This is a genomic window from Streptomyces sp. NPDC030840, assembly GCF_055572015.1.
Genome location: NZ_JBVIEE010000015.1, coordinates 173014 through 229121, shown reverse-complemented (window position 1 = coordinate 229121; position 56108 = coordinate 173014). Strand labels below are relative to the sequence as shown.

Annotated in this window: 48 protein-coding genes and 6 pseudogenes (1 of these 54 running past the window's edge); 35 read left to right on the top strand and 19 right to left on the bottom strand. The window is 70.0% G+C overall.

Translation table 11 applies throughout. The annotated features are described in order from the left end of the window. Positions 1-492, bottom strand: partial view of a helix-turn-helix domain-containing protein gene (locus tag ACZ49J_RS29395; RefSeq protein ID WP_467453005.1) — the 5' portion only. Its footprint begins 99 nt before the window's first position; 492 of the gene's 591 nt are visible here — the first part of the coding sequence; the start codon lies at positions 490-492; its stop codon lies off the left edge, out of view. Further along, positions 474-1979, bottom strand: a complete 1506-nt coding sequence (locus ACZ49J_RS29390) for a helix-turn-helix domain-containing protein (protein WP_467453004.1) — start codon at positions 1977-1979, stop codon at positions 474-476. The genes ACZ49J_RS29395 and ACZ49J_RS29390 overlap by 19 nt, the downstream gene beginning before the upstream one ends. 913 nt (positions 1980-2892) lie before the next feature. On the opposite strand from ACZ49J_RS29390, the gene ACZ49J_RS29385 reads away from it, so the two are divergent. After that, positions 2893-3024, top strand: coding sequence for a hypothetical protein (locus tag ACZ49J_RS29385; protein WP_467453003.1), 132 nt, complete (start codon positions 2893-2895; stop codon positions 3022-3024). A 70-nt stretch (positions 3025-3094) separates the two neighbouring features. Here the strand turns inward: ACZ49J_RS29385 and ACZ49J_RS29380 are convergent, their stop codons facing one another. Further along, a complete protein-coding gene (locus tag ACZ49J_RS29380) occupies positions 3095-3670 on the bottom strand; it encodes a PadR family transcriptional regulator (protein ID WP_467453002.1) in 576 nt (191 codons plus the stop codon). Between the two features lie 130 nt (positions 3671-3800). On the opposite strand from ACZ49J_RS29380, the gene ACZ49J_RS29375 reads away from it, so the two are divergent. Together ACZ49J_RS29375 and ACZ49J_RS29370 are read left to right on the top strand one after the other, a co-directional pair. Continuing rightward, the gene (locus ACZ49J_RS29375) at positions 3801-4193 is read left to right on the top strand and encodes a nuclear transport factor 2 family protein (RefSeq protein WP_467453001.1); all 393 of its coding nucleotides are present in this window, start codon (positions 3801-3803) and stop codon (positions 4191-4193) included. Then, positions 4190-4348, top strand: coding sequence for a hypothetical protein (locus ACZ49J_RS29370; RefSeq protein ID WP_467453000.1), 159 nt, complete (start codon positions 4190-4192; stop codon positions 4346-4348). The genes ACZ49J_RS29375 and ACZ49J_RS29370 overlap by 4 nt, the downstream gene beginning before the upstream one ends. A 46-nt stretch (positions 4349-4394) precedes the next feature. On the opposite strand, the pseudogene ACZ49J_RS29365 reads toward ACZ49J_RS29370, so the two are convergent. Further along, a pseudogene (locus ACZ49J_RS29365) lies at positions 4395-4735 on the bottom strand (ISL3 family transposase); the annotation flags it as partial. Between the two features lies 1 nt (position 4736). Here ACZ49J_RS29365 and ACZ49J_RS29360 point away from each other — a divergent pair. From ACZ49J_RS29360 to ACZ49J_RS29340, 5 genes and pseudogenes are all read left to right on the top strand, one after another. Next, a pseudogene (locus ACZ49J_RS29360) lies at positions 4737-4956 on the top strand (CoA-transferase); the annotation flags it as partial. Between the two features lie 445 nt (positions 4957-5401). Next, positions 5402-5935: a 2,4'-dihydroxyacetophenone dioxygenase family protein gene (locus ACZ49J_RS29355; RefSeq protein WP_467452999.1), complete on the top strand. Its 534-nt coding sequence runs from the start codon at positions 5402-5404 to the stop codon at positions 5933-5935. A gap of 30 nt (positions 5936-5965) precedes the next feature. Beyond that, positions 5966-7315, top strand: a complete 1350-nt coding sequence (locus tag ACZ49J_RS29350) for an MFS transporter (RefSeq protein ID WP_467452998.1) — start codon at positions 5966-5968, stop codon at positions 7313-7315. Continuing rightward, positions 7312-8475, top strand: coding sequence for a 2,3-butanediol dehydrogenase (locus ACZ49J_RS29345; RefSeq protein WP_467452997.1), 1164 nt, complete (start codon positions 7312-7314; stop codon positions 8473-8475). The genes ACZ49J_RS29350 and ACZ49J_RS29345 overlap by 4 nt, the downstream gene beginning before the upstream one ends. Before the next feature lie 407 nt (positions 8476-8882). After that, positions 8883-9815: a helix-turn-helix domain-containing protein gene (locus tag ACZ49J_RS29340; RefSeq protein WP_467452995.1), complete on the top strand. Its 933-nt coding sequence runs from the start codon at positions 8883-8885 to the stop codon at positions 9813-9815. 506 nt (positions 9816-10321) lie between these two features. On the opposite strand, the gene ACZ49J_RS29335 is transcribed toward ACZ49J_RS29340, so the two are convergent. After that, the gene (locus tag ACZ49J_RS29335) at positions 10322-13684 is read right to left on the bottom strand and encodes an alpha-L-rhamnosidase-related protein (RefSeq protein WP_467452994.1); all 3363 of its coding nucleotides are present in this window, start codon (positions 13682-13684) and stop codon (positions 10322-10324) included. Between the two features lie 260 nt (positions 13685-13944). On the opposite strand from ACZ49J_RS29335, the gene ACZ49J_RS29330 reads away from it, so the two are divergent. The 3 genes from ACZ49J_RS29330 to ACZ49J_RS29320 all read left to right on the top strand — a co-directional run bounded on the left by ACZ49J_RS29330 (position 13945) and on the right by ACZ49J_RS29320 (position 16884). After that, a complete protein-coding gene (locus ACZ49J_RS29330) occupies positions 13945-14721 on the top strand; it encodes an MFS transporter (RefSeq protein WP_467452993.1) in 777 nt (258 codons plus the stop codon). Between the two features lie 44 nt (positions 14722-14765). Next, positions 14766-16109, top strand: coding sequence for a D-arabinono-1,4-lactone oxidase (locus ACZ49J_RS29325; RefSeq protein WP_467452992.1), 1344 nt, complete (start codon positions 14766-14768; stop codon positions 16107-16109). A gap of 148 nt (positions 16110-16257) precedes the next feature. Then, positions 16258-16884 (top strand): TetR/AcrR family transcriptional regulator, encoded by a 627-nt coding sequence (locus ACZ49J_RS29320; protein ID WP_467452991.1) that lies wholly within the window; start codon positions 16258-16260, stop codon positions 16882-16884. Positions 16885-17545: 661 nt separating this feature from the next. On the opposite strand, the gene ACZ49J_RS29315 is transcribed toward ACZ49J_RS29320, so the two are convergent. The 4 genes from ACZ49J_RS29315 to ACZ49J_RS29300 are packed head-to-tail and all read right to left on the bottom strand — an operon-like array spanning position 17546 to position 22214. Further along, complete coding sequence (locus tag ACZ49J_RS29315) at positions 17546-18871, bottom strand: amidohydrolase family protein (protein ID WP_467452990.1); 1326 nt, start codon at positions 18869-18871, stop codon at positions 17546-17548. Continuing rightward, a complete protein-coding gene (locus ACZ49J_RS29310; RefSeq protein ID WP_467452989.1) occupies positions 18868-20460 on the bottom strand; it encodes an FAD-dependent oxidoreductase in 1593 nt (530 codons plus the stop codon). Before ACZ49J_RS29310 ends, ACZ49J_RS29315 begins: the two co-directional genes overlap by 4 nt. Beyond that, positions 20457-21362: an alpha/beta fold hydrolase gene (locus ACZ49J_RS29305; protein WP_467452988.1), complete on the bottom strand. Its 906-nt coding sequence runs from the start codon at positions 21360-21362 to the stop codon at positions 20457-20459. The genes ACZ49J_RS29310 and ACZ49J_RS29305 overlap by 4 nt, the downstream gene beginning before the upstream one ends. A gap of 18 nt (positions 21363-21380) precedes the next feature. After that, positions 21381-22214 (bottom strand): alpha/beta fold hydrolase, encoded by an 834-nt coding sequence (locus tag ACZ49J_RS29300; RefSeq protein WP_467452987.1) that lies wholly within the window; start codon positions 22212-22214, stop codon positions 21381-21383. 150 nt (positions 22215-22364) lie between these two features. Here ACZ49J_RS29300 and ACZ49J_RS29295 point away from each other — a divergent pair, with 150 nt between their 5' ends. Continuing rightward, positions 22365-22586 carry a hypothetical protein gene (locus ACZ49J_RS29295; protein WP_467452986.1) on the top strand — a complete coding sequence of 74 codons (222 nt, stop codon included), beginning with the start codon at positions 22365-22367 and terminating at the stop codon, positions 22584-22586. A 637-nt stretch (positions 22587-23223) separates the two neighbouring features. Here the strand turns inward: ACZ49J_RS29295 and ACZ49J_RS29290 are convergent. Continuing rightward, the gene (locus tag ACZ49J_RS29290; protein WP_467452985.1) at positions 23224-24402 is read right to left on the bottom strand and encodes a cytochrome P450; all 1179 of its coding nucleotides are present in this window, start codon (positions 24400-24402) and stop codon (positions 23224-23226) included. Between the two features lie 759 nt (positions 24403-25161). On the opposite strand from ACZ49J_RS29290, the gene ACZ49J_RS29285 reads away from it, so the two are divergent. From ACZ49J_RS29285 to ACZ49J_RS29270, 4 genes are all read left to right on the top strand, one after another. Next, positions 25162-26643, top strand: a complete 1482-nt coding sequence (locus ACZ49J_RS29285; protein ID WP_467452984.1) for an aldehyde dehydrogenase family protein — start codon at positions 25162-25164, stop codon at positions 26641-26643. A 76-nt stretch (positions 26644-26719) separates the two neighbouring features. Next, positions 26720-27910, top strand: coding sequence for a cytochrome P450 (locus tag ACZ49J_RS29280; RefSeq protein ID WP_467452983.1), 1191 nt, complete (start codon positions 26720-26722; stop codon positions 27908-27910). A gap of 2 nt (positions 27911-27912) precedes the next feature. After that, positions 27913-28098, top strand: coding sequence for a ferredoxin (locus tag ACZ49J_RS29275; RefSeq protein ID WP_467452982.1), 186 nt, complete (start codon positions 27913-27915; stop codon positions 28096-28098). Next, positions 28095-29195: an NAD(P)/FAD-dependent oxidoreductase gene (locus ACZ49J_RS29270; RefSeq protein WP_467452980.1), complete on the top strand. Its 1101-nt coding sequence runs from the start codon at positions 28095-28097 to the stop codon at positions 29193-29195. Before ACZ49J_RS29275 ends, ACZ49J_RS29270 begins: the two co-directional genes overlap by 4 nt. Before the next feature lie 63 nt (positions 29196-29258). Here ACZ49J_RS29270 and ACZ49J_RS29265 read toward each other — a convergent pair whose 3' ends face one another. From ACZ49J_RS29265 to ACZ49J_RS29245, 5 genes and pseudogenes are all read right to left on the bottom strand, one after another. Next, positions 29259-30017, bottom strand: coding sequence for an EthD domain-containing protein (locus ACZ49J_RS29265; RefSeq protein WP_467452979.1), 759 nt, complete (start codon positions 30015-30017; stop codon positions 29259-29261). 74 nt (positions 30018-30091) lie between these two features. Further along, positions 30092-30457, bottom strand: a pseudogene (locus ACZ49J_RS29260) (MFS transporter); the annotation flags it as partial. 22 nt (positions 30458-30479) lie between these two features. Then, entirely contained in the window at positions 30480-32057 is a 1578-nt protein-coding gene (locus tag ACZ49J_RS29255; RefSeq protein ID WP_467452978.1) for an MFS transporter, read from the bottom strand. A gap of 66 nt (positions 32058-32123) precedes the next feature. Next, complete coding sequence (locus ACZ49J_RS29250; protein ID WP_467452976.1) at positions 32124-32597, bottom strand: MarR family winged helix-turn-helix transcriptional regulator; 474 nt, start codon at positions 32595-32597, stop codon at positions 32124-32126. Between the two features lie 310 nt (positions 32598-32907). Next, positions 32908-33861, bottom strand: coding sequence for a LysR family transcriptional regulator (locus ACZ49J_RS29245; protein ID WP_467452975.1), 954 nt, complete (start codon positions 33859-33861; stop codon positions 32908-32910). A 196-nt stretch (positions 33862-34057) separates the two neighbouring features. Between ACZ49J_RS29245 and ACZ49J_RS29240 the strand changes: the two genes are divergently transcribed. Genes ACZ49J_RS29240 through ACZ49J_RS29200 form a run of 9 tightly spaced genes read left to right on the top strand, consistent with a single transcriptional unit; the run spans position 34058 to position 42200 of the window. Next, complete coding sequence (locus ACZ49J_RS29240; RefSeq protein ID WP_467452973.1) at positions 34058-35593, top strand: carotenoid oxygenase family protein; 1536 nt, start codon at positions 34058-34060, stop codon at positions 35591-35593. A gap of 8 nt (positions 35594-35601) precedes the next feature. Continuing rightward, positions 35602-36258, top strand: a complete 657-nt coding sequence (locus tag ACZ49J_RS29235) for an MBL fold metallo-hydrolase (protein WP_467452972.1) — start codon at positions 35602-35604, stop codon at positions 36256-36258. Then, on the top strand, positions 36258-37046 hold the full coding sequence (locus tag ACZ49J_RS29230; RefSeq protein ID WP_467452970.1) for an SDR family NAD(P)-dependent oxidoreductase: 789 nt from the start codon (positions 36258-36260) through the stop codon (positions 37044-37046). Before ACZ49J_RS29235 ends, ACZ49J_RS29230 begins: the two co-directional genes overlap by 1 nt. A gap of 60 nt (positions 37047-37106) precedes the next feature. Next, positions 37107-37733 (top strand): carboxymuconolactone decarboxylase family protein, encoded by a 627-nt coding sequence (locus tag ACZ49J_RS29225; RefSeq protein WP_467452969.1) that lies wholly within the window; start codon positions 37107-37109, stop codon positions 37731-37733. Continuing rightward, on the top strand, positions 37730-38602 hold the full coding sequence (locus ACZ49J_RS29220) for a fumarylacetoacetate hydrolase family protein (RefSeq protein ID WP_467452967.1): 873 nt from the start codon (positions 37730-37732) through the stop codon (positions 38600-38602). Before ACZ49J_RS29225 ends, ACZ49J_RS29220 begins: the two co-directional genes overlap by 4 nt. After that, positions 38599-39447: a fumarylacetoacetate hydrolase family protein gene (locus ACZ49J_RS29215; RefSeq protein WP_467452966.1), complete on the top strand. Its 849-nt coding sequence runs from the start codon at positions 38599-38601 to the stop codon at positions 39445-39447. The genes ACZ49J_RS29220 and ACZ49J_RS29215 overlap by 4 nt, the downstream gene beginning before the upstream one ends. 11 nt (positions 39448-39458) lie before the next feature. Next, on the top strand, positions 39459-40244 hold the full coding sequence (locus ACZ49J_RS29210; RefSeq protein ID WP_467452965.1) for an SDR family NAD(P)-dependent oxidoreductase: 786 nt from the start codon (positions 39459-39461) through the stop codon (positions 40242-40244). A gap of 43 nt (positions 40245-40287) precedes the next feature. Next, positions 40288-41748, top strand: coding sequence for an aldehyde dehydrogenase family protein (locus ACZ49J_RS29205; RefSeq protein WP_467452964.1), 1461 nt, complete (start codon positions 40288-40290; stop codon positions 41746-41748). A gap of 56 nt (positions 41749-41804) precedes the next feature. Continuing rightward, positions 41805-42200 carry an SRPBCC family protein gene (locus ACZ49J_RS29200; RefSeq protein ID WP_467452963.1) on the top strand — a complete coding sequence of 132 codons (396 nt, stop codon included), beginning with the start codon at positions 41805-41807 and terminating at the stop codon, positions 42198-42200. Positions 42201-42805: 605 nt separating this feature from the next. Here ACZ49J_RS29200 and ACZ49J_RS29195 read toward each other — a convergent pair. After that, positions 42806-43462, bottom strand: a complete 657-nt coding sequence (locus tag ACZ49J_RS29195; RefSeq protein ID WP_467452962.1) for a TetR/AcrR family transcriptional regulator — start codon at positions 43460-43462, stop codon at positions 42806-42808. Positions 43463-43597: 135 nt separating this feature from the next. Here ACZ49J_RS29195 and ACZ49J_RS29190 point away from each other — a divergent pair, with 135 nt between their 5' ends. The 8 genes and pseudogenes from ACZ49J_RS29190 (at position 43598) to ACZ49J_RS29155 (ending at position 51733) form a co-directional block, all read left to right on the top strand. Further along, entirely contained in the window at positions 43598-44743 is a 1146-nt protein-coding gene (locus ACZ49J_RS29190; RefSeq protein ID WP_467452960.1) for a VOC family protein, read from the top strand. Between the two features lie 29 nt (positions 44744-44772). Continuing rightward, positions 44773-45711 carry a fumarylacetoacetate hydrolase family protein gene (locus ACZ49J_RS29185; RefSeq protein WP_467452959.1) on the top strand — a complete coding sequence of 313 codons (939 nt, stop codon included), beginning with the start codon at positions 44773-44775 and terminating at the stop codon, positions 45709-45711. Between the two features lie 18 nt (positions 45712-45729). Then, positions 45730-47319, top strand: coding sequence for a bifunctional 3-(3-hydroxy-phenyl)propionate/3-hydroxycinnamic acid hydroxylase MhpA (mhpA, locus tag ACZ49J_RS29180; RefSeq protein WP_467452958.1), 1590 nt, complete (start codon positions 45730-45732; stop codon positions 47317-47319). After that, on the top strand, positions 47316-49283 hold the full coding sequence (locus ACZ49J_RS29175; RefSeq protein WP_467452957.1) for an acetoacetate--CoA ligase: 1968 nt from the start codon (positions 47316-47318) through the stop codon (positions 49281-49283). The genes mhpA and ACZ49J_RS29175 overlap by 4 nt, the downstream gene beginning before the upstream one ends. Next, the gene (locus tag ACZ49J_RS29170) at positions 49280-49633 is read left to right on the top strand and encodes a DoxX family protein (RefSeq protein ID WP_467452955.1); all 354 of its coding nucleotides are present in this window, start codon (positions 49280-49282) and stop codon (positions 49631-49633) included. Before ACZ49J_RS29175 ends, ACZ49J_RS29170 begins: the two co-directional genes overlap by 4 nt. 46 nt (positions 49634-49679) lie before the next feature. Further along, positions 49680-50100 (top strand): annotated as a pseudogene (locus tag ACZ49J_RS29165) (ATP-binding protein); the annotation flags it as partial. 197 nt (positions 50101-50297) lie between these two features. Further along, the gene (locus ACZ49J_RS29160) at positions 50298-51482 is read left to right on the top strand and encodes a cytochrome P450 (RefSeq protein ID WP_467452953.1); all 1185 of its coding nucleotides are present in this window, start codon (positions 50298-50300) and stop codon (positions 51480-51482) included. A gap of 53 nt (positions 51483-51535) precedes the next feature. After that, entirely contained in the window at positions 51536-51733 is a 198-nt protein-coding gene (locus ACZ49J_RS29155) for a ferredoxin (protein WP_467452952.1), read from the top strand. Between the two features lie 312 nt (positions 51734-52045). Here the strand turns inward: ACZ49J_RS29155 and ACZ49J_RS29150 are convergent, their stop codons facing one another. Then, complete coding sequence (locus tag ACZ49J_RS29150; protein WP_467452951.1) at positions 52046-52660, bottom strand: hypothetical protein; 615 nt, start codon at positions 52658-52660, stop codon at positions 52046-52048. Positions 52661-52989: 329 nt separating this feature from the next. Here ACZ49J_RS29150 and hisC point away from each other — a divergent pair, with 329 nt between their 5' ends. Beyond that, positions 52990-54036 (top strand): histidinol-phosphate transaminase, encoded by a 1047-nt coding sequence (gene hisC / locus ACZ49J_RS29145; protein WP_467452950.1) that lies wholly within the window; start codon positions 52990-52992, stop codon positions 54034-54036. Positions 54037-54194: 158 nt separating this feature from the next. Here hisC and ACZ49J_RS29140 read toward each other — a convergent pair. Continuing rightward, positions 54195-54381: pseudogene (locus ACZ49J_RS29140) on the bottom strand (epoxide hydrolase); the annotation flags it as partial. 34 nt (positions 54382-54415) lie between these two features. Then, the gene (locus ACZ49J_RS29135; protein WP_467452949.1) at positions 54416-55309 is read right to left on the bottom strand and encodes an alpha/beta hydrolase; all 894 of its coding nucleotides are present in this window, start codon (positions 55307-55309) and stop codon (positions 54416-54418) included. A gap of 441 nt (positions 55310-55750) precedes the next feature. Between ACZ49J_RS29135 and ACZ49J_RS29130 the strand changes: the two are divergent. Continuing rightward, positions 55751-56092 (top strand): annotated as a pseudogene (locus tag ACZ49J_RS29130) (hypothetical protein); the annotation flags it as partial. Between the last annotated feature and the right edge of the window lie 16 nt (positions 56093-56108).

The window sequence follows — 56108 nt, the reverse complement described above, 5'->3', positions numbered from 1 at the left end:
GTAGTTGGACTCCTTGGCGAGGTCCGGGACCGTGGCGCCAGCCTCATAGCGCGCTCGCAGGGACAGCGCGAGCTTCTGCCGCTCGGCGGCCCGCACTGCGGCGCGCATCCGCAGCGTCTGCTGCGTGGTGCGCACGCTGCCGCCGGCCTCGATCAGCAGACGCCGGGCACCACGCCTCGTTTCTCCCGCGGACGCAGCGAGTTCGGTGAGGGTGGCGCCGTGCTCCTCGTACAAGGTGCGGAGATGTGCTGCGAGTCGTTGGCGCGCTTGGGGGTCCTCGCGCATTCGGCGGGTCTGCCACGACGTGCGCATCACGGTCCCGGCCTCGTGCAGCCGGTTGAGGACCGTGCCGTACGACAGACCGCTGGCGGCAACGAGTTCGTCGACGGTCGCACCGGCCTCGTACCGCTTGCGCAAATCATCAGGGGCCACCGGCTGGTTCTCGGCAGGGTTGGTTGGAGGGTGTTGTTGGTTCATGCGGCGGAGTTCCATTCGCTGAGGGCTTCGGCATGGGCAGCGGCCAGCTCGTCGTAACTGCGCTGGTCGGCAGGGGTGATGAGGATCAGGCGGCCGTCGGTCGCGACCCGCCAGTCGGCGGCCGGACGACCTGTTACGGGGTCGAGGACGCTCCCGTCCGGGGCGTGCCACGTCATCGGGATCTCGTCGGGTCGCGGCGCGGGGACCAGCACTCGGCGGCCGTCGCGGACGATCACCACAGCCTTGGTGCGGTGCTTCGCGAGCCGGTCCAGCACCTCCCGGTAGGCCGCGCGTTGGGCCTCGTGCAGGGCCTTACGCCGGGCGGCGAGGCCCGTGGTGCCGTACTGCTCGGCCACCGTGTCCCAACCGTTGGCTGGCACGGCGTCGAGCCCGGTAACGGGGACAGGGAGACCGTCACCGAAGCCCTCCAGGGCCCGTGGCGCGAGGGTCCAGGTCTCCCCGGTGTGCTGGACGAGGCCGTGGTCGGCCAGGCGTTTCAGAGTCCGGTAGGTGGTGGCGCGGGAGACGGAGGAGGTGCCGACGAGTTCGGTGACCGTCTGGTGGGGGCGTTGGTGCAGGGCGCTGATGAGCATGAGGGCGGCGCTGCCGAGGCCGTGGTGGGCGAAGGCGTCGTGGCCCATCAGTCGGGCGAGGACGGTGGAGTCGATGTCGGCCGTCGTGGCCGTCTCAGGAGTGGGCCACTCCTCAAGTGCCGGGTCGGGGGGGAACTGAGTGGTCCGGAAACGAGACAACGGAGCAGGGGCACCTTGGCCGGGAGCGCTGCCGCAATCGAGGTACCACGTGGAGCCTTCCCGTCCGTGGCCCACCCGCAGCCGGCGCAGCCAGCCCTGCGGCTTGAGGACGGTGTCGTAGACGGCCCGCAGTGTCGTGCGGGAGATGCCGGCTTCCTCCGCGGTCTGCCGCTCACTGGCGTGATGCAGGGGACCGCCCGCGATCTCGGCGAAGGTCAGATGCGCACGCAGCACCCGCAGCGCGGTCCGTCCCCGCTCCCCGCGCCAAGGCGTGGTCTCGATGCGGTCCCGCAGCGCCGCGAGGACTTCGTAGGCGTCGTGCCGGGAGTCCAGCAGCCTGGTGGTGCTCACCGCTTCCGAAGCGTTGCCCCACAGTCGGCGGATGTAGTCCAGGGCACGCGTCTGCCCGGAGCGCAGCGCGATGCTGCGGGCGGGTCGGCCGCCTTCGTGCTCGGGGTGCAGCAGCAGTTGGGTCAGCTGGTCGACGGTGCCGCCGGCGCGGGCCACGTGGCAGGCGATAGCCGCAGTGATCCGGTGCCCGTGCTTGGCCGCCCCCTGTCGGTCCGGGCGCAGTGCCACGGTCCGGCCGCCGGGGGCAAGCCGGCTGTAACTGCCGGTGGCGTAGCGGCCGGTGAGGTCGCCGAACAGAATGAGATCGGTAGCAGCCGACGGAAGTCGGGCGTGGCTGAGAATGCCGCGGAATTCGGTGGAGTGTCGTTGAGAGAGGGCGTGATGGGTGCTGTTTGGCACGGTGGGGTCGTCTCGCAAAAACGTGGACGCCACCCAGGCCCGCTAAAACCACGGGTGGTGTCCGGAACCGACCTCCATCGGCGCCAGAAAGGTCCCCAGGATGGCCGTCCTGGAGGCCCTCGTATGCCTGGCCCCGAGTGGAGGCAGGCGTCCCCATCGCAGCTCGACCGAGGTCGAAACAGAGCACCGCCAGAGAGGCCCACTGGTGATCCACACCGGCCAACTCAGGTCCCTCAGAAGCCTGTTGCAGAGGCTGCTGCCTCTGACTGCCTCTGAGCGACCCGGGTCGAACCGGGGTCGAATCAGAGCGGTTTCCTCTGACTGCCTCCGATCGCCTCCGCAACCCGTCCTAGCAGGTCACAGCCTCATCGCCCCCACACAAGCGCAGGTCAGAAAGGTGCGCTAGCTGTACCACTGGTTCCTGGCGAAGGCGGTCATGTGAGGCATGGGGTTCCCGTCCCTGTCGGCGGGGCGTCGTCGCCCCGCGTGCCGTGGTTGGAATCAGGGTCGTGAGGCTCGCATCGACTCGGCAAGACGGCTTCTGTCAGGCGGAAGAAGTTCTGTAAAGAGGCTGGTCAGAGCCTTGTTCTGGCAACCCCTGGTCGCCAGAGTGGAGTGCCGCGTGGTGCGGCCCTTCGGTTCGCGGGCTTGGTCAGGCTGTTTGTTCGTGCCGGGGCTGGTAGGGAGTGCCGTCGCGGAGCATCGCGAAGAGCGCATCGACGCGGCGGCGGGCTCGGCCTGCCCGCTGTGTTCGGCACGCCGGGGATGCTGTTCATCACGATCTTCTACATCGCCATGGCGGTATTGACGTCCGGCGCCACGGCTCCCCTCCGAGCCCTTCCCGGTTTCTACCGCGTCCTCGGCGAGTTCGAGCGCCGACGCGGGTCTGGCCCGGGGCTGGGTGATGCTGGGCGTGGGACTCGCGGTCGCCGGCCTCTTCGGCTCCGGCATGACCCGGTTCTACGACCGTAAGGGGCTGCATCGCATTCCCGCCGACGAGGAACCGCAGCCGGTCCTCGCTCGGGCATGGTCCGGTGACCGGTGAGGGGTGGAACTGGGCACGACCGCCCCATCCCTCACTTTTTTGACCAATCGCACAGGTGGGATCGTCGTGGTCAGCCGTCGGCCCGCAGTGCGACCGTGCGCTGTTCGAGCCTGCGCAGCGCCATGTCCCCCCACCGGAGGTTCTCCCGCTCGAACGACATCCCGCGCAGCAGGGTGAGATACGGGCCGATGCGCTCGGCCTCGGTGAAGTAGGCCTCCTCCGAACGCCCGTCGAGCAGACGCTGCCGGAGCCTCTCGTAGCGGGCCAGCTTGGCGGTGGCCCACTCCATGCGCTCCGCGATGGCATTCCGGACCGCTTCCATGTCGCCTGCGTCCAGGCACTGCACCTTGACAAGCAACTCGTCCCGGACCACCGCCGGTTTGCCCAAGGGCTCGGCGGTGTAGGCGTGGACGGCCTTCCGCCCGGCCTCCGTCAAGGAGAACAGCCGCTTGTTGGGGCGGCGCTCCTGCTCGACGACACGGGCCGTGACGAGTCCTTCGGCCTCCATGCGGTCCAGCTCCCGGTAGAGCTGCTGGGGCGTCGACATCCAGAAGTTGGCCACCGTCGCGTCGAACGCCTTTGCGAGGTCGTATCCGGACGCCTCGCCCTCCAGCAGCGCGGCCATCACCGCGTTCCGCAAAGCCATGGCAACACGCTAGCAGTGTTGTGATTAATCAACGAAGTGACTGAAGTCGCTCTCTCCTCGTGACACGGCGCGGCCTGCCCTCTAGTATCCACCACACCTATTCAAATTGTTGAGTATTTGAGGTGGACTCATGCATCCCTTCCGTAAGGCCGTCGAGAGCAAGGACCTGGACGCAGTGGCCGCCCTGCTGGCCGACGACGTCGTCTTCACCAGCCCCGTCGCCTTCAAGCCGTACCCGGGCAAGGCCATCACCGCCGCGATCCTGCGCGGCGTGCTCCGGGTTTTCGAGGACTTCACCTACATCCGTGAGATCGCCAACCCCGACGGCCGCGATCACGCCTTCGTCTTCACCGCCACCGTCGCCGGCAAGCAGCTCCAGGGATGCGACTTCCTGCACTTCGACGACGACGGGAAGATCGACGAGTTCACGGTGATGGTGCGTCCGCTCTCCGCCGCCCAGGCGCTCGGCGAGGCCATGGGTGCCCAGTTCGAGCAGATCGCCCGAGAGGCAGCCGAACAGTGACCGGCCACAACGTCCCCGGTGGCTGCGCCACCTCCTTCCGACGAGGCCTCTTCGAGTTCGAGCCGGCGCCGCACCAGCTGTCCAGTCGGCCTGGAAGGCAGCAGTACACGATGCGCGGGCTGTTCGAGAAGCTGGACATCGCTGACTCGCTGTAGTTCGAGCAACCACCCGCGTCGAGCGCTTCTCCGCGCTCGCCAGGGACGTGACAGAGCCGTCACAGCACGCGACCTCGCCGCCCGGATGCTCGCGCGGCCAAGCTTCCAGCGTGTCGGCGGTGCGGTCGGGCAGCGCGTCGATCCGCTCATGGGCCTCGGCGTCGATCACCACGGTGGCATAGCGATGCCGCTGGCGCAGAGCGAAGTCGTCGCCGCCGAGGCGGGCGTCCGCCCGGTAGGCAAGGGAATGCGCAGCAGGGCGCGCAGGGGCCGTGTGGCGACAGGCCTGCCACGTGTATCGCCAGCAAACGAGATCTCGCCCGGCACGCCAACTCCTTGACCACAGGCCTTGATGGTCAGACGGGCCGAGCCTCGCTGGTAACGGTCCCCCGGGAAGATGGTCAAGGGCATGGGCGGTGCGATGGACCTCGTCCCAGAGCGCCCGCCGCGCCATCGTCCTGATGGAACACACCGCCAAGGACGGCACCCCCAAGATCCTCAAGGAGTAGCACCCTTCCGCTCACCGGCGAACGGTGTGTCCACATCCGGGAGTGACCATCGAGGACATCGCAGCCCGCACCGACGCGCCCGTGATCCCGAATCCGTGAGCCGTTGACGTGGAAGGCGGGGCGGGCAGGAACCACGGTCCTTGCCCGCCCCGCCTTCCACGTCCTGTTCTCAGCTGCGTGTGCTTCACCGCCCATGCGCCCATCGCGCGCACGGCTGACAGCTCGGCGTCCGTTGGGCGTTGTGGTTCGTTCAGGAGAGTCCTCACCATGGGTCGCCGGCTCCGGGCCGGTTCGGACCTCGCCGAACGTGGTCTGGTCAGCAGACCCGGCCGCACAACTCCGGAAAGCCTCCCAGCCATGTGATCACACGCCGCGAAGCCGTGATTCCTGCCTCACCAAGATCACTCAAGGGAGGCGGCGCTGGGTCCACGCGCGCGGCGTCGGCATGTCCCAAACAGGCAATTCGCCATGTCTCCCACGGGAAAGACCTGGACTCGGCTCTGGGGGTTCACTGTCGGCCACCTCGACGAAAAGGAGCCGAAACATGCCCGAGGAAGCCAGGTCGGAATTCTGGAAGGGCCTCAAGCCGATCGCCGACTCGATGAAGCCGGACGCGCAGCCGGAGGTCTATCTGTCCCAGGTGGCCACCGACGACGACCGGTACTACGCACCGCTCAGCGAGACCGTGGGATCACGACCGCTGTGGATCAACGTCAAGGACAACTCCTGGGCCGACATCCTCTGCGCCAAGCAGGCCGGACTCGTCAACCGGCACTACCACCCGCACGAGGTGTTCGCGTACACGATCTCCGGCAAGTGGGGTTACCTGGAGCGGCCCTGGACCGCGCGGGCCGGTGACTTCGTCTACGAGGCCCCGGGCGAGGGGCACACGCTGGTGGCCTACGAGAGCGACGAGCCGATGAAGGCGTTCTTCATCGTCAAGGGCCCGTTGATCTGGCTGGACGAGGACGGCGGAACCACCGGCTACTTCGATGTCCACGACTACATCGAGCTGTGCAGGAACCACTACGAGAAGGTCGGCATCGGCGCCGACTACGTCAACTCACTCTTCCGGTGACCCCGGTCCTACCGCTCGAACGAGGTTCCGATGCCACGTATCCGTACCCGTGTCCGGCCCGACGTAGAAGCGCCCGCGGCCATCGACGTTGCACCACGCCGCTATGAGAACCGGCTGTTGCTGATCCTCTTCCTCGCCTTCGGATTCGTCTTCTTCGACCGCCAGGCGCTGCCGTTCCTTGCCCCGTTCATCAGCAAGGAAATCCAACTGTCCAACACCGAACTGGGCACACTGTCCGGAGTGCTGGCACTCACATGGGCACTGTCCGGGCTGGTGGCCGGCCGTCTGTCGGACAGGCTCGGCAGACGTAAACCCATTCTGATCGCCGCGGTGGTCCTCTTCTCCTGCTTCTCCGCGGCGGGCGGGCTGATGACCGGCTTCCTCGGTCTCCTCGTCGCCCGGGCCCTGATGGGCGTGGCGGAGGGAGCCGTGCTGCCGCTGGCCCAGTCACTGATGGTGGAGGCGTCCCGGGAGAGCCGTCGGGGTCTCAACATGGGGCTGCTCCAGGGCTCGTCGGCAGGTCTGATGGGCGGGATCCTGGCTCCGCTGGCGGTGGTGTGGCTGGCCGAGCTCCATGGCTGGCGCACGGCCTTGCTCGTGACGATCGTGCCTGGTCTGCTCATCGCGGCCTGGATCGCGAAGTCGGTCAGGGAGGTGCCTCCCGGCGGCCGGGTCCAGGTCGCCGCCGCCGACGCCGAGGTCATCTCCGAGACGACGGCCGGCCCCAAGCCGTCGGTGCGGGAGGTTCTGCGACACCGCAATATCGTCCTGTGCATGGCGGTCGCGTGCTGCTACCTGACCTGGTTCATCGTCATCGTCACCTTCACCCCTACCTACCTGCTGACCGTCAAGGGCTTCTCCCCGAGCACCATGAGTGGAGTGATGACCTGCCTGGGCGTGGGGTGGGTGCTGTGGGGGTTCCTCACCCCGGCTGTCTCCGACCGCATCGGCCGCAAGCCGACCATGATCGCCTTCTCGGCGACAGCTGCCCTGTGTCCGCTCGCGGTGGTTTACGTCACCGATCCGGTGGCGCTGGGCCTGGTCGTCGTGCTCACCTACACGGGGCTCGGCTGCTTCACCCTGTTCATGGCCACCATCCCCGCCGAGACGGTGCCCCGCGGTGCGCTGGCCACCGCACTCGGGTTGGTCATGGGGGTCGGCGAGCTGGCCGGTGGCTTCCTCGCTCCGGTGATCGCCGGGCGCGCGTCGGACGTCTGGGGCCTGCAGACGGCCATGTTCATCTCCGCCGGCGGCGCCGTCGCCGTCGTCCTGCTGTCCCTCGGCCTGAGGGAGACCGCGCCGCGGGTGCTGCGCCGGCGGGCCGAACGGGCCGCCGCTGCGGTCGGCCCGCGCACAGTGGTGGCGGGAGCGGCCGAATGAGGGCCGGCACGCAGCGTATGCAGGCCGCTGCCTGGTACGGAGCCAGGGACGTCCGCATAGCCGAGGTGGATGTTCCCACACCCGGGCCCGGTGAGGTGCTCATCGAGGTCGCCTACTGTGGCATCTGCGGCAGCGACCTGCACGAATACACAACCGGGCCGCACGCCATCCCTGTCGCGGAGCCGCACCCGGCCTCCGGCGCCACAGCCCCGCTCGTCCTCGGCCACGAGTTCTGCGGGACCGTGGTGGCCCTCGGGCCGTCGGTGACCGGCCTGACGATCGGCGACCGGGTGGCGGTCGAACCGAACTACCGGTGCGGAGCGTGCCCACGGTGCCGGGCAGGTGAGTACAACATCTGCCGGCACTTCGGGTTCGCCGGGCTGATGGGGAACGGCGGGATGGCCGAGTACGCCGCCATCCCCGCCTACATGGCGCACCGCCTCCCCGAGACCGTGTCGCTGGAGCAGGCCGCGCTCTTCGAGCCGGCGTCGGTCGCCCTGCACGCACTACGGCGCGCCGGGACCACACCCGAGACCGTGACGGTGGTCGGCCTGGGCCCGGTCGGCCTGCTCACCGTCCGGCTCGCCGCGGAACGCGGGGTGCGGCGCATCGTCGCCGTCGACGTTTCCCCCGCTCGCCTGCACCGCGCGGCCGGGCTCGGCGCCACCGATCTGATCGACGCGGGCCGGGAAGAAGGCGCCGGGCAGCGGATCCGTGAGCTGACCGGCGGTGAGGGCGTCGACGTCGCGTTCGAGGTGGTCGGATCCGAGAGCGCCCTGCGCACCTGCCTGGCCGCGACCCGGCGCGGCGGCCGGGTCGTCCTCGTCGGCCTGGCCCCTCAGGTGTCTCTGGACACCTTCGCACTGGTCAACAACGAGCAGTCGATCGTCGCCAGCGTCGGCTACCGCGACACCTATCCGGAACTCATCCGGCTCGTCGCGGAGCGAGGGCTGGACCTGACACCGGTCGTCACCTCGACCATCGCCCTCGGCGCTCTGGTCCCCCAGGGCTTCGAGGCGCTGCTGGACGGTCCGGGAAACCAGGTCAAGATCCTGGTCGACCCCACCGCACACCGTGACCGCCTCGACCGCCTCGTCCCCTGCGCGGCGTCAGCCGGGACCGCGGCGCATGCGACCTCGGACCGCGGAAGGAGGTGCTGAGAGCGGCTCACCGCGATCGTGCGGGCGTGGGCCAGCCGGCGAGCCCCCGGCTCCCACTCCGGCCGGCCCCGGGACGGCGCCTCCCGGCTGACCGGTCCCGCGTGGCCGAGCCCACGACGGACGGCAGCCGCGTGAACCCGCCGGCACCAGGCTCGGCCGCCATGCCTCCCCCTCCCGGCCTGCTTGCTCGGCCTCAAGGCGCGACCGGTGACGCGGCAGCGCACCGGGGGTACTCTCGCCGGGAGACAGCACCAGGCACCTCCGACGGCCCCTCACGTCAGAGCACGAGGCCCAGCCCGGTGGCCGCACCGACTCCCTGTCGTCACGCAGAGCGGTCCTGCACCACAGGCATCAGGGATGCACGGGCTGGAAAGGAGATTCAGGTGAACCTGCCTATCGTCTCCCGCGTGTCCACGCAGTCGGTCGACCCGGCGGACCGCATCGACTTCTGGGAGGAACACAACCGACAGGCTCTGGTGGGCTTGACCTGCTCGTCGTACTCGCAGGAGGGCCTGCTGGCCGCGGAGACGAATGTCGAGCTGGGCGACCTGCGGCTGGCAGAGATCGCCGGCAACGAGCACGTCATCGAACGGACCCCACGGACCTGTCGGACCCTGCCGAAGGACTCGATCTTCGTCACGCTGCTGACAGCAGGCTGCGGGGTGTTCTTCCACGAGGGCGGCTGCGTCACCCTGCAGACGGGCGACCTGATCCTCTACGACACGCGGCGGCCCTATCTGTTCGGGTTCCCCTCTCCCATGCGGCAGCTGCTGGTGGACATCCCCCGTGAGGTGTTCGCCGCGCGATGTGCCCCCGGCGAGGTGTCCGCGCCGATACTGCTCGGCAGGGGGTCGGCCGCCGAAGGTGCGCAGACTTCCGCGCTGGAGACGGTACTGGCCGACTGGGTCACGGGCCAGGGCGGCGAGGACTCGGTCAGCACCCAGGCCACCGTGCTGGACCTCGTCCGTACGCTGGCCGCACCGAGGCTGGGTGGTTCCACACCGCCCGCCATGCTCTCTCAACTGGCGGTGGCCAAGGACTACATAGCCCGGCACCTCGCCGACCCCGGGCTGAGCTCGGGGCGGGTCGCCGAGGCGATCGGAGTGTCCGCGCGGCACCTCAGCCGCATCTTCCAGCCGACCGGAGTGAGCCCCTCCCGCTACATTCTCGAACAGCGGCTCGGCAAGGCCCGGGAGGTGCTCGCCGATCCGGGCTCCCGCCATCTGACGATCGCCGAAGTCGCCCATTGCTGGGGCTTCGCCAGCCAGGCCCACTTCACCCGGGTCTTCCGGAGCCGTTTCGGCCGAACCCCGGGGGAAACGCGTCCGTTCATCCCCTAGAACTGCGGTTGCGGCGCGTCGGGGCTGGAGATCCCTCCCGAAGGGCGCGGGCGCGCACCTCCATCTCGAACAGATAGTCCAGGGTGGAGATGACTCCAGTGGGGTTTCATGACTCATCCAGCAGGTTCGCCGAGGCGCCGTCGGTAGTGACTGCGTCGGGGTGTTGCCTGTTGCTGTCCGGGCCAGATCGCTGCAGCCCTGCACGGACGGCCGGATCTTGAGACGCTTCAGGAACTGCGATGCGCACCTGCACTGGAAGGTCGCCTGCGGGCTGGGCCTGCATGGCCTGGCGACCTGTCGCTGCGGGCCTACTCCCGCTGCCTCGACCGCTCGGCCCGCCCAAGCGCGGTGCGGCAGGTGGGTGGAGGCCGGCGGCTCCTGCGGGGTAGTGGGCGGCGGAGACCGCCCCTTGTCACCGCCTGGCCGTGTCGTCGCTCTGTCCGGGGACCCGCGGCGGTGAGGTCGTGGTGAGGGACCAGCACCGCCGCCCGTTCCGGGATGGCCTGCTACTTGATGCGGATCTCGGCGAGTTGGAGGCGGTACTTGGTGGTCTCGTCCGAGGCGGGCCTGCCGAGCTTGGAGGCCTTCAGGCGTAGATAGCGGCCGGTGGCGGAAGTGAGGGTGTAGGTCTGAGCGGCTCCGTTGGGGTTGGGTTCGGCAGTGATGGTGCGGGCGGTGGTGTAGGTCCCGGATCCGTCGGGGCGAGTCTGGATGGTGAAGTCGACGGGGAAGCCCGCTGTGCCGCCGCCGGCTGCGCCGGTGCCCGTGCGGGGGTGCAGGGTGACGGAGCCGATGGCCCGGTCGGCGCCGAGGTCGATCTCGATCCACACCGGTGTGGCGCTGACGTCGGCGGAGGGGAAGTCGATGCTGGTGAAGCCCTTGGCGCCGGTCACGCTGGTCAGGGTGCCGTCGAGGACCCGTGTCTTGCCCCAGTCGCCGTTCTCCAGCGTGTAGTTGGCGGTGACGGTGGTCGCGGCGGTGGGGACGGTGAGTTCGGCCAGCTGGAGGCGGTACTTGGTGGTCTCGTCGACGGGAGGGGTACCGAGCTTGGTGGCTTGCAGGCGGACGTAGCGGGCTGTCGTGGTTGCGAAGCCGTACGTCTGCACGAGCCCGCCCGGGTTGGGCTCGGCGGTGATCGTGCGGGCGGTGGTGTAGGTGCTCGACCCCTCGCGGCGGGTCTGGATCGTGAAGTCGACGGGGAAGCCCGCTGTGCCGCCGCCGACCGCCGGGGTGTCGGTGCGGGGGAAGAGCCGTACGGCGTCGAGGTCGGTGTCGGCGCCGAGGTCGATCTCGACCCAGACGGGGGTGCCGCTGATGTCGGCGGAGGGGAAGTCGTTGCTGGTGTAGCCCTTGGCGCCGGTCACGCTGGTGAGCGTGCCGTCGGTGAGCCGGTTCTTGCCCCAGTTGCTGTTCTCCAGGCTGCTGTTGCTGGTGACGGGCCGACCGAGGGCGAGGTTGTCCAGGCGGCCGGCGCCGGCGACGGTGAACGTCCAGCTGCCCGGCTGGAGGGTGAAGTAGACGTACGCGGAGTCCTTGCTCGCGTAGCTGAGCCCCGAGACGCTGCCGGTGGAGGCGCCGCCCGTGAAGACCGTGGTTCCGTTGGCCTTGATGACCGGTGAGGAGCCGCCGTACGTCGGAACACCCACCCGCGCGGTTGTTGCACTCGGGGAGGTGAGGGTCAGGGAGAGCTGCTCGCCGTCGCGCGTGATGCCGAAGCGAATGTCACCCTTGACGGTCGGCGTGACCGTGTTGATCTTCGTGAGGGTGCCGGTCTGCGGGATGACGTCGTACGTGGCCCAGCCGGGCTTGGTGGGACGGATGCCGGCGGCGTAGGCGGACAGCGCGTACAGGGGGCCACCGTTCCAGGCATGATTGTCGGTGCCGCCCGATTTGTCCCATATCTCCCAAAGGGTGTAGCAGGTGGGGTCGGCGACCTGGGCGGCGTAGCGGTTGCGCATCCGCTCCTCGGCGACGGTGGCCGCCCCCATGAGGTAGAGCGCTTCCAGGACGTAGAACTCCATGTAGGGGCTGGCGTTGAGGTGGGTGCGCAGGACCTCGGTGATCGCCCGGTGTCGGGAGGCGGGCGCGAGGCCGGCGACGACGGCGAGACCGTTGGCGCGGTCGTCGGTGTCCTTGGTGTAGCCGGGTGAGCGGTACTCGTTCCTGGAGGTGTCCCACAGAACGCGGTCGAAGTTGGCCTTGATGCTGTCGCGCTTGGCCTGCCATGCGGCGACGTCGCCGCTGTTGCCGCTGAGACCGGCGAGGGTGATGGCCGTGTCGAGGGCCAGGTAGTACCAGCAGTTGTCCAGGACGCGGGCGTCGATGTTGGTGCCCCAGTCCTCCCAGTCCCAGTCCCCGGCCCGGTGGCTGACCAGGCCGGCCGAGTCCAGGCTCCACAGGTTCAGGTACGCCTTCACCGCCGGGTAGGTGTCGGAGACCGCATCGGAGTTGCCCGTGTAGAGGTGGTACGTACCGAAGGCCCACACCGAGGCGAGCATCTGGACGGGCAGTTCAGCGGTCCAGATGGTGGACGGCATCGGCGAGTAGAGCACGCCACTGGGCTTCTGCCAGGCGCTCAGCTCGGCGATGGCCTTGGCGCCGAGGGCGTGGGAGCGGGTGTCGAAGGTGTAGAAGCCTTCTTTGAGCTGATTGACCACATCGCCCCACCACTGGGCGCGCTCGCGGGTGGGGCAGTCCATGTAGGTGTCGCGCATGTTGACGTACATCGTGCGCGCCGCCTTGCCCCACAGGGTGTCGAAGAAGGCGTCATTGCTGCTGAACGATCCGGCGAAGTCGGTGTCGTAGCCGGACTCCCGGTACTTGAGATCCAGGATGGTGACGCCCGTGGGGATCGTGTACTTCACCGCCGTGCCGCTCATCCAGGCCAGCGCCTCGAACTCCTGGACCCCGCCCGCGCAGACGTAGGTGGCGCGTATGTTGTTTTCCGCCCCGGGTGTGAGGCCGGTCAGGCCGTCGCCGTCGGCGTAGTGGTCGGTCTGCATGCCGATCACCGCGCCGGCTGGAGCGTCCACCTTCAGATATGGCGTGACCTGGAGGTTCGAGGGCAGGGTGGCTGTGATGGCGGCGGCGCCCTGTCCCGTGGACGGCAGCGACGACGCGTTGCCGTAGGACTTCAGGCTCGAGTACCGGAACTGTGGGACCGGCCGCCGGACGAGATCGTTCCAGGGCGCGGCACCGGCGGCTCCGAAGTCGGTGGGGGCACTCCAGGCGCTGTCGTCGAAGCCGGCCGACTGCCAGGCGGTCATGGCGGTGGCGTTGCGGGCGTCGTAGTAGATGTTCGACTCGGGCAGGCGGAAGTTGACCTGGGTGCCGCTGGTGTTGTTGGAGTATCCCGGGTGGACGGTGTGCTTCCAGGTGGTGTCGCTGACGACCCGGGTGGTGGTGGAACCGGTGGTGATGTCGGACTGGAACAGCAGACCGCCCTTGCCGCTGCTGCTGTGCGAGAACCCCTGCTTGCCGAAGTACCACACCAGCAACGCCACCGTGTTGCGGCCGCTCGTGAGGTACGGGGCGAGGTCGATCTCGTCGTGGTAGGTGCCGGTGCGGTTGGGGCCGCGCTTGAGCTGGCCGTCGAAGACGACGAGCGTGCCGTTGACCCACAGCCAGTACTTGGAGTCCGCCGCGATCTGCGTCACCGCCTTCGACGGCGCGGAGCCCAGGGTGAACGATCTGCGGAACGCCACCCACTGGTTCGCCGAGCTGGACGGAGCCCAGATCCACTTCGCGGTCCAGGAGACGGCGGCCGACGCCACGGGAGCGAGCCCCGGCAGCAACACCGAGCCGAGGGCGGGGGCGAGCGCCACGGCTATGGCCGAGCGCAGGGCGGACCGGCGCGTTACAGAGGACATGCGGGCTCCTACTGTGGATGTGCGGTGATGGCGGGGAGGGCAGGCGTCCTGGAGATCAGGCAAGGGAGAGGCCTGTGGGACGCGGTGTTTTGAATCGTTTCATTACCGTGTTTGCAGCGGGAATTCTTTGCCGCCGCGCGAGGGGGTGTCAAGGCCTGTGCGGCCGGTATCCGGCAGGAGAGCGGTCCTGCGGCGCCAAGAGCGGTTTCATGGCTTGTCCAGTAGGGTCCGACCGAGTCCGCAGCAAGAGCGGGACGGGAATGGTCGGAGAGGACTGGGAGGCACTCGGCGTGGTGGCCGGCATCGCTGTCGTCTCCGCCCTCGGGCTCTCCCCTTCGGGCGGTTACCTCGTCATCGCGGCCCTGCTGCTCATCTGCGCGGTGCCGTTCCTGGCCCGCTACCGCGACCCCGCCCGCAGCACCGAGCCACCGCTGCGTCTGCGCACGCTTCTGACCTCCATGGGCAATTCGCTGCGCAACCGCGAGTTCGCCTGGGCCTTCGGCGGCCGGCTGCTGGTCAACCTGGCGAACTCGCTCGGTGTCTGCTACACCCTGTACTTCCTGACCGACGACCTGAGGGTCCCCGACCCGGCGGGCAGCCTTCTGGCCTGCACCGTCGCGTATCTCATGGCCGGAGTCCTGGCCACCTCCGTCGTCGGCGTGCTCTCCGACCGCCTGGGCAGACGGCGGATCTTCGTCGCGCTGACGGCGCTGCTCCAAGCTGTCTCGGGCTTTCTGCTGGCGGCCTTTCCTAGCCTCACCGTCACCCTGGTGGCATCCGCGATCATGGGCGCCGGCTTCGGAGCGTACATGTCCGTCGACCAGGCCCTGATCACCCAGGTCCTGCCCGACGCGGAGAGCCGGGCCCAGGACCTCGGCATCATGAACATCGGCTCGGTGGTCCCGCCCGCGCTGGCCCCGCTGATCGCCAGCCTCATCATCACCTCCGACCGCGGCTATCCCGTCCTCTTCGCCCTCGTGGGCGTCGCCGCGGCCCTTGGAGCCCTGCTGGTGTACCGCGTACGGTCCGTGCGCTAGAGGCGCCGAGACCCCGCTCCGTCCCCGAAGAAAGTGGAAAGGCCATGGAAACGATCCCCTCCGGCGCCCCGCGGGGCACGGTGACCACCAAGGCGAGCGTCTGGCACAACTGGGCCGGCAACGTCACCGCCCGCCCCGTCCGGGACGTCACCCCCGCCTCGGTCGAGGAACTCCGCGCTGTCGTACGTCAGGCGGCCGAGGACGGCCTCGCGGTGAAAGCGGTGGGGAGCGGTCACTCCTTCACAGCAGCCGCCGCCACCGACGGCGTACTGATACGCCCCGACCTCCTGACGGGGATCCGCGCGATCGACCGGAAGGCCGGCACCGTCACCGTGGAGGCGGGCACGCGGCTCAGGGCCCTGAACGCCGCGCTCGCCCAGGAAGGCCTTTCGCTCACGAACATGGGCGACATCATGGAGCAGACCGTCTCCGGGGCGACCAGCACCGGCACGCACGGGACGGGCCGCACCTCCGGTGCGATCGCCGCCCAGATCCGCGGCCTTGAGCTGGTGACGGCGGACGGTTCACTGCTCAGGTGTTCCGAGACCGAGAACCCGGACGTGTTCGCCGCCGCACGCATCGGACTCGGCGCCCTGGGCGTCGTCACCGCCGTCACCTTCACCGTGGAGCCGCTGTTCCTGCTCGCCGCGCGGGAGGAACCGATGACGTTCGACAAGGTCACCGCGGCCTTCGACGAACTGCACGCGCACAACGACCACTTCGAGTTCTACTGGTTCCCGCACACCGACCACTGCCACACCCTGCGCAACAACCGCACGGCCGGCCCGCACGCCCCGTTGGGCCGGCTCAGAAAGTGGTTCGACGACGAGTTCCTCTCCAACGGCGTCTTCCAGGCGATGAACTCAGTGGGACGCACCGTGCCCGCGACCATCCCGTCGATGGCGCGGGTCGCCACCCGCGGCCTCTCGGCCCGGACCTACACGGACATCCCCTACAAGGTCTTCACCAGTCCGCGCCGCGTCCGCATGATCGAGATGGAGTACGCCGTCCCCCGCGAGGCCGTCCTCGACACCCTCCGCGAACTCAAGACCATGATCGAACGCTCCGACCTGCGCGTCAGCTTCCCCATCGAGGTCCGCACCGCCCCCGCGGACGACATCACCCTGTCCACGGCATCGGGGCGCGACAGCGCCTACATCGCGTTGCACGTGTACCGGGGCACGCCGTACCACCAGTACTTCACGCGGGCGGAGCGCATCTTCATCGCACACGAGGGGCGCCCACACTGGGGCAAACTCCACACCCGCGACGCCGAACACCTCGCCGGTGTCTACCCCCGTTTCCACGAGTTCACCGCGCTGCGTGACCGACTCGACCCCGACCGGCGCTTCACCAACCCTTACCTGCGCCGGGTGCTGGGAGACTGATCACGCGTCTCGTCCGATCGGTGATCTTCATATCGGCTACGGTGTTGCTGTTACGTTGCTGCTCGAGGAGGTGGGACGTTCTGTGGCAGCAAATGGCCCTACACGGGCGGGTGCGACATCGGGTCGGCGTTCTCCAGGGCGGCCACCGGTGCCGTTGGAGCGCATCGTCGCGACCGCACTGCAGATCGTGGACGAGGAGGGCGCCGACGCTCTGTCGATGCGGACGCTCGCCCAGCGTCTGGGCTCGGGCACGGCGACGCTGTACCGGCACTTCGACAACCGGGCGGCACTGGTCGCCCATGTCGTGGACCGCATGTTCGGCGCCGTGGGGCTGGACGGCGACGAACTCCTCGCGATGGGCTGGCAGCAGGCGCTGCGGACGGTCGCGCATACCATGTTCGACGCCTTGGCCCGACACAGTAACGCGGCGCGCCTGATGGTCGAGCAGATCCCGCTGGGACCGAACGCAATGGGATTGCGGGAGCACTGTGTCGCGGTGTTGCTCGACGGTGGTTTCCCGCCGAGAGTGGCCGCGCAGGCGTACGCGACCCTGGCCCGCTATGTCCTCGGATTCGCCGTACAGGTGAACGGGCGTGACGGCGAAGGGCGGCTCGACGACGCACAGCTGTCGGGCGTCTTTGAGGGCGTGGATCCGGATCTGTTCCCGGCAACCCTCACCGTTGCCGGGTCACTGCCCGTTCCGATCGAGGACGAGTTCTCCTTCGGCCTCGAACTTCTCCTCAGCGGGCTCGCCCACCTGCGCGACGAGGCCTGACCGAGCGACGTGATCACTGGGGCCCGTTCTGGAACGGACTGCTCCTTCCTCACACCGATCCCCCTGACCGCGAGCAGGAGCGCCGCCGACACCTGGCCGGTGCGTGCCACGGCGCGCGGAGTGAACTCGAAGTGGCCCGCCGGGTGGTCCACTACTTCGCTCATGGCGGTGGTCCCCGGCCGGGCCGTCGAGAGGCTGGATCGTCATGGCGATCAGGAGCCAGGGGTGCCGGAGAAGCATCGAACGCACGTTGTCGGCCATCGCCAGGACGGTCTGACGCCATTCAGTTCCCCGCGACCGGGGAGCGGAGCCTGCCCTCAGGTGGTGTCAGCGGCCAGCAGGAGCAGATCGTGTCTGCTCCTGACGTGCCAGGAGAGTGCTGCCGCGGTGATGCCGAGACGACTGCCGAGCCTTCGCATGCTCAGGCTCTCGACGCCCCCCCTCGTCCAGAAGGACGATGGCGGCCTGGACGATCTGGTCCTGGTGCAGAGGCCGGCGGGGCATCTGCGCGGTCGCCGGCATGGAACTGCTCGCGTCACCTTCTGCTGTGAGAGCGCGCGCCCGCGGTGCGCGGATCTGAGGGCGGCGACCATCGCGCCGACGAGGACGGAGTGTGGTGCTCGTCGGCGCGCGGTTCGTGCTTCTGGGCCGTTATGGCCTGTCAGGCGCGGGAGCCCGCAGGCGCGATGCCGCGCAGCAGGCGCTCTCCGGACTCGTGGAGCTGGTCCTTGACCTCGCCGAGGCCCGATGTGAGCAGGGCGTGGTCGCGTTTGCGCCAGCGGCCGGCGATCATGACGGCCTCGATGTTCGCGATGTCGGCGTGCAGGACCGTGGCGACCGGGTCGTGCGCCGGCCACAGGTTGAGTGCCCGGGCATCGACGGTGACCAGGTCGGCCTGCATGCCCACCTCGATCCGACCCACCTGGTCGGCCAGGCCCATTGCCTTCGCCCCTTCGACCGTGGCCCAGGCCAGCGCCTGTTTGGCGGTGACCGAGGGCGTGTCGGCGTGCATGCCGGTCGTCTGCCGGTGCTCGGCGTGGTCCAGGCCGCGCTGGTGGGCCAGGGCGATCCGGGCGGCGGTGAGGAGCTTGCCGGGGACGGCGGTGTCGATGTCGGTGCCCAGGGAGGGCGCCGCGTCCCGGCGCAGCAGGGATCCGGTGACGGGTGCGCCGTGTCCCTGGCTCAGTTCGTTCTCCGGGGTGATGGTGAAGGTGACGCCCGCCTCGACGAGTGTCTTGATCCAGTCGTCGGGCAGGTCGGACCCGTGCACGATGTTGGTCCGGGGGCTGAACAGCCCGGCGGCGCGCACGGCCTCCCAGCCGGGTGAGGGCTCCCCTCCGCTCTGGTGCATCGAGACGACGAGACCGCGTTCCGCGCCGGCTCGGAAATCAGCCACCGCGGTGTCGGCGGAGGAGTATTGCGGCCCTTGGAGTGCCATGCCCAGGGCGAGGAGGGCGTGGTCGCGGACGGGGCCGTCGAGCAGCCGGTCGATCTCGGCGAGGGGGTGGGGGATGTCCGGCGCACGGTAGGGCGTGCCGTGCAGGAAGACGGCGCGGATGCCGGCCTGGACCAGTCCCTCGACGGCCGCGTCGGCGTGTTCGGGCGACAGGGCGTTGTGGCACCAGTCGCCGAGGGTGGTCGTGCCGCAGTTGATCTGGTTGAGTGCGCCGGCGAGGTTGCTGATGTGCATGTCGGCCGGGGTGTAGTGCGCGACGCACTCACCGTGGAGGTGAGTGAGGTACTGCGTCAGTGTCCAGTCGGCGCCGACGGATCGCAGTGCGGTCTGCCAGGTGTGCAGGTGGGCGTTGACCAGGCCGGGGATGACGACGCGGCCGGAGAAGTCGACGACTTCGGCGTCGGGTGCCTCGATGTTCTCGTCGAGGGCGGCGATGCGGTCGCCGTCGACGAGGATGTCGAGGCGTTCGGCGTCGGGCCGGTCCGGCGCCATCGTGATGACCTGCGCTCCGCGCAGCAGTGTGCGGCTCATGCGGTGGCCCCCGAACCGGGGGAGGGGCGGCTGTGCTGGAACATGGTGCGGCTCCTTGCCGACGGCGTCATGGCCCGTGCGGCGGTTTGTGTGGCGGTGAGAAAGTCCGAAGTGGCGATGTGCCCGATGTAGCCGTCGGGACGGATCAGCAGCAGCGTGTCGCCGGTCAGGCCGTAAGCACGCCGCAGCGTGTTCTCGGGATCGGAGAAGATGAGGCCGTCGGCGGCGGTGGGCCCGACGGTGATCCGCTTCAGTTGGGCACCCGTCGTCGGCCAGGCGAGCTGTTGGAGGTCCCGGGTGGCACCGGGGCCGTAGGCGATCGCGGTGAAGTGCGGCCCGCGGAGCACGTTGAACAGCCGGGTCGCGGAGCCGTCGGCGCCGAGCAGTTCGGCGTCCGGGGCGCGGTCCCCCACGCGCAGTGTTCCGGTACGCGTGCCGTCGGCGGGGGCGAGCGGGCCGCCGTAGTAGGTCAGGGCGAGCTGCTGCTCGTCCTTGCCCCGCTTCATGCTCGACGGGTCGAGCTTGGCGATGCCGCCCCACTTGTCCGTGGACAGGCCCAGGACCCCGGCGGCGATCGGCTGCCGCTCGGCCTCGTAGGTGCCCAGCAGCGTCGCGTCGGCCCCGGCGAGGACCTGGCCGAGCTTCCAGCCGAGGTTGTAACCGTCCTGTATGCCGGTGTTCAGGCCCTGGGCGCCGGCCGGGGTGTGCACGTGCGCGGCGTCACCGGCGAGGAAGACCCGCCCGCGGCCGTAGCTTTCCGCCAGGCGGATGTTGGGCCGGAACACCGACGTCCAGCGGATGTCGTGCAGCTGAATGCGCCGGTTGTGGGTGTGGTCGTGGATCCGGCGCAGGATGCCGTCCTTCTCCGAGGGCGGTTCCTCGTCCGGCGTGAGACGGATCATCCACTGGAACATGTCGCTGTCGGGCAGCGGGCAGGCACCGATGAACCTGCCGCCCCGGCCGGGCCACATGTGCCACCGGTCGCGGGCCAGGCCGGTCACCGAGGCATCGACGATGAGCATCCGGTCGCTCTCGTCCGTCGTCCCGGTGAAGCCGATACCGAGCTGCTTGCGTACCGCGCTGGAACCGCCGTCGGCGCCCACGAGGTAGCGGGAGACGATCTCCTCAGCGCCGTCCGCGCCCGCCACCCTGGCGACCACCGTGTCCTCGTCCTGTGTCAGCCCGGTCAGTTCCCTGCCGAACTCGATCTCGCGGCCGAGCTCGCTGAGCCGGGCATGCAGCGCGCGGTCCGTGCGGAACTGAGGGATCAGCCAGGTGTTCGGGTACGGGACGTCCGGGGTCGCCTCCTTGTGGGGGAACATCTTCCACGGCACGGCGAAGGGCCCCGCGTGCAGCCCGAGCTTGGGGTAGGTGCTGCCGCCGGCCAGTACGTCGTTCAGGGCACCGAGGTCTTCGAGGACTTCGAGGCTGCGGGGCTGGACGCCCTTGGCGCGGGAGCCGTCGAAGGCGTGGGGAGATTTGTCGATGATCCGTACGTCGAGGCCGCGGCGTACGAGGTCGATCGCCACGACGGAGCCCGAGGGCCCCGCACCAATGACCAGTACGTCGATGACCTGCGGGTTGCTCATGAACCGAGCCCTTCGCTGTGTACGGCCACGAACGGGACGATCTGGTCGGCGACGTGGCGGGGTCGCTCGAACGGGGCCATATGGCCGCATTCGGGGATCACATGATGGTGCTGGGGCTTCAGCAGGGCGCGCGCCGTGTCGAAGTGGACCAGTGGTGTGACGTCGTCTTCGTCGCCCCACAGCAGCAGCGTGGGAATGCCCAGCGCCCCCGTCTGCCGGAAGAGGTCGTCGCGGCCGGAGACGGGCAGGTGCTGCAGCGTGTCGAAGACCGCGTACAGCGATCCCTCGAAGCGGAAGGCGTCGAGGACCATCTCCGTCAGTTGCGCGCCGAGCTCGGGGTCGCGGACGTTGTGTCCGAGGTGCCCCTGGAGTATCTGCCGGCCGCGCCGCCGGGCGACGACGCCGGCCAGCAGGTCGCTGCGCAGCAGCCGGTGGGGGGAGGTCAGGTTCGGTGTCGCGAGACCGGCGGGGCCGACGATGGTGAGGGTGGACACCAGTGAGCGGTGCTGGGCGGCGTAAGTCATGGCGACCAGCGCACCCAAGGAGGTGCCGACGAGATGCAGTGGCCGCGCGCTCAGGCCGAGCCGGTCCGTCAGCTCGGCCAACTGCCGTGCGAACAGCCTCTCGTCGTAGCGCGCCCGCACCCGGTCCGAGTAGCCGCGGCCGTACGCGCTGCAGGTCAGGGTCCGCAGCCCACGGGCGTGCAGCTCGGTGACGAGCCCGTCCCAGTAGAACAGCGGGATGGTCAGTCCGCCCGCCATCACGACCACATCCCCGTGCTCGGGGCCGGTCAGTTCGTAGTGCGTGACGCCGTCGGACAGCTCGGTGAAACTGCCGCGCAGGGCTCGCCGGGAGGCGGCGGTGAGCCGTCGGTCCTCGCCCGAGGCGACGAAGTACTTCATGGAACGGGCCTCCTGGCCTCAGCGCGTGGGGGTGTCGGCGGCGGAGCCGAGGAACTTCGTGATCGCTTCCGCGACCCACTGCGGTTCCTCTTCCGGCAGCAGATGACCGCCGTCGGGATGCACCAGCTCCTTGGCGCCGGGGATGTCGCGGGCGAAGTGCTGGCCGTCGATGCCCGCGCTGCGCAGCACGAGCGTGGGCACCGCGATGCGGGGGATCTGCGCGCTGCGGTCGGGCTGGTCGGTGTTGCAGAAGTCGACGAAGGCCGAGCGGTTCCCGGGCCGGCACATGAGCTGGTACGCCCGGTCCACCATGGCGTCGTCCACGATCGTGGAGCGCGGGCCGACGTTCGAGCGCAGGTTGCGCTCGATGGCGCCGCGTGGCATCACCCGCCGCAACACAGGGCGCAGCAGCGGGTTGCGGGTCAGGCGCATGCCTGCCGGCATCTCCTTCTCCGGGTATCCGGTGGCGTTGACCAGCACCAGGCCGGTCAGCCGGTCCGGGTGGTCCAGCGCGAGGTTCCAGGCGATGTTGCCGCCCAGTGAATTGCCGCCCACCGCGTAGCGCGGCACGCCCAGCGCCTCCATGAAGCCCGCCACCGTCGCGGCGTAGGCCGGTACGCGGTAGTCGCGGTCCTTGCGAGGGCCGGTCAGGCCGAATCCCGGCAGGTCGGGACGGATGACGTCGAACGACTCCGACAGCAGGCCCGCCGCACGGTCGAAGTGCTGAAGCGACGAAGCGCTGCCGTGCAACAGGACGAGTGCCGGGCCGCGACCAGCGCGTTTGTAGTGGATCCGCAGACCGTTCACCGCGACGAACCGGGAATCGGGCTGCGGCTCAGACCAGGTGCTCATAGTGGCAACACTGTTGCCGATAAGGTGGTCGTGTCAAGAGCGAGCCCCCGGCGGTTACCGCCGGGGTGGTCTTGTGTGAGGAGGCGAATCGGTTGGTGCGCCGAGTCGGTGTTGGTCGGGCGGCGCGATGGACTCCTGTGGTGCGGTCCCATGGGCGAGTTGCTGACGGCGGCGGGAGGGGATGAACAGGACGTGGTCGATGCCCGCGGCGAGCAGAGGGCCGAACGCGACCACGAGGGTCAGCACGGCGACGGCGCCCGTGATCTCCGGCGGGTCGATACGGACGCCGTTGCTGCCGTAGACGCTGCCGGAAAAGGTCTTCAGTCCGTTCTTCTCGGCCGCCTCGGCCGTCTGCTCAATGGCGTCCAGTGACGGCCGAGACGGTACCGGAGGAGCTCGCGCTGCTCCCGTCGGCGCGGCCGCGCGGCATCGGCGCGATCCGGAGCGAGAAATGATCACGAGCCGCTCGCAGACCGCCGCCGCGTCGCGCCGAACCACAGGCCGATGGCGCCGCGATCGGCGCGGGCCCTGCCGGGCGCCGGTCACGCAGGCCGACGTGGCGGCCTGCGTGACCGGTCTCCGTAGTGAGAACGTCCACGCGCATGAGGGCAGTGCCTGGCGGTTCTCCGGTGGATGAAGGACCCACAGCTGCCGCCGCCAGCGCTCATCATGCCTTGACAGAGCGGCGCACACACCGCGGGCCGAGGCGGCTGGCACGAGCCGGCCGGCGGTCGCTTGCGGCCCTCCCGGGAGCTCTGCCGAGCCGTCATCGAGCGGCAAACCGTGCTGGAGCAGCCCGCGTCGTATCAACTGCTGGCCGAACTGACCTTGTTCGCTCTGCGCACCCCCGCCTGCACGAGTCCCTGCACAGCCACCACGACGCTCGGTTCTTCCTCGCGGGCTGCGATATCCGCCGTCGTGGGCATGGCGTGAGGCCGCGTCAGGGCAGTAGCCGAGTAGAAAGCTGTCCGCGCAGTCAAGCCCCGGACGGGGTTCGCTCCTGGTCCGCTCAGGTGACGATGCGGCAGGGCAGCTTGCTCAGCCCGTGCAGGGTGTTGTTCACGATGAACTCGGGCTTGCCGATCTCGAACCGGCGAACCCGTGCCAGCAGCGCTGTGAGGAGGGCGTGCGCCTCCAGCTTGGCCAGACTCTGGCCGACACAGGCGTGGATGCCGACGCCGAAGGTCAGGTGATCGGAAGGCTTCCGCGTGATGTCGAAGCGCTCCGGGTCGGCCCACTTGCGTTCGTCGCGGTTGGCGGAGGCGTACATGACGGCGACGCGATCGCCCGCGGGGATGGTGACGCCGTCGCACTCCCAGACCCTGGTGGTCACCCTGCTGAAAACGGTGACCGGAGACGCGATGCGCAGAACCTCGAGGTAGGCGGCGGGCACCAGGGACGGGTCGGCCCGCAGCGCGTCCCACTGGTCGGGGTGTTCGGCGAACAGCCGGACGGCGGCCGCCAAAGAGAGGATCGTGGTGTCCATGCCCGTGGCGAGGAACGCCATCATGAGGGTCATCGCGGCGAACTCGTCGATCTCGCCCGAGTCGACCGCCTCCCAGACGCGGGCGCCGAGACCGCCTTCGACAAGCCGGTCCTTGGCGGCGGTGGTGGTGACGTAGTGCAGTAGAGCCTGCTGCTGTCGCATCGCGGCAGGTGTCCGCTCACCGGAGGCACCCAGACCCTCGAAGGTGGAGGCGCCGAACTCAAGGAGCTGGTCGCGGCCTTCCTCGGGAAGACCGATGAGTTCGGCGACGAACCTCGGAGTGAATGCCTCTGCGAGGTCGGACACCGCGTCGAACTCCGCACCGGCCGCCAAGCGGTCGACGATTTCCTCCGCCGCAGCGGTCACCGAGGGACCGAGGTCCCGCAGCGCCCGGGGCATCAGCATGCGGGAGAGGATGCCGCGCAGGGTGGTGTGGTGAGGCGGGTCGGAGGCCAGCACGCCGCCGGCCATCAGCTCGTTCATCTCGGGCGTGAAGCCCACTCCGGACGCGGAGCTGAACGTCTCGTGATCACGCAACGCGGCACTGACCTGCTCGTAGCGCGGCAACGCCCACGCGTCGAACCGGCTGAGCCGGACCACCGGTCCCGCATCCCGTAGGCCCGCATACACCGGGTAGGGATCGAGAAGTGTGTCCGTGGCGAAAAGGTCGACGTCGCTTGAGGGCAGGGTCGTGGAGGGCATCACTGGCTCCAAGGTCGAGGCCGCCGGGTCAGCCGGCGCGGCTGTCACGGTGCGCATCCGCTGTGAGTGCCGTGCTCTGTCGAGAAGTCCGCGTCATCCTGGGCGCGTGCGGTCAACCGTCCCGTCGTCGCACCGACCGCTCCCGCTGGCCTGGCAGCAGGAAAACACCGGCCGATTCGCCCATGACGCTCGCTGTTCCCTCGATGATGCCCATCGGCTCGGGCCGGGGTCCAACACCGAATCCCGCACGCAATGATCGAAGAATTCGATTCGCCCATGTCGCCTGGCACGGACTCCGCGGCATGAGGGTGCCTCCTTCCGGACGGTCGGGCAGGGTGAGAACGCGGGACGCACCAGTGCTGATCAATCGTCATCTTCGATGGCTGTGCGCCAGCATCCGTGTTGGACTTCATGGCCCGCTGAGCAGCATCATCAGCGAGGGACAGCAACAACAGACAGCCGGCCCGCGGGATCCGAAGAGAACGGCATCCACCTCATTCCGTATGGAGTCGAGTCCTGCTGCTCCATGACGGGCGAGGGCATCGACCGCTCCGGCGGCCCCGGCCCGGCAGTCTCTCGCCATCCACGACACAGGTATCGGCGCGGTCCGAGATCTCCGCGCGGATGGCGTCGCCACCAGCACCTGGCCCGGCCCTGTCGTGCCGATGGTCTCCCGTGGGTGCTGGAGACCGACCTCGTGGACCGACGAACCCCGCATCGTGCCCGCGCAGCGACCTTCCTGGCAAAGGAGCCGCCCAGATGGTCATCACCCGTGAACTGCTGATCGACGGCAAAGAGAAGGGTGCGCAATCCGGGCGCACCACGCCCGTCATCAACCCCTCCGCCGGACAGATGTACGCCACCGTGGCCGCGGCCGGCGTCGAGGACGTCAGCAGCGCCGTCGACGCCGCCCAGGCCGCGTTCGAGGACTGGGCGAGGCTGGACCCGTTCACCCGCCGCGCGATCTTCGTCAACGCCGCCGACCTGATGGAGCAGCGGCGCGAGCCCGTCGTGGACCTGATGGCCGGTGAGGTGGGCGCGACCCGGTTGTGGGCCTCGTTCAACGTGACACTGGCCGCCGCGATGCTACGCGAGGCAGCCGCTCTGATCACCGCCCCGCGGGGCCAAGTCCTCACCACCCAGCACGACGGCGCCCTCAGCCTCGCGGTGCGCGAACCCGTGGGCGTGGTAGCCGCGTTCTCCCCGTGGAACGCCCCCGTCATTCTCGGGACCCGCGCGGTTGCCGCTGCCCTTGCCGCCGGTAACACGGTCGTGTTGAAACCGAGCGAAGTGGCTCCGGTGTCCGCCGGACTCCTCATCGGGGAACTGCTGCGTGATGCCGGACTGCCCGACGGGGTCCTCAATGTGATCACGAACGACCCCGCCGACGCTCCGCACATCGCCGAAGCCCTCATCGCCGATCCGGCGGTACGCGCGGTGAACTTCACCGGCTCGACGCATGTGGGCCGGATCATCGGCGAGCAGGCCGCTCGCCATCTCAAGCCCGCGCTCCTGGAACTGGGCGGCAAGAACGCGGTCATCGTCCTGGACGACGCCGACGTCGACTACGCGGTCGACGCCGCCGCCTTCGCGGCGTTCATGAACTCCGGACAGATCTGCATCTCCGCCGACCGGATCCTCGTACACGAGTCGCTCGCCGAGGAGTTCACCGCCAAGTTCACGGCCAAGGTCGCCGCACTGCCGTCCGGTGACCCCACCGACCCGGCTGCGGTGATCGGCCCGCTGGTCAACACGGACCCCGACCAGCGGTGCGGACTCTTCGCGGCTCGCCGTATCGCCGCCCTGGTCGAGGACGCGGTCGCCAAGGGCGCCACGGTACTCGTCGGCGGCGAGATCGAGGATGCCACTCACCCGGCGACCGTCCTCAGCGCGGTCCCCGCCCACGCCGACCTGCACGGCGCGGAGACGTTCGGGCCGGTCTGCGTCGTCGACACCTTCGCCACCGATGACGAGGCCGTCGCGATGGCCAACGACACGGACCAGGGGCTCACCGCCGGGATCATCACCGAGAACGGCACGCACGGGCTCCGGGTGGCCCGCATGCTGCGGACCGGCATGGTCCACATCAACGACCAGTCCGTCGCCGATGATCCCCAGGCGCCGTTCGGTGGTGTCAAGTCCTCCGGCTACGGCCGTTTCGGAGGCCGCTGGGGCATCGAGGCATTCAGCAACACCCGTTGGATCACTCTGGCCACCCGGCACGCCTCCTACCCCTTCTGAAGGTTCGGCGACGGGAGCGGCCTCGTGGGCCGGCCCAGGGCCGGCGCGCTGACCACACAGCGGACAGGAACCAAGGATGATCTCGACCACCACACCCGTCTCCGATGTGGACATCTTCGATGACGAGGTGCTCAACGACCCGTACCCCGCCTACGAGGACCTGCGCGGTCTCGGGGCGGCGGTCTACTTGTCGCGCCACGGTTGCTGGGTACTTCCGCGGTATGCGCAGGTGCGCGCGGCGTTGGGCGATCACGGGCGGTTCTCCTCGGTCGACAGTGTCGGTCTCGAACCGGCACTGAACGAGCGGCGCCGCGGCGGGGTCCTCGCGTGGGACCCGCCGGAACACGAGGTGTTGCGCGGGGTCCTGTCCGAGAGTCTGGCGCCGCGCGCCCTCGCCAGGCTGCGGACGGACATCGGCCGCCGGGCCGAGGAGTTCGTCGCCCCGCTCGTGGAGCGCGAAACCTTCGACGTGGTCCGGGACTTGGCCCGGGTGTTCCCCGTGAGCGTCGTCGCCGACCTGATCGGGATGCCCTTGGCGGCACGGGAGGAGGTGCTGCGGTTCGCCGACGCCTTCTTCAACACCTTCGGCCCGCTCAACGACCGCACCAGACAATCCCTGCCGGTCGCCGAGACGCTGTTCGACGAACTCGCCGCGATGATGAGCCGCGACAACCTCGAACCGGGCGGCTGGGGCGAGGCCGTCCACCGCGCCGCCGACCGAGGGGTGATCGGCGCGCATCAGGTCGTACCGCTGCTGCGGGCGTACCTCGTGGCGAGCATGGACACCACCATCAACGCGATCGGCAGCGGTCTGTGGCTGCTCGCGGAGAGACCCGAGGCCTGGCGGGCGCTGCGGGAGGGCCGGAGCCTCGTGCCGTTGGTGTTCGAAGAGATCCTGCGCTACGAATCGCCCGTGCAGATGTTCTTCCGCAGAATCATCTGCCCCGTCGCGTACGAGGACGTGGTGATCCCGGAGCAGGCACAGGTAGGCCTGTTGTTCGGATCGGCGAACCGGGACCCCCGTAAGTGGATCGATCCCGATCGCTTCCGGGTCGACCGAGCGCCGATGGACCACGTCGGCTTCGGATACGGCGTCCACGGTTGCGCCGGCCAGGGCTTGGCGCGCATCGAGGCGCAGGCGATCTTCTCCGCCCTGCTTGATCGTGTCGACCGCATCGAACTCGCCGGCCCGGCACGCCGGCACCTGAACAACGTGATCCGCGGGCTGGACAGCCTGCCGGTCACCGTGACCACCAGAAGGGTGTGACCGTGAGCATCGAACTCGTTCCCGGCCGTTGCGAGGGACACGCTGTGTGCGAGGCCATCGCACCGGAGGTGTTCCAGGTGGACGACGACGGAATGGTGCAGCTGGTTCCCGGCGGCGACCACGACGACGCAACCGCCCTCGCGGCGGTCCGTTCCTGCCCTGTCGCGGCCCTGCGGACCACGTCATGAAGCGCATCGTCGTCGTGGGTGGCTCGATCGCGGCGGTGACCGCCGCGAGCTGGCTGCGCGTGCGGGGCTTCGACGGGACGGTCACGCTCCTGAGCGCGGAGACGGAGCAGCCCTACACCAGGGTTCCCCTGTCCAAGACCGTGCTGTCCGGCGAGGCGACGGACGCATCCACCGCACTGCCGCCCCTCGACGAGAGCGTTGTTCTGCGGCTCGGGGCCCGGGCCGTCTCGCTGGACACCGGGGCACGCCGGGTGATCCTCGAAAGCGGCGAGCCGGTGCCCTACGACGGTCTGGTGGTCGCCACAGGGGGCCGGGCCCGGCGGCTGAGCCCTCCCGGCATGTCGGGGGAACGGGTGCTGCGCACGCTCGCCGACTGCGCGGCGCTGCGCGAGGACCTGGCGCGCGCTCGCAGCGTCCTGGTGGTCGGAGCGGGGCTGCTGGGCATGGAGATCGCATCGACGTGCCGCACCCTCGGCCTGCAGGTCACGGTGGTCGACCGGGATGCGCCCCTGCGCCGGGTGCTCGGTCCGGTGCTCGCCGAGGTGATCGCGACTGCCGCGCGTGAGTACGGAGTGGTGCTCAGGACGGTGCCCGGCGGCGTCCGGCTGGTCGGATCCGACACGCTGGAGGGCGTCGACGCCGGCGGTGACGTTCTGACAGCCGACGTGATCGTGTCGGCGGTCGGGGACGTACCCGCTGTCGACTGGCTCACCGGTTCCGGCCTGACGCTCGACGGCGGTGTGGTCACCGACTCCCGCGGCCGGGTCGCGGACGGCATGGTCGTGGCGGGGGATGCGGCGGTGGTCCGTGGGGCCTGCCGCCGCCCGCACTGGACCAACGCGGTGGAGCAGGCGCGAGTTGCGGCGGGCGCGCTGCTGGGGGAGGACGTGGTCGGGGCGGCGCTTCCCTCGTACTTCTGGACCAACCAGTTCGGCGTCGAGGTGAAGATCGCAGGGGAGCCGGCCGGACTCGGTGAACCGGATCTGGTCGATGTCGACGGCAGCTCGATGCTTCTGCGCTGGTCGGGGGGCGCGGCGGCGACGGTGAACCACACGATGCCGGTCCGCAAGCTCCGGCAGCTGGCCTCCACCCCGTGACGTGACCCCTGTGCAGCTGGCCTCCGCCCCGTCACGGGGCGGAGGCCAGCTGCATGGGGCGGTTCAGAAGATGGTCACCTCGCGGCTGTAGAGGACGAACGAGCGGGAGGGGTCGTAGAAACCGCCGGTTTCGTCGGACCGCTCTCGCAGCGCGCGCTCGTACGAGGGGAATTGCGTCAGAGCCTCGTCCTCGGAGTCGTAGTACAGAGCGGTGACTCCCGCGTAGGGGGGCTCGTCCTCGGCGCCGAAATGGCGCAACGCCCTCTCGTCTCCCGGCACCTGGCGGTGCTGGACACATCCGCGCACCGCTTTGGCCGGTGAGTCCTCTTCGGCGAGTACCTGCTCATGGGCGGCCCGCCACCGGCCAACGATGTCGTTCCGGCTCAGTCCCTGTGCTGCGTGGACGAAGTGGAGCACCTTCACGGGAGCCGCGTCCCCGTCGGACGCCGGTGGCGGCACCAGCACCTCGGTGCGCGTCAGCAGGGCCAGGGCACTGGGCAGGTCGTTGAACCGGGCGCCGTCGGGAGCGATGACCTCACGCACGTACGGGTCGGACATCGTGGCGGCCAGTGCCTCCATGTCGTCGAACCGCAGCTCGGTGACGGAGTCCCGGCCGAACTCGGTCAGGTGGGCCGGGTCCCCCTCGGTGCCGAAGGACGCGTCGAACACGTGGTTTTGGACGTAACGCCGGATGCCAAGAGGATTCGCGGCGGACAGGGGCCCGTGCACGTGGTGGAGGTGGTGAAGGAACGCCCGGTGTGTCATGCCCGGCTTGCGGCGGGCGGCGGCGATCAGGGTCAGCATCGTTCTCCATTCAGACATTTGGAGGTTCGTATGGAGCGGAGGTCGGCACCGCCGGCGTGGGGAGGCCTGCGGTACCGACCTGGACGGGCTGGTCAGCCGGCCGTCTGCCGCGTCGGCTCCGGGACTGCCGCCGTCCGAATCCGGGCGGCGAGGCCGAGTGCGGCGGTGGCGGCGGCTCCGGCGAGGGCGAGTACTCCCATCGCGTTCGTCAGGGTGCCGACGGCGGAGGTGAGGGCGAGGGCCACGAGCGGGCAGAGGAACTGGCCGAGGAAGAAGGAGCCCGTCCACAGGCCGGTGCCGCGGCCGCGGTCGGCGTAGTGGAGCTTGGACATGGCGAGGGTGAGCAGGCTCGGCAGCATGATGCCGCCGCCGAGGCAGGTGATGACGGCACCGAGGGTCAGCACGACGGGGTTGGGGGCGAGCCAGACCATCGCGAAGCCGAGGGCGCACAAGCCGAAGACCCCAAGACCTTCATGCCTTCTAGGCCGGCTGCCGCCCGGTCACGCCCACAGCCGCCACCACCGCTCCCACGACGCACAGCACACCGGCGACCAGCACCGACGTATGCACGCCGTTCATGAACGCCTGGTGGCTTCCCTCGACCACGGCGGCCTTCAGCTGGGTCGGCATCTCACCCGAGACCGGCGCGACCCCCATCGCCACTGCGTCCTTCGCCTCACTCAGCCCCCGCGCAGCCTGCGCCGGTACTCCTGCCCCGGTCAGTTCGCCAGTCAGGGTCGAGCCGACCCTGCTGCCGATGAGCGACACCAGCACCGAGGTACCGAGCGCGCCGCCGATCTGAAGCGCGGTCGACTGGAGGCCGCCCGCCACCCCACCGTCCTGCACCGGCGCGTTGCCGACGACGGCGTCGGACGAGGACGCCATCACCATGCCGACACCCAGGCCGAGCGCGATGAACGGCGGCCACATGGCGGTGTACGACGACTCCGTGCTCCATCCCAGCATCGCGAAGCAGGCGACGGCCTGGAGCGCCATGCCGAGCGGCATGGTCAGACGTGGCCCGAACCGCGCTGTGAGCGCCGCGCCCAGCGGGGACGCCACGACCGAGGCGAGGCTCAGCGGCAGGGTGCGCACACCGGCCTCGACGGGGGAGAAGCCGCGCACGTTCTGGAAATAGAGCATGACGAAGAAGATCACACCGAGCAGCACGAAGAAGTTCAGCGCGGTGATGACGGTGCCGATGGTCAGAGCCGGGTTGCGGAACAGACGCATGGGCAGCAAAGGCGCGGCGATCCGGGTCTCGTGGAGACCGAAGAGCAGCAGGATCACCACACCCGCCGCCATCGCGCCCAGCGTGCCACTCGAAATCCAGCCCCACGTCTCGCCCTTGACAACGCCGAACACGACGGCGAGCAGCCCCAGCGCAAGCAGGACGACGCCGACGACGTCGAAGCTCTCGTCGTCGGCGGCGGCGTTCTTGCTCTGCGGCAGGACGGCGGCGCTGAAGACGAGCGCGAGGACTCCGATGGGGGCGTTGATGTAGAAGACGGACTCCCAGTTCACGTGCTGGACGAGCAGTCCGCCGACGATGGGTCCGAGGGCGGTGGAGACCGAGGAGACCATCGCCCAGATACCGACCGCCATGCCGAACTTCCGCGGCGGGAACACGGCCCGCAGCATTCCCAGCGTGTTGGGCATCAACAGGGCTCCGAAGAAGCCCTGCACAGCCCGGAAGGCGATGACGCCCTCGATGGACCCGACCAGCCCGATGGCGACGGACGCGATGGTGAAGCCCGCGACGCCGACCAGATAGAAGGTGCGGCGGCCGAACCGGTCGCCGAGCTTGCCGCCGAGGATCAGCGTGGCGGCGAGGGCCAGCAGATAGGAGTTGGTCACCCACTGGAGATCGGCCGTCGAGGCGTTGAGGTTCCGGCCGATCTCGGGATTGGCGATCGAGACGACCGAGCCGTCGAGACCGACCATGAACAGGCCGAACGCGACGGCGATCAGCGTCAGCCAGGGGTTGGCCCGCGGGCCGCGCGGCCGGTCGGTGGTCGGGGGAGGAGTGGGCAGAGTGGTGGTGGTGATGGAGGGCATACGACAGTGCCTGTCTTCGTCGGAAAAATCCTGGATGTCGGGAGCGACGGCTTGGGGGTGCGTCACTCAGCGCGCGGGGCGGTGCAGCTGCTCGGTGAGCGACTGGAGCGCGCCCAACGCGGCGCCGAGGGCGTCCAGTTCGCCGTCGGTGAGGGAGCGCAGCGCGTGCCCGAGATGGGCCCCCATCAGGTCCGTGACCTCGGCGAGCCGCTGCCGGGCGGTGCGAGTGAGGTGCAGGTGGACGATGCGCTTGTCGGCGGGGTCCTGCCGGCGTTCCAGCAGTCCCTGCTCGGTCATCTGGCTGACCAGCGCGCTGACGTTGTTCGGCTTCATGTGCAGCGCCTCGGCGGCCGTGCGCACGGTGACCCCGTCATGGGCCTCGACCTGGCGCAGCAGCGCGAGCTGGGCCTCGGGGGGCTTGGGGTGCGGGAAGTCCTGCCCGACCTGCCGGTCGAGCGCCCGGTGCAGCGCGGGCAGGCATGCCGCGAGCGCGGCGGCCATGTGGTTGATGTCCTGCGCGGACGCGCTGTGCTGAGGCATGCCTCCCAATATAGGTATGCAGAGATACCTATGTCAAAATACTTAATCGAGGGCCGGGAGTGGGCACCCGTTCGTGCGGCGAATTCGCCGACGGTCGCTCCGGACGCCGTCTCTACGCCAGACCGTCCGGTCTGGCGTAGAGGACGCCGAGGCCGGTGCTGACCCGGTGGAAGGCCCGGTCCGGACCTCGTCCACCCAGGTGCCGGTCACGCAACGGCTGTTGAGTCCTGCCGTCGTCATGCGGACGAGCGGTCACCGCTGCCTACGGCACCCTGCCGCCGCGGGCCCCGACGGTCCGGACAGCAGCCCGTCACCGTTCGCCGGACACGGCCGAACCCGGCACCTCCTCCAGCCCAAGTGCTCCCGGCCCGGGCAGGCGGCTGAGCGCGAGACGCAGGAACGCCTGCGCGGCCGGTGAGGCCGGAGCAGGGTCGCGATGAGCGAGGGCCAGCGGCTGGAGCGCCTGCGGGTCGTCGAGGCGCAGGACGCAGTCGGCGTGGTCGCCCGGGATGATCGCGTCGGCCACCGGTCGGGGCACGAGGGTCACCCCGATGCCCTCCAACGCCAGTGAGGCGAGGTCTCCCGCGCTGCGCAACGCGCAGACACTCCGGCGGCGGGCGCGCGCCCGGCCGAACGCGGCGTCCACCTGCATGCGCAGTCCGGTGTCCGGACTGCATTCGAGGAAGCGCTCGTCGGCCAGTTCGCCCAGATCCACGACACCGGTTCCGCGCAGCCGGTGCCTGCGGCCCACGACGGCCACGAGCGGCGTCAGACGCAGCAGGTGGTACGCGATGCCCTGGGGCAACTGGTGTTCGTGCAGGGCGATCACGGCGACTTCGAGTTCACCGGTCAGCAGCTGCGTGGTGGCTTCCACACCGTCCGCGTCGGAGAGGATCACCTCCACCGCGGGGTATGCCTCCTGATATTCCCGCAGCAGGCCGAGATGGTCGATTTTCCCAGCTGTGAGCGTCAGCGAACCGATGCGCAACCGTCCTCGCACAGGCCCGTCGAGCGAGGCGATCTCGGCCTGCATCTCCTGGACCGCCTGGAGCACCCGCCGCGCGCAGGCGACGAAGGTCTGGCCGGCCTGGGTCACGCGGACGCTGCGGCTCGTCCGCTCGAAAAGCCGGGCGCCGACCTCCCGCTCGAGCTGGGTGATCTGGTGGCTGAGCCCGGACTGCCCGATGCGGCAGCGCGCCGCGGCCCGGGTGAAGTTGAGCTCGTCAGCGATGGCCACCGCGTACTCCATCTGCCGCAGATCCATCGCATTCTCCGATCATTTCGTGCGTGTTTCAGTGTTGGACGCCGAAGACGTCCCGAGGACATGATGGTCAGCGCCAGCCGATCGGCTGGGTATCTCCAAGATTCCACTGCGCCTCTTCTCGCAACAGCGCGCTGCCAGCCAAACGGAATCAATCACATTCTTCGCTTGATCCGACCTTGCCACAGAGGAGAGAGCCATGGCCACTGCAACGACGCAGTCCGACGGGACACCCGGGCAGCACCCCGTGGGCACCCAGCCGCCCCCGGAAACCATGCAGTTCCCGGACACACCGAAGTTCCGGGGGTTCTTCGCCCCGTCGCGGATCGAGGCGGACGTATACGACCTGGAGGTCGAGGGTCGTATACCTCCCGAGCTGAACGGTGCCTTCTACCGTGCCGCCGCGGACACCCAGTACCCGCCGCGGTTCCCGAACGACGTGTACATCAACGGCGACGGCATGATCCACATGGTGCGGTTCGACAACGGCCACGCGGATCTGAAGACGCGCTACGTCCGCACCCAGCGCTTCGAGCTCGAACGCGCCGCCCGCCAGGCCCTGTTCGGCGCCTACCGCAACCCCTGCACCGACGACCCGTCCGTCGCCGGCATCGACGACGGCAACGCCAACACCTCGATCATCTGGCACGCGGGCAAGCTGCTCGCGCTCAAGGAGGCGGCGCTCCCGTACGAGTTGGATCCGGCGACGTTGGAGACCAAGGGTGTCTACGACTTCTCCGGCCAGATCCCGGGCCGTACCTTCACCGCGCACCCCAAGCACGACCCGCGCACCGGTGAGCTGATCGCCTTCGCGTACAACGCGAGCGGTCTGCCGGACAAGCAGATCCACCTCTACGAGATCTCCGCGGACGGCAAGGTCACCCGTTCCCAGACCTTCGAGGTGCCGTACTCGTCGATGGTGCACGACTGGCTGGTCACCCGGGACCACTTCGTCTTCACGATTTCGCCCATGGTCGCCGACCCGGAGCAGATGAAGACGGAGGAGCAGTACTTCGTCTGGGACCCGAACCAGGGGACCTACGTCGCGATCATCCCGCGCGACCAGGGGGTGAGCGGCATCAAGTGGTTCCGCAGTGAGCAGCTCATGGAGACCCACACCCTGAACGCCTGGACGGACGGCGACACCCTGGTCGGCGACCACTTCGTCACCAAGTCCGGCTGGTTCTCCCAGTTCCCGAAGACGACCGTCGGCCTGCTGCCCGAACTGCCGCCGATCCTGCACCGCTGGACGTTCGACCTCACCAAGGGCGCCGCCCACTGGGACGACGCCACCGACACCTACCGCAGCGAGCAGCTCCTCGCCTTGCCCGGTGACATGCCCCGGGTCGACCCCCGTGTGCTGATGGAGAAGAACCGGCACTCCTGGGTCGGCGGCATGCACCCCGATCTGCCCATGCCCGAGTTCGGTCCCATGGGCCCGCCCTTCAACTCCATCATCCACCGCGACGAAAGCACCGGTGCGACGGCCATCTGGGCCGGCGGCGAGCACGCCGCGCCCGAGGAGCCGGTGTTCGTTCCCAAGTCCGCGGACGCCGACGAGGGCGAGGGCTATCTGCTGGCGCTGGTCGGCCGGCGCGACCAGATGCGGCACGACCTGGTCGTTCTGGACGCCCTAGACATCGCCGCCGGCCCGATCGCCACCGTGAAGATCCCCTTCCGGCTCCGGTACGGCTTCCACGGCACCTGGGTGCCCGGCAGCGAACTGGGAAAGTGAGCACACCCATGCGACTCACCAGGTGCGGCCACGCCTGCGTCCGGCTGGAGCAGGACGGCGTCGTCATCGTCATCGACCCCGGCAGTTACTCCGACCCGCACGCGCTCGACGGTGCCCACGCCGTGCTCGTGACCCACGAGCACGTGGACCACTTCGCCGAGCCCGTCCTGCGTGCGGCGGCCGAAGCCGACCCCGGCCTGCGGATCTGGGCCAACCGATCCGTGGCGGACCAGCTCGCCGGGCTCGGCGGCGGCCGGGTCACCGTGGTCGGCGACGGGGACGCCTTCGACATCGAGGGCGTCGGCGTCGAGGTGCATGGAGAACTGCATGCCGTGGTCCATCCGGACCTGCCGCGGGTCACCAACGTCGGCTTCCTCGTGGGAGAGACCGACACAGCCACCGTCTTCCACCCGGGCGACGCGTTCACCGTGCCCGCGCGCCCGGTGGACACCCTCCTGCTGCCCGTCCACGGCCCGTGGTCCAAGACGGGCGAAGTCATCGACTACGCCCGCGAGATCAAAGCCCGCAGCGCTCTGTCGATTCACGACGGCGGTCTCAGCGAGAGCGGGAACGCGCTGGCGGACCACATGCTGGAAATGTGCCTGAAGGACGTCGGGACCGACTACCAGCGGGTGGCGGCCGGGTCCGGAATCGAGCTCACGTGATGGCCTCGTCGACACGGACACAGCGGCCGCCCGTCGGGTGGCTGGGATTTGAGGGGCGTGGCGCGCTCGTCATCGGGGCCGGAGGACTGGGCACCGCCTGCGTCCGGGGCCTGGCGGAAGCGGGAGCACGGCTGACGGTCGTCGACGCGGACGAGGCCCGCCTCAAGGCCCTGCGCGACGATCCGGCTTGCGCGGCCGCCGTCGTACGGACCCTCACCGCGGACCTGACGTCGTCCGAGGCGTGCGAGCGGGCGGTCGCCACGGCGGCCCGCGAGCTCGGTGGCCTGGATGTGCTGGTGCACGCCGTGGGCACGAACGACCGCCGTCCCGTGGTGGACACACCCGACGAGGTGTGGGACCACATCATCACCCTGAACCTGTCGACCGCGTTCTGGACCGGACGCGCCGCGGGCCGGCTGATGCGCGAGGCCGGTCACGGCAGCATGGTGTTCTTCTCCTCCGTCTCCTCCCTGCTCGCCCACCGTCACCACGGCCCGTACGCCGCCTCGAAGGGCGGCCTGGACCAGCTGGTGAAGGTGATGGCCCGCGAGTGGGCCACCGACGGTGTCACCGTCAACGCCGTCGCCCCGGGCTACTCGGAGACCGAGCTGACCCGCAAGTACCTGGCCAAGCCCGGCATGCGTGAGGAGCTGACCGCTCTGGTCCCCGCCGGGCGCCTGGGACAGCCGGAGGACGTGGTCGGAGCCGTGCTGTTCCTCGCCTCCGCCCGCGCCTCGTACGTCACCGGTCAGGTGCTCTACGTGGACGGCGGCCGCACGCTCGTGTGAGCCCCCCGACGCCTTCGGACTTCCCTGGACGTCCCTGGACCTGTCTCGAAGGGAGTGCGGATGACCGCACGCCTTGCCGGACTGCTGCCCGGCGAGCTGGACGAGCAGCAGAGCGAGGTCTACCGGGCCATCACCGCAGGCCCCCGGGCCACCGGGCCACAGGCGTTCCCCCTCGTCGACGAGGAGGGCCGGCTGCGCGGCCCGTTCAACGCCATGCTGCTCAGCCCGCCCGTCGGGCTGGCAGTCCAGGCGGTCGGGGCGGCGGTGCGCTACGAGTCGGTCCTGACCGACCGTGTGCGCGAGATGGCCGTCCTGGTCGTCGCCGCCCACTGGGGGAGTGCCTTCGAGCGGGCGGCCCACGAGGCAGTCGGCCGGACGCACGGCCTCACCGAACCCGAGCTGGACGCCCTGCGCGCCGGCGGACTGCCGGACCTGCCGGACCCGGCCGAGCGGGCGGCGCTGCTCGCGACCGCCGCGCTGACCCGAACCGGGGCGCTGAGCGACGGCGAGTACGCCGAGACGGTGGCCGCGTGGGGAGAGCGAGGCCTGTTCGAACTCACTGCCCTGGTGGGCTACTACGCGCTGCTGGCCCTTCAGTTGCGGGTCTTCGCGGGCGAAGGCCCGGTGGATCAGGCGGCTCAGGCGGAGCACCGCGACACACCACACACCGAAAGCGGGACACCATGAAACTGATCACCTTCGACGACGGTCGCGTCGGGCGGCTGGAGCTGGAGGAGCGGCTCGTCATTCCCCTGGAAGTGGGCTCGACGCGCGAGTACTTCGAGCGTGACGGCAGGGCCGCGGAGAGCGGGGAACGCCTCGCCCTGGACGACGTGACGCTGCGTGCGCCGATCGTGCCGAAGAAGTTCTTCCACACCTCCGGCAACTTCCGCGAGCACGAGGACGAGTCGAAGAACGTCGACTGGTCGCACCCCATGCACAAGGGCATCGTCTTCTTCCAGAACGTCGACGCGATCGTCGGCCCCGACGAGCCGGTGATCCACCCCGAGCACCTGACGAGCGAACTCGACTACGAGCTGGAGATCGCCGTCGTCATCGGCAAACCCGGCAAGTTCTTCGGCGTGGACGACGCGCCCGACCACATCGCCGGGTACGTCGTCTTCAACGACATCACCGCCCGCGACATCCAGCGCCGCGAGATGGAGTCCGGCGTCTTCTCCTTCTGCAAGGCCATCGACACCTTCTGCCCCGTAGGCCCGTACATCGTCACCGCCGACGAGATTCCGGACGCGCACAACCTCGACATGGAGCTGCGGGTCAACGGCGTGGTCCGGCAGAAGTCGAACACCAACCGCATGTCCGTCTCCATCCCGCACCTGGTCGCCTACCACTCCCCGCAGGGCTACAGCGCGGGCGACCTGATCACCACCGGCACCGTGCAGGGCGTCGCGGGCTTCAGCGGCAACCCGGACATGTACCTCAAGCCGGGTGACGTCGTCGAGGCGGAGGTCGAACGGCTCGGCGTCCTGCGCAACCCCATCGTCAGCTGGGAGCAGGGCCACGGCACGGCGGTACCGAAGAAGGTGGACTGGTGAGACTCGGCGTCATCGACGGCCGGGCCGTCGTGGTCCGCGGTGACCGGGCCGCGGATGTCGGCTGGGCCTCGCAGGGGCGGCTGTCGACCGACCCGATGGCCCTGCTGGAGCAGTGGCAGTCCTTCCGCGACTGGGCCGCCGGTCTGGCTGACGAGGCGTACGACATCGAGGTGGTCCCGGCGGCTCTCCAGACTCCGGTGCCCCGACCCCGGCAGGTCTTCGCCCTCGCCCTCAACTATCCCCCGCACGCCGCCGAGGCCGGATTCACCCCGCCCGAAGAACCGCTGGTGTTCACCAAGTTCCCGAGCTGCATCACGGGCCCGCAGACCACGGTCGAGCTTCCTGCCGGCAAGGTGGACTGGGAGGTCGAGCTGGTCGCGGTGATCGGCGTGTCCGCCCACCGCGTGCCCGTACACCGTGCCTGGGAAACGGTCGCCGGGCTCACCATCGGACAGGACCTGTCCGAGCGTGTCGCCCAACTCCGGGGAAATCCCGCACAGTTCAGCCTCGGAAAGTCCTTTCCCGGCTTCGGGCCGACCGGTCCGGTCCTCGTCACACCGGACGAGTTCCACGACCCCGACGATCTGGAGATCACCGGGCTGCTCAACAGCGAGATCGTCCAGCACGACCGCACCAAGTCCATGATCTTCCCGGTGCCGGAGCTCGTCGCCCGTCTGTCGGCCGTGGTGCCGCTGTTTCCGGGCGACCTGATCTTCACCGGCACCCCGGCCGGGGTCGGCAACCGGATGGATCCACCCCGATACCTCACCGAGGGCGACGAACTCGTCAGCCGCATCGAGGGAATCGGCGAGATCCGCCAGCGCTTCACGGCCGTACACCCCTGAAGGGACGTCCCATGACAGAGCAGAGCATTCCCCGCCGCTTCGAAGGCCGTACCGTCCTGGTCACCGGTGCCGGCACCGGCTACGGCGCCGAGATCGCCGTACGTGCCGCCCAGGAGGGCGCCCGGGTCGCCGTCCACTACCGCAGCTCCGCCGCCGGAGCCGACAAGACGGTCGCCAGGATCAAGGAGGTCGGCGGCGAGGCGTTCACGGTGCAGGCCGACATCGCCGTCCACGCCGATGTCATCCGCATGGCCGAGGAGGTGTTCGACCGTTTCGGCAGCCTGGACGTGCTGGTGAACAACGTCGGTGACACGGCGGGCGACCAGATGTCCTGGCGGGAGCTCACCGAGGAGTCCATCGACCACATCCTCGCGGTGGACGTCAAGGGAACGATGCTGTGCGTCCACGAGTTCGGCTCCCGCATGCTGGAGCAGGGCCACGGCGCGATCGTCAACATCGGCTCCACCGTGATCGTGCGCGGCAGCGCCCGCGCTCCGCAGTACGCGGCCGCGAAGTACGGCCTCCTCGGCATCACCAAGTCCTACGCCCAGGCGTTCGCCCCCGCCGTGCGGGTCAACACCTTCGCCCCCGGTTTCATGGAGACCGAGATGCTCCTCAGCCGTGCGGACTGGAAGTCCGGCCGCCGCGCGGACATGATCGCCAAGACTCCGATGGGCCGCATTCCGGGCCCCGCCGAACTCGCGGGCACCGCCCTCTTCCTCGCCACCGACGACGCCGCCCACATGACCGGCGTCTACCTCAACGCCGACGGCGGCTTCAACATGATCGGCGCCTGATCTCAGGACGCGCGCCGGCCCGGGCACACAAGGAGACGACCTCGTGCCACTTGACCGTAACCTTCTGATCGGCGGCAAGGAGACCCCGGCCGTTTCAGGACGGACCACCGCCGACTTCAGTCCTTGGACCGGCGAGCCGTACGCGAGGGTCGCCGCGGCCGGCCCCGAGGACGTACGAGCCGCGGTGGACGCGGCGGATGCCGCCTTCGCCGAGTGGGCGGCGCTGGCGCCCGTCGCCCGGCGACACATCTTCCTGCGCGCGGCGGACCTCCTGGAGGAGCGCGGCGAGCAGGTCGTGGAGTTGATGGCGCGCGAGGTGGGCGGGACCCGGGGATGGGCGTTGTTCAACGTCGGGGTGGCCGCCAGTATGCTGCGCGAGGCCGCCGCGGCGATCACCGCACCGCGCGGGGACGTGCTCACCACCCAGGAGCCGGGCGGGCTGAGCCTCGCCGTGCGCGAACCCCTCGGTGTCGTGGCGGCGTTCGCGCCGTGGAACGCCCCGGTCATCCTCGGCACCCGGGCGGTCGCCGCCGCGCTCGCGGCGGGCAACACCGTCGTGGTCAAGGCGAGCGAGGACGCCCCGATCGCGTGCGGCCTGTTCGTCGCCGACGTGCTGCGCGACGCGGGACTGCCCGACGGCGTCCTCAACGTCATCACCAACGACAAGGCGGACGCCGCGGACATCGCGCGGACACTGATCGCGGATCCGCGGGTCCGTGCCGTCAACTTCACCGGCTCGACCGGCGTCGGGCGGATCATCGGTGCCCTCGCCGCCGAGCACCTCAAGCCGGCCGTGCTCGAACTCGGTGGCAAGAACTCCGTGATCGTGCTGGAGGACGCCGACCTCGACCACGCCGTGAACGCCGCCGCGTTCGCCGCGTTCATGAACTCCGGCCAGATCTGCATGTGCGCCGACCGCATCCTGGTGCACACCTCACTCGTCGGCGAGTTCACCCGGCGGTTCACCGTGAAGGTCGCCGATCTGCCGAGCGGCGATCCGGGCCTGCCCGGCACCGTCATCGGCCCGTTGGTCGACGAAACCGCCGCGCGGCGGGTCGCCGCCCTGGTCACGGACGCGGTCGGCAAGGGCGCGCGCGTCCTGACCGGCGGCGGCAGGCCGCACGGGGCCCTGTATCCGGCGACCGTGCTGACCGACCTGCCCGAGAATGCGGAGCTGCACCACGCCGAGGCCTTCGGACCCGTCGTCGCCGTCAGGGCCTTCGCGGACGACGACGAGGCGGTGGCCCTGGCCAACGACACCGAGCACGGCCTCAGTTGCGGCATCCTCACCGAGAACGGCACCCACGGCCTGAAGCTGGCACGCCGCATCCGCACCGGCATCGCGCACGTGAACGACCAGTCGGTGGGGGACGAACCGCAGGCACCCTTCGGCGGGTTCGCGGCGTCCGGTTACGGCCGCTTCGGCGGACGCTGGGGCATCGAGTCCTTCTCGAACACCCGCTGGGTCACCCTCTCCACGGAGCACTCCCACTACCCCTTCTGATCCTGCCGCGTACGGCGCCTGCCCGGAGCCGTCATCACCACAACCAGGGAGTCCCCATGGCAACGTTCCGCTTCGACACCCGAGTCGCACAGGACCCCGACCGCGTCTGGGCCGTCCTCACCGACGTGAGCAAGATTCCGCAGTGGTTCCCGGCCGTACAGGAGGCACACTTCGACGGCACGCACCGCCACCTGACCACGGCCGAGGGCACGATGAAGTCCCTCGTGGTGACGAAGGACGACGCGCTGCGCCGCTTCCAGTACCGGTTTGTCGAGGGCATGCCCCAGTCCATCGACTTCCACCTGGGCACCATCGACGTGCTTCCCGACGGGGACGGCTCACGCGTGGTCTACAGCCAGGAGATCCTTCCCGAGGCCCTGGCACCCATCGTCGAGGGAGCCGTGAGCGAGGGGATCGCGGGCATCGCCCGGTACTTCGCCGCGCACCCCTGACCCGGCAGGGGCGCACGAGGTGCGAGCCGGGCCGGCGGTGACACAGCGGGACACTCCGGGGCGGGCCGGGTCAGGTGGCCTGGCCCGCTTCCTTGTACCAGGCGGGCCTCTCCGAGTCACGGGACCTGACGGTCAGTCCGCCGGGTTCGGCCACCACGATCAGGCCGATCGCGGCGTAGGCCGCAGATCGTCGGCTTCGGCACCTCGCAGACCTCGGCGAGCAGCGCACCTCCGATGATCACCCAGCAGACGGCCGCGGCAGCCCACACCCCGGTGAGGTTACTGTGCCCGGAGCCGGGCTCGCGCAGGACGGCGACCACCGGGGTGCGCCTCACCACACTCGCGAGAAGTGCCGCCGACCGGCGTGCCGCGCCGTCTCGCCGACGGCCGCGAACCGCATCGCCTTCACGGACGTCCGCAGCGTCCAGGGTGAGCTGCTCCCTTCGCTGAAGGCGCTGCTGAACAGGGTGGATCACGCCTTGGCAGGCCCCCTCCCGCTGCGGAACGTCCTCGGGGGCCACACCCACGCGCCGTCATTCCCCGGCGGGACGCGATCGGCGCCGACGTCGTCGGCCGCTCGGCCACCTTCCGGCCGAGCTCGTCGCTCACCGCGCAGGAGTGGCCGGTGAGGCAAGGTCGGGCAGGGGGCGTCGGGCGACCTCGTGGGCTTCGGCCGGTGTGACGCCCAGCATGCGCAGGACCATCTCGGCGAGGTTCGCCGCGGCCTCGTCGCCGTCCAGGTCGGGGCGGGCGAATCTCAGTTCCACCAGGGACAGCAGCGTTCCGCCCAGTGCGGACAGGGCGACCGCCGGGTCGACGGGGGTGAATCGGCCGGAGGCGAGGCCTGCCTCGAGGTCGCGCAGTGCCCGCCGGGCCAGGCCGTTGTCCGAGTGGATATGGCCCATGCCGCGGCGGCGCAGGACCTGCATCAACTCCGGGTGGGACTCGGCCATGCGGGCGCTGAGCCGGAAGCCCGCCGCGACGAGTTCCGCGGGGTCGTCGATCCCGGTCAGGCGCTCGTCGAAGGCCTGGCCGAACTCCTCCAAGGCGTCCACCACCGCTGCCTCGAACAGCTCCGTCTTGGACTCGAAGTGGTTGTAGAAGGAGCCGAAGCCGACGTCGGCGCGTTCGGCGATCGCCTGGATGCTGGCGCTGGTGTCCCCGGTTTCGGCGAGTATCCGCCGGGCGGCGCGAATGAGCGCGCGACGGGTCTCGGCGCGGCGCCGCTCGAACCGGTTGCTGGGCGGGGCTGACGTAGGCATGCACAGAGTCTAACCGCGGGGACGATGACGACAGCAGCTCTGATGAAATCATCATTTCTTGCCGGTAAGGTCTTGACGACAAGACTGTCAAACTTGATGATTCCATCATTACGGCAATGCTGCTCGGAGGGCACCATGTCTGAACCCCGCGTCCACGGCACCGATGTCAAGACGGCCCACCAGGACCTGCACAGCGGCCAGGGCGCCCTGCGCGGCGAGCACCCCGGCCGCTCCCGCGATCCCGTCATCAAGGTGGCGGACCTCGCCTGGCTGGAGTTCGAGAAGCCCGACCTGGACCGGGCGGAGGTCTTCGCCCGTGACTTCGGGTTCGGTGTCGCCGCCCGCACGGAGAGTGAGCTGTGGCTGCGCGGCACCTTCGCGGGCTCACCGTGCATGGTGATCCGCAGGGGGCGCACGTCCCGGTTCGTCGGCCCGGCGTTCCGCGCGGCGGAGCGGGCCGACCTGGACCGGCTGGCGCGGGCCACCGGCTCCGACGTGCGGGACGCGGACGTGCCCGGTGGTGGCAAGGTGGTCGGTCTGCTCGACCCGTCCGGCTTCCCGGTACGGGTCGTGCACTGCGGCGAGCAGCTTCCTGCGCTGCCCGAGCAGCAGCCGCTGCTGCTCAACTTCGGCACTGCTCACCGTCGTACGAACGCCACGCAGCGCCCGCCGCGCGAGCCGTCCCGGATCCAGCGGCTGGGACATCTGGTGCTGGAGACGCGGGTGTTCGCGCGGGCGCTGGACTGGTATCTGGACACCCTCGGCATGATCGTGTCCGACTTCCTGTTCCTGGACGGGCAGCGCGAGCGCGGCCCGGTCATGGCGTTCATCCGCTGCGACCTCGGCAGCGTGCCGGCCGACCACCACACCCTGGCCATGCACCTGGGGCCGGGCACGGGGTACGTCCACTCCGCGTACCAGGTCACCGACCTGGACTCGATCGCGGCCGGCGGCGAATACCTCAAGGAGCGCGGCTACCAGCGCAGTTGGGGCATCGGACGGCACATCCAGGGCAGCCAGCTCTTCGACTACTGGCGCGATCCCGACCACTTCATGCTGGAGCACTTCGCCGACGGCGACCTGTTCTCCTGCGACGTCGAGCCCGGCTGGGCGGCCTTCTCGACCAGCGGGCTGGCCCAGTGGGGTCCGCCGGCCACGCGTGACTTCCTCGGTGCGAGCCCCTCCCCGGAGCGGGTCCGCCACGTCATCGAGGCCCTGCGCGGTGACAACGAGATGGACATGGCGCGTCTGCTGGGTCTGCTCAAGGCCGCCAAGTCCTGAACCCTCAACTCCCTCACGAAGGTACTGACATGAGCACCAACGTCCTGCGCACCGCCGACAGGTGGTGGGCGGTCCGTGGTGACCGGGCCGTCCCGGTCGACACGAAGGCCGTCACCACCGCCGAACTGATCGCCGACCGGGCCGCCGTACGAGAGGCCGCTCTCTCCGGCGAGCCGGGCACGCCCGTAGCCGACCTGGCCGCCCTCTCGCCGGTCACCACCCCCTGCCGGGTGGTCGCACAGATGGTCAACTACCGTAGTCACGCCCGCGATTCGGGCTTCACCGGCGACATCCCGCCCACCTTCTTCCGCAAGGCCTCCGGCTCGGTCAGCGGCCCGGCCGAGGCCGTCGTCCGGCCCTCGCACGTGAGGTTCCTCGACTACGAGATCGAACTCGGGCTCGTCATGGGGGTGCCACTGCCCATCGGCACCGTCGTCGAGGAGCGGGACCTGCCGTCGTACGTCGCCGGGCTCGTCATCACCAACGACGTCAGCGCGCGGGACGTCCAGCTGACCAAGACGCAGTTCTACGAGAGCAAGTCGTACCCGACCTTCACACCGACCGGGCCGTACCTCACCCTGCTGGACCCGACGGACTTCGCCCACCTCCTCGACCTGCGGCTGAAGCTGTCCGTCAACGGCGAACTGCGCCAGGACCGCACCCTCGCCGACATGATCGTCCGCCCCGCGCAGGCTCTCACCCTGCTGGCCCGCTTCCAGACCCTCGACGCCGGCGACCTGCTGCTCACTGGCACCCCCGGCGGTACGGCGCTGAAGGCCCCGCCGAAGCCGGTGGAGAAGATCGGCGCGCTGCTGCCGCCCGCGGTGAAGTGGAAGGCGTTCTTCAAGAACCAGGCGAAGAACCCGCGCTACCTCCAAGCGGGTGACGTGATCACGGCGACGATCGCGACCCCGGACGGCCGGATCGACCTCGGTGAGCAGCGCACGCCCGTCAGGGACGCGCGGTAGGGCCCGGGTGAGCCGCACATGACCGTCGAGCACAACCCGGCAGACGTACCCGTCGTGATCATCGGAGCCGGGCCCGTGGGCGTGACCGCCGCCCTCCTCCTGGCCCGGCGCGGAGTCCGCAGCGTCGTCCTCGAACGCCACCAGGACGTCTACCCGCTCCCGCGCGCCGTCGCCGCCGACGACGAGGTGCGCAGGATCCTCCAGGCCGCGGGCGTCGGGGAGGAGTTCGCAGCGATCGCCCGGCCGGCGAACGGGCTGCGGCTGCTGGACGCCCGGCACCGGGTGATGGCCGAGTTCCGCCGCACCGAGCACGGCCTGCACGGCTACCCGCAGACCAGCATGTTCGACCAGCCCGCGCTGGAGCGACTGTTGCGCGCTGCCCTGGCCCGGCGCCCGGAGTGCGAACTGCGGGGCGGCGTGGAGGTCACCGCCGTCGGACCGGACACGGCCGGCCCCGTGCGCGTGACCTACCGCGACGACGACGGCGAGCATCAGCTGTGGGCCGAGGCGGTCCTCGGCTGCGACGGCGCGGGCAGCCTCACCCGCGAGGCCATCGGCGCCCGCTGGGAGGACCTGCGCTTCGAGGAGCAGTGGACCGTCGTCGACGTCCGCACGACGGCCGACGTCCGCTGCTGGGAGGGCGTCGACCAGGTCTGCGACCCGGACCGGCCGGCCACCTTCATGCGCGTCGGCGAGGACCGCTACCGCTGGGAGTTCCGGCTGCGCGACGGAGCGGAGCAGCCGGTCCGCGAGCTGGTCTCCCCGTGGCTGCCACCCTCGTACGACGGGAACTTCGAGGTCGTCCGCGAGGCGCGGTACACCTTCCGGGCGCGCGTCGCCGACCGCTGGCGCAGCGGACGGGTCTTCCTCCTCGGCGACGCCGCCCACCTCACTCCGCCCTTCATCGGGCAGGGCCTTTGCGCGGGCTTGCGGGACGCCCACAACCTCACCTGGAAACTCGCCCGTGTCCTCCAACAGGGCGGCGAAGAAAGGCTGTTGGCCACGTACGAGAGCGAGCGCAAACCGCATGCCCGCCATGTGATCCGGCTCGCGGTCGCCATGGGCTGGGCCATGACCGGCGGTCAGGACCGCGCCGCCGCACTGCGCCGCAGGCTCCTGGCCACGGCCTGCCGCATACCCGGCCTCACCGCGGCAGCCGGCCGCGACCTCAGCCCGCCCCTGACCACCGGGCCCCTCGTCCGACGCCGTACCCGCCGGGGTCTCGTGGGCACCCACTGCCCGCAACCATGGGCCACTGGCGCCGACGGGCAGAAGGCCCGCCTCGATGAGCTGCTCGGCGACTCCTTCACCCTCCTGACCGCCGCCGAACCCGGGCCCTCGCTTAACGCCCTCGCCCACGGACTCGGCATCCGTGCGATCCCCGTCACGGACTTCGGCGACGACGGCACGCTCGCCGCCTGGCTGCGCGCGGGCCGGGCGGACGCCGTACTGCTGCGTCCCGACCGCATCGTCATGGACATCGTCCCGGCCGGCGGCCTCGACTTCACGGACACCTCCGCCTGGGCGTCCCTCCTGCACACCACGCGCGGCCCCCACCCTTCCTCCCGGACGGTCGACAACAGCCTGCTGAGGAGCATCACACGATGAGCGTGCCCGACCCTTTCATGACGCCTGATCCGCAGGCCGTCGCGGACAGCTGCATCATGGACTTCGCCCGCCACGTCGGGATGCCCGGCTCCGACTACGCCACCTTGCACCGCTGGTCGGTCACAGATCTTGAGGGCTTCTGGGGTGCGGTGTGGGAGTACTTCGACATCGACGCGGACACCCCGTACGAGCGGGCGCTGGCGGAGGAGCGGATGCCCGGCGCCCGCTGGTTCCCGGGCGCCACCCTCAACTACGCGCACCACGCCCTGCGCAACCACGCCGACGACGCCGTGGCGGTCATCGCCCTCGACGAGACCGGCTCCTGTTACGAGGTGACCGCCAGCCACCTGCGCGCCCAGGTCGCCTCGATCGCGGCCACCCTGCGCGAGCTCGGCGTGGGGCCAGGCGACCGGGTGGTGGGCTATCTGCCCAACACTCCGCACGCGATCGTCGCGTTCCTGGCCGCCGCGAGCCTGGGGGCCGTGTGGTCGGTGTGCGGGCAGGACTACGCCCCCAAGGCGGCAGCCGACCGGTTCGCCCAGCTCGAACCGACCGTCCTGGTCGCCGCCGACGGCTACCTCTTCAACGGCACCACCTACGACCGCCGCGACGCCGCCCTCGAACTCGCCCGCGCCCTGCCGACGTTGAAGGCCACGCTGCTGGTGGACCACGTGGGCCTGCCGTGGCCGTCGCGGGCGTATCCGTCTCTGGTCGTCTCGTGGGAGGACGCATCCACCCGCACCGAGGAACTCACCTGCGTCCCGGTGCCGTTCGACCACCCCCTGTGGGTCGTGTTCTCCTCCGGCACCACCGGCCTGCCCAAGGGCATCGTCCACGGCCACGGCGGCGTGCTGCTGGAGCATCTCAAGACCCTGGGCCTGCACTCCGACCTCGGCCCCGGCGACCGCCTCCTGTGGTACACCACCACCCACTGGATGATGTGGAATCTCGTCGCCTCCACGCTGCTGACCGGCGCCACGACCTGCACCTACGACGGCAGCCCGGCGCCCCTCGCGAAGCCCGACGTCCTGTGGGAGCTGGCCGCACGCCACCGGGTGACGGTCTTCGGCACCAGCCCCCAGTACCTGCTCGGCATGGACAAGTTCGGTATCGATCCGTCCGTCCATGACCTGTCGTCGATCCGCGTGGTCGGCTGCACCGGCTCCGCCCTGCCTGCCACCGCCTACTCCTGGGTCCGCGACCACGTCGGCGACCGCGTGCTGTTGGCCTCCATCAGCGGCGGCACCGACGTGGTGTCCGGCTTCGCGGGCAGCGCGCCCAACACACCGGTCTGGGCGGGGGAGTTGTCCGCACCCCACCTGGGTGTGGCCCTGGCCGCGTACGACCCCGAGGGCCGCCCGCTCACCGACCGGGTCGGTGAGCTGGTCGTCACCCGCCCCATGCCGTCGATGCCGCTGTCCTTCTGGAACGACCCCGACGGCACCCGCTACCGCGACGCCTACTTCGCCGCCTACCCCGGTGTGTGGCGCCACGGCGACTGGATCACGCTCACCTCTCATGGCTCGGTGATCGTCCACGGCCGCTCCGACAGCACACTGAACCGCAACGGCGTCCGCCTGGGCAGCGCCGACATCCACGACGTCGTCGAACGCCTCCCGGAGATCGCGGAGGCGCTCGTCATCGGCGCGGAGGAACCGGACGGCGGTTACTGGATGCCGCTGTTCGTGGTCCCGGCGGCCGGGGTGACGCTGGACGACGCCCTCCGCGAAGAGATCAGGGAAGCGATCCGGACCGGCGCCTCACCCCGCCACGTCCCCGACGACATCCTCGAGGTCCCCGGCATTCCGCACACCCGCACCGGCAAGAAACTCGAAGTCCCCGTCAAACGCCTCCTCCAGGGCGCCCCGGTCGAGCAGGTCGTCAACCCCGCAGCCGTGGATGCCCCCGACCTCATCGACTATTACGCCCGCCTGGGCGCCGAACGCGGGGACCGATCGGCATGACAACCGCACAGACCGCCCTCGCCGTCGCGCTGTCCCTCGTCCTCCTCCCCCTGGGGCTGGCGAAAATCGCCGCCGTGCCGTTCATGCGTCAGGCAGCCGCGCACCTCGGCATGTCAACGGGCCTCTACCGAGTCATCGGCACGCTGGAGCTCGCCGGAGCCGCCGGGCTGCTGCTCGGTCCGGCTTCGGCCCCGCTCGGCGTGGCCGCCGCTGCTGGGCTGGCTTTGCTCATGGTGGCTGCCGTGGTGGTGCACCTGCGCCAAGGCGACCCGCCCGTGCGAGCCCTGCCCGCCGCCGTGCTGGCTCTGACGGCGGTGGCGTACGCCGGGGCGGCGATCGCGGCCGGCTGACGGCTCGGCTGTGCGCCGCCTCAAGCAGGAGGCTGCCGACGCCGGACTGTTCAGGGCTCTCCCGTCCCTGGAGGCCACCTGCGACACCGTGCCCCAGACCTTGCTGTTCGCAGGCCGACCCGACGACGACGCCGCCCTGCTGCTCGCCCGCACCCGTGCCCTCGGGGACCACCGAGTCGCCGCGTGGGACGTGGACGCCGACCCGGCAGCTGTCGCCCGGGCTCGTTCGAGCGCCGTCCGGCAGCTGTCGTCCTGGGGAGTGGGGGACCTCGACTTCATCACCGAACCGGTGCGAGGTGTCCGACGCCGGCGGCACCACGCCCCACCTGCACCGGGCCCGCGCCTTGGACGAGGGCGGACGCGGCCTGCTCCTTGTCGCCCAGCTCGCCGAGCGTTGGGGAACGCGCCACGCCCGGCAGGGCAGGACGGTCTGGGCCGAGCTGGTCGAGGAGCACCCACAGTTCTGATGAAATCATCGCTCTGCTCTGCCGTAACCCTTGACGACGCGTTCCATCAAGCTTGAGTATTTCATCATCATGGCGTTGCTGCACGGACAGCCCCGCCCTTGCAACGGCATGACGAGCGGGAAACCCACCCTCGCGCCCGAGGCTGCGCTCTCGTCAGCCGTCCACGCTCTCTCACGGCTCCTTCAGGAGGGCTCTTCATGCCCATGCGTACGGAGATTCCCGTCTACCACCCCGATCTGTACTCGGCCTCGGCCATCCGCGACACGTATCCGCACTACGCCGCGCTGCGGGCACTCGGCCCCGTGGTCCGGCTGAGCAAGCACAAGGTCTACGCCCTGCCACGCTATGCCGAGTGCAAGCAGGTATTGCTGGACGACGACACCTTCGTCTCCTCGGGCGGTGTCGCCCTGAACCCCGTAGCCAACTGTGTCGGCCAGGGCACCACGCTGTTCAGTGACGGCGATGAGCACATCCGCCGCCGCTCCCTCCTCGTGCACCGCCTCACCCCCAGGGCGCTGCGCACGATGCAGGACACGGTCGAGAAGCAGGCCGCCGCCGTGGTCGAGGCCGCCGTCGCCCGCCGGACGGTCGATGCCGTCGAGGTCGCCACGGCTCTGCCGATGGCCGTCGTCCCCGACCTGGTCGGCTGGCCCCGGCAGGGCCGCGAGCACCTGCTGCGATGGGCCGGCGCCACCTTCGACGCCCTGGGGCCGTTCAATCGCCAGGCGGTGCGCACCTTCCCTGCGTCCCTCGGCATGCTGCGCTACGCGCGCGGTGTCGTGCGCGACCGGTCCGTGCTGGACGGCAGCATGGGGCACGACCTGCTGCGTGCCGCCGACGAAGGCCGCATCATGCCGGACGAGTGCGCCACGATGATGATCGACTACCTGGCGCCGTCCCTGGACACCACGATCAGCGCCATCTCCAGTGCCCTGCACCTGTTCGCCACTCACCCCGAACAGTGGGGCCTGCTGAAGGCGGACCCGGACCTCGTGCCGAAAGCGGTGAACGAGGTCGTCCGTTACGAATCCCCGATCCGGGCCTTCTCCCGGACCGCAGCCCACGACACGGAACTCGCGGGAATCCCCCTGCCCAAGGGCTCCCGGGTGCTGGTCCTCTACGGCTCCGCCAACCGCGACCCGCTGGAGTGGGACGACCCGGACACCTTTGACATCCGCCGCAACGCCGCCCGCCAACTCGGCTTCGGGCATGGCATCCACGGCTGCGCCGGCCAGGGCCTGGCCCGCATGGAGACCTCCGCCATGCTCCGCGCCCTGGTCGACCGCGTCGACCGCATCGAGGTGGCCGGCACACCCGAGTGGGCCCTGAACAACGTCATCCACCGCCTCGAGAGCCTCCCACTCGAACTCGTCCCGGCCTGAACCCCCGCCGCTCGCCCGTTTGAGGACAACTGAGGACAACTGAGGACAACGCCATGAGGATCTCCGTCGACCATCCACGCTGCGAAGGCCACGGCCTGTGCGCCGACCAGGCTCCCGACATCCTCAGCCTGGACGACGTCGCCGAACTCACCTACCACTTCGAGGGCACCGAAGTCCCCGACGAGCATCAGCCCGCCGCCCGCGCAGCTGTCAACGCCTGCCCGGTCGCCGCCCTGCGAGTCCTGCCGTGACCACACCGCGCTCGGGGCTCATCGTCGGCGAGTCCTCGCCGGCACCGCCGCCGCCCGCCACCTGCGCACCCTCGGCCACCCCGGACCGGTCACGGTCATCGGAGCCGAGGAGCACGGCGCGTACTCCCGCCCCCCTCTGTCCAAGGCGGTCCTGAAGGACCCGGCCGTCGACCAGACCCTGGGCCTGGTCCTCGACGGGCTCGACGTCAAAGCCATCCGCTCGCCCGCCGTCGGGGCCGACAGCAGGCACCTCCCGGGGCCGGCCGACCGGCGAACTCGTCCCGGATGCTCAGCGGACGGCCTTCGATTCGGTCAGGGATGGTCGCTGCCCCACGGGTCCGGTGTGGGCTCTCCGGTGGTGCCGCACGCGGTCCTCGGCGGGAGGAGGCGCTGGGCGGCGACGCGAGCGGTGCCGAATGTTGTGTCCTCCGTCGTGGAGGCAGGCGTCAAGCGGGATGCGGCGGCGGGGAGTTCGGCCTGCGACAGGGGCGCGCCCAGGTACGCCGCCATGAGGACGCCGGTGCAGTCGTCGCGTTCCTCCGGGGAGAGACCCGCGGGGAAGCCGATGGTCCGGGGCCTGCTTCCGTCGGTGGTCAGACGGATGCGCAGGACGGACCTCAGATCCGTCCCCGCCGCCGTGGCGGTGGCCTCCCAGAACTGGACCGTCACTGCGATCGGCTCGCACAGGGGTTCGCCGGGGTGCGGACCGATCACCACCGCCGCGTCCTCGGCCGCCGCCTCGTCCGGGAACGACACGGCCGGGCGCAGCCACTCCGCCCGCTTCCCGGCCGGCCAGCCGCCGGCCGCCCTGCAGGGGTCGGCGGCGGCCTGCGCGCCGTCGGCGTTCTCCGCGCAGCCGGTTGTCAGCAGCGTCAGAGCCGCCGCCAGTGACGTCAACGACCCGTGGGCGCGCTGGGGCCTGGACATGGTCTCCCTCGATCGGCTCGGGCGAGGCGTCGGCGGCCTCGCGGAGTGAGGGCAGTCTTCGTGGAGCACGGCGGCGGCCGGGGGACCGGAACGGGGCATGTGGCCGACTTGTGATCAACACACGCTCGCGGGGCCGGGCCGTCCGTCTTGTGGGAGCGGTTCTGAGGGAGGCCCGGCGGGACTACTTGCCGGTACAGGTGTGGCCGGTCGGCAGTCTGTCGCCTGATTTCCCAGCTGGTTGAACGAATGTCGATTGCTGTCCACGATTCTCCCTGTCAAGTGCCCGGAGGCACGACTTCCGGCCCCGCCGCTGCAGAAGTGAGTCGAGCATGGTGCGTGTCCGTTCGTCCCTGGCCCAGTTGCCCGCCTATGTCCCCGGCCGCAGAAAGCCCGGTGCGGTCGCCCTGGCCAGCAACGAGTCTCCGTACGGGCTGCTGCCCGGCGTCACGGCGAGGCTCGCGGAACTGGCCGGTGGGGTGTCGCGGTATCCCGACCTGAGCGCCACCGCACTCGTCCAGGCCCTCGCCGAGCACCACGATGTCGAGACCGAGCGGATCGCGGTGGGCGCCGGTTCCTCGGAGGTCTGCGCACAGCTGCTGCACTCGGTCGTCGGGCCCGGCGACGAGGTCGTCTTCGGCTGGCGGTCCTTCGAGGCGTACCCGATCCTCACGGCGGTGGCGGGCGGCACAGCGGTGCGGGTCCCCCTGCACGCGCACGGGCTGGACCTTGACGCCATGGCCGAGGCGGTCAGTGACCGGACCCGGCTGGTCTTCGTCTGCAACCCCAACAACCCCACCTCCACCGCGGTCGGCGAGCAGGCGCTGCGCGACTTCGCGGACCGGGTGCCGGAGGACGTACTGATCGTCGTCGACGAGGCGTACCGGGAGTACGCCGACCCGGAGCTGGTCCCCGACGCCCTCGCGCTGCTCGGCGACCGGCCGAACGTGGTGGTGCTGCGGACCTTCTCCAAGGCGTACGGCCTGGCCGGGCTGCGGGTCGGCTACTGCGTGGGCTCGCCCGGCATCGCCGCGCACGTCCGCAAGACCCAGATCCCGTTCAGCGTCAGCGCGCTCGCCCAGGAGGCGGCGACGGTCGCCCTCGGCGAGCACGCGGAGGTCGTCCGGCGGGCCGCCCTCACGGTCGCCGAACGGCAGCGGGTGACAGGGCGGTTGCGCGCCCTCGGCTTCGAAGTCCCCGACTCCCAGGCCAACTTCGTCTGGTTGCCGCTCGCCGGTGACAGCGGGGACTTCGCCCTGCACTGCCTCGGTGGCGATGTCGTCGTCCGCCCGTTCGCCGGCGAGGGCGTCCGGGTGACGATCGGGCTGCGGGCGGAGAACGACGCCCTGCTCGCGCTCGCCGCGAGCTGGCGGGGCTGACGGCCATGCGCGTGGGGCCGTACGAGCGGCATCGCGATCTGCTCCAGCAGGCGGTACGGGCCGTGGCGGCCGGCGAGAGCTGGCCGCCGCCGCCACTCGCTGAACCGTAATCGGCTCGGATGGGACCGGGTCTTCCTACGGTCGTCGCCCCCATCTCGGCGCCCCGCGTGGGCCGCCGTGCCGGTGAGCCAGTACACCATGACGCCGGTCAGCGTCTGGTCGCCATCCATCGCGTCCTCGTGCGTCGACAGAGTCCGTCCAGTCCTTGAACTCCTCCATGACCCAGGCGAGTTGGCCGACGGGGGAGTCGTGCAGGGGGACGGCGAGCGTCTGTGGCCGGGTGGTTGGCTCAGTGGGGCCTCCGGGCGGAGCGCCGGTGTCAGTCGCTCAGCGCGGTGCGCAGGGTGGTGGCCATCAGGTCGATGGCCTCTTTCGCTGCCGGCACCGGGCCTGTGTGGGTGAAGTAGTGGTCGACACCCTCGAAGACGCGGTGCGTGACCGGGACGCCGGCGGCATCCAGGGCCTTGGCGTAGGCGTCGCCCTCGTCGCGCAGCCGGTCGTTCTCCGCGGTGATGACGAGGGCAGGGGGGAGCCCGGCGAGGTCATCGGCGAGTCCGGGCGAGACAAGCGGATCCGCGCGGTCGGCGGGGTCGGGGACGTAGGCGGCGGTGAAGATCCGCATGAGCCGAGGGCTGAGCAGCGGCTTGGCGATGAGGGACTGCTTGGTGGCCGGGTCGGCCAGCTGGTCGAGCGGTGCCGAGTCGATGATCTGCAGCCGGGGCGAGAACGTGCTGCGGTCCCGGGCCAGACGGCAGACCGCGGCGATCAGATTGGCTCCGGCACTGTGCCCGCCCACCGCAAGGCGCGAACCGTCCCAGCCGCCTCCGGGGCCGTTCTCGGCGACCCACGCGGTGACGTCGTAGGCCTGGGTGACGGGTACGGGGAACTGCCGCTGCGGGGCGACGGCGTAGTCCACGTTGATCACGACACAGCCGGCCGTGGCGGCTATGTAGCGGCAGATGTGATCGTCCTGCTCCGGGCGGCCGATCACGAATCCGCCCCCGTGGAAGTTGACGTACACGGGGGCAGGGGCCGCGGTCGTGGTCGGCGGGCGGTAGACGGTACAGGCCACCGGTCCTGCCCCGGTCTCCACCAGCAGGGCTTCGGTGCGCTTGGAGATGTCGGTGAAGCGCAGGTCCTTGTGTACCCGGGCCATGACAGGGCCGAGCAGCAGCTGAACGCCTCTGGCCTGGACTCTTGAGCTGAATGCCATGACCGTGCCCACTTCTTCCAAGGTTCTAATAACAGGTTTCCTGATAATGAGGGCTCGTCCCGCGCTGCGCAAGACAGGTGCACCGGGGCCAGGTCACCGCACGCCTGGCCGGACAGTGCGCGGCGCCTCGCCGCGCAGGCCCTCCCGGTACGCGGTCACCAAGCCCCACAGCGCCCTGGCGGACGTCACGTGCTCCTCTGGCACCGCGGTGCCCTCGGTCCCTACGAGGACAGCAGCGCGCACTGCCCGTGATGTCGCCGCCCAGAGCCAGCGCGGACACGTCGACGCCGGCCATGCGTGCGCCCCCTCGCCGGCTTCCCTTCGTCGGCGCCAGCGGCCGCAGGGCGGCAACGTCGGTGGCGGTGATGAAGACGTCGGGCCGGCCAGGGGACTCACCAAGGATCTTGGACGGCGCACGAGCAGCGGCCGGCCGGTTGGGCGATCTCCCGGTGCGGAATCACCTCCGCCAGGACGGCGGACAGACGTGCCAGGTGCTCGGGCAGCGGCGCCTGGATCAGCTGGACCGCTGACGTCAGGTCCCTGCTCGCAGCGCAGGCAGCAGGCTTCTTCCGCCGGATCGTCCTTTCGGTCAGCCGGGACTGCCAGAAAGGACAGCGCCGGCCGAGCCGCCGCGCCGGAGGCTGGAGGCGTTGTTCACGACCGGCCACTGCCACGGCGGGCCCGAGCCATCCTCGACGGTTCGGGCCGCAGCTCGCCGACTGCGCCCGCCTCGCCGCCGACGGTCGGCTGCGCGTGCGCGTCGACCAGAGCTTCCCGCTCGCCGACGCCGCCAGGGCGC

What these genes read in the sequence shown, in the direction of transcription:
- ACZ49J_RS29380 (WP_467453002.1), bottom strand. Translation starts at nt 3,670, where the DNA reads ATGGCTTTGCGGAACGCGGTGATGGCCGCGCTGCTGGAGGGCGAGGCG.
- ACZ49J_RS29375 (WP_467453001.1), top strand. Translation starts at nt 3,801, where the DNA reads ATGCATCCCTTCCGTAAGGCCGTCGAGAGCAAGGACCTGGACGCAGTG.
- ACZ49J_RS29355 (WP_467452999.1), top strand. Translation starts at nt 5,402, where the DNA reads ATGCCCGAGGAAGCCAGGTCGGAATTCTGGAAGGGCCTCAAGCCGATC.
- ACZ49J_RS29350 (WP_467452998.1), top strand. Translation starts at nt 5,966, where the DNA reads ATGCCACGTATCCGTACCCGTGTCCGGCCCGACGTAGAAGCGCCCGCG.
- ACZ49J_RS29345 (WP_467452997.1), top strand. Translation starts at nt 7,312, where the DNA reads ATGAGGGCCGGCACGCAGCGTATGCAGGCCGCTGCCTGGTACGGAGCC.
- ACZ49J_RS29335 (WP_467452994.1), bottom strand. Translation starts at nt 13,684, where the DNA reads ATGTCCTCTGTAACGCGCCGGTCCGCCCTGCGCTCGGCCATAGCCGTG.
- ACZ49J_RS29330 (WP_467452993.1), top strand. Translation starts at nt 13,945, where the DNA reads ATGGTCGGAGAGGACTGGGAGGCACTCGGCGTGGTGGCCGGCATCGCT.
- ACZ49J_RS29325 (WP_467452992.1), top strand. Translation starts at nt 14,766, where the DNA reads ATGGAAACGATCCCCTCCGGCGCCCCGCGGGGCACGGTGACCACCAAG.
- ACZ49J_RS29315 (WP_467452990.1), bottom strand. Translation starts at nt 18,871, where the DNA reads ATGAGCCGCACACTGCTGCGCGGAGCGCAGGTCATCACGATGGCGCCG.
- ACZ49J_RS29310 (WP_467452989.1), bottom strand. Translation starts at nt 20,460, where the DNA reads ATGAGCAACCCGCAGGTCATCGACGTACTGGTCATTGGTGCGGGGCCC.
- ACZ49J_RS29305 (WP_467452988.1), bottom strand. Translation starts at nt 21,362, where the DNA reads ATGAAGTACTTCGTCGCCTCGGGCGAGGACCGACGGCTCACCGCCGCC.
- ACZ49J_RS29300 (WP_467452987.1), bottom strand. Translation starts at nt 22,214, where the DNA reads ATGAGCACCTGGTCTGAGCCGCAGCCCGATTCCCGGTTCGTCGCGGTG.
- ACZ49J_RS29295 (WP_467452986.1), top strand. Translation starts at nt 22,365, where the DNA reads ATGGGCGAGTTGCTGACGGCGGCGGGAGGGGATGAACAGGACGTGGTC.
- ACZ49J_RS29290 (WP_467452985.1), bottom strand. Translation starts at nt 24,402, where the DNA reads ATGCCCTCCACGACCCTGCCCTCAAGCGACGTCGACCTTTTCGCCACG.
- ACZ49J_RS29285 (WP_467452984.1), top strand. Translation starts at nt 25,162, where the DNA reads ATGGTCATCACCCGTGAACTGCTGATCGACGGCAAAGAGAAGGGTGCG.
- ACZ49J_RS29280 (WP_467452983.1), top strand. Translation starts at nt 26,720, where the DNA reads ATGATCTCGACCACCACACCCGTCTCCGATGTGGACATCTTCGATGAC.
- ACZ49J_RS29270 (WP_467452980.1), top strand. Translation starts at nt 28,095, where the DNA reads ATGAAGCGCATCGTCGTCGTGGGTGGCTCGATCGCGGCGGTGACCGCC.
- ACZ49J_RS29265 (WP_467452979.1), bottom strand. Translation starts at nt 30,017, where the DNA reads ATGTCTGAATGGAGAACGATGCTGACCCTGATCGCCGCCGCCCGCCGC.
- ACZ49J_RS29255 (WP_467452978.1), bottom strand. Translation starts at nt 32,057, where the DNA reads ATGCCCTCCATCACCACCACCACTCTGCCCACTCCTCCCCCGACCACC.
- ACZ49J_RS29250 (WP_467452976.1), bottom strand. Translation starts at nt 32,597, where the DNA reads ATGCCTCAGCACAGCGCGTCCGCGCAGGACATCAACCACATGGCCGCC.
- ACZ49J_RS29245 (WP_467452975.1), bottom strand. Translation starts at nt 33,861, where the DNA reads ATGGATCTGCGGCAGATGGAGTACGCGGTGGCCATCGCTGACGAGCTC.
- ACZ49J_RS29240 (WP_467452973.1), top strand. Translation starts at nt 34,058, where the DNA reads ATGGCCACTGCAACGACGCAGTCCGACGGGACACCCGGGCAGCACCCC.
- ACZ49J_RS29235 (WP_467452972.1), top strand. Translation starts at nt 35,602, where the DNA reads ATGCGACTCACCAGGTGCGGCCACGCCTGCGTCCGGCTGGAGCAGGAC.
- ACZ49J_RS29230 (WP_467452970.1), top strand. Translation starts at nt 36,258, where the DNA reads ATGGCCTCGTCGACACGGACACAGCGGCCGCCCGTCGGGTGGCTGGGA.
- ACZ49J_RS29225 (WP_467452969.1), top strand. Translation starts at nt 37,107, where the DNA reads ATGACCGCACGCCTTGCCGGACTGCTGCCCGGCGAGCTGGACGAGCAG.
- ACZ49J_RS29220 (WP_467452967.1), top strand. Translation starts at nt 37,730, where the DNA reads ATGAAACTGATCACCTTCGACGACGGTCGCGTCGGGCGGCTGGAGCTG.
- ACZ49J_RS29210 (WP_467452965.1), top strand. Translation starts at nt 39,459, where the DNA reads ATGACAGAGCAGAGCATTCCCCGCCGCTTCGAAGGCCGTACCGTCCTG.
- ACZ49J_RS29200 (WP_467452963.1), top strand. Translation starts at nt 41,805, where the DNA reads ATGGCAACGTTCCGCTTCGACACCCGAGTCGCACAGGACCCCGACCGC.
- ACZ49J_RS29195 (WP_467452962.1), bottom strand. Translation starts at nt 43,462, where the DNA reads ATGCCTACGTCAGCCCCGCCCAGCAACCGGTTCGAGCGGCGCCGCGCC.
- ACZ49J_RS29190 (WP_467452960.1), top strand. Translation starts at nt 43,598, where the DNA reads ATGTCTGAACCCCGCGTCCACGGCACCGATGTCAAGACGGCCCACCAG.
- ACZ49J_RS29185 (WP_467452959.1), top strand. Translation starts at nt 44,773, where the DNA reads ATGAGCACCAACGTCCTGCGCACCGCCGACAGGTGGTGGGCGGTCCGT.
- mhpA (WP_467452958.1), top strand. Translation starts at nt 45,730, where the DNA reads ATGACCGTCGAGCACAACCCGGCAGACGTACCCGTCGTGATCATCGGA.
- ACZ49J_RS29175 (WP_467452957.1), top strand. Translation starts at nt 47,316, where the DNA reads ATGAGCGTGCCCGACCCTTTCATGACGCCTGATCCGCAGGCCGTCGCG.
- ACZ49J_RS29170 (WP_467452955.1), top strand. Translation starts at nt 49,280, where the DNA reads ATGACAACCGCACAGACCGCCCTCGCCGTCGCGCTGTCCCTCGTCCTC.
- ACZ49J_RS29160 (WP_467452953.1), top strand. Translation starts at nt 50,298, where the DNA reads ATGCCCATGCGTACGGAGATTCCCGTCTACCACCCCGATCTGTACTCG.
- ACZ49J_RS29155 (WP_467452952.1), top strand. Translation starts at nt 51,536, where the DNA reads ATGAGGATCTCCGTCGACCATCCACGCTGCGAAGGCCACGGCCTGTGC.
- ACZ49J_RS29150 (WP_467452951.1), bottom strand. Translation starts at nt 52,660, where the DNA reads ATGTCCAGGCCCCAGCGCGCCCACGGGTCGTTGACGTCACTGGCGGCG.
- hisC (WP_467452950.1), top strand. Translation starts at nt 52,990, where the DNA reads ATGGTGCGTGTCCGTTCGTCCCTGGCCCAGTTGCCCGCCTATGTCCCC.
- ACZ49J_RS29135 (WP_467452949.1), bottom strand. Translation starts at nt 55,309, where the DNA reads ATGGCATTCAGCTCAAGAGTCCAGGCCAGAGGCGTTCAGCTGCTGCTC.